Raw genomic sequence first — 49,934 nt, forward strand, 5'->3', positions numbered from 1 at the left:
TCGCGCTTTCGGGTAAACCCGCCAAGCTCATCATCGGCGCCATGATGCGCAAGCTTTTGCAGGTCGCCTTCGGCGTCCTCAAATCCGAAAAACCCTTCGATCCAGCCCTGCATGGCGCTTGACCCGGATAACAGTATCTACTCCAAACTTGGAACGAAACCGTGCCTCAGCGTGTTTTCGCTCACCACCCGTGTCCATAGGAACTGCTTGAGATAATCGGGGCCGCCGGCTTGCACGCCGGTTCCCGAAAGCCGGGTGCCGCCGAAGGGCTGTATGCCGACGCGGGCGCCAGTCGTTCGGCGGTTCAGATACAAATCACCGACGCGATACCGCTCTCGGGCGAGTTCGAGATGTTCCGGAAGGCGCGAGAAGACGCCGCCGGTGAGTGCGTAATCCGATTCCAGCGCCAGCGTGAGCGCGGCTTCGAACGTGGGAGCACGCAGCACGGCCAGTATGGGGCCGAAAATTTCCTCTCGCGCCAGGCGGTGGTGCGTTTCGATTTCGGTGAATATCGCGGGCGGACAGTAGAAACCGTCCGCGGGAACTCGCCCGAGATAATGAAGCCGGCCTTCTGTCCGGCCGAGTTCGATGTAGCTCAGGGCTTTTTCCTGTGCATCCCGGGTGACCAGCGGTCCGAAAAGATAGGCGGAATCTTCGGGCGGGCCGTAGTCATAGCTGTCGAGGGCCTCCGCCAGCCGTTTCACCAACCGGTCGTGAACCCGGCCCACGGCGATAAGCCGCGAACAGGCCGAGCATTTCTGTCCCTGATAGCCGAACGCGGAGTACAGGGTTTGGGCGACCGCTTCGTCCAGATCAGCGTCTTCGTCGACGATGATCGCGTTCTTGCCGCCCATCTCGCAGACGACCTGCTTGATGTACCGCTGCTCCGGCGCAAGCGTATGGGCCTGCCGAAGAATCTCCAGGCCCACCGTCTTGGAGCCGGTAAACGCGATGAGATGAACGTCCCGGTGCTTGACCAGATACTGCCCGACCGTGCTGCCGCTCCCCGGCAGGAGCTGGCACACGCCAGGCGGAAAGCCGGCCTCGTCGAGTACGGACTTGAACCCATGGGCGACGATGTTGGCGGGCGTCGCCGGTTTCACGATGGCCGTGTTGCCGGCGACCAGCGCCGCTGCGGTCATGCCGGTGAGAATGGCCAGAGGGAAATTCCAGGGCGGAATTACCACGGCCACGCCGCGCGGCTCGTAGCGAAGATGGTTCCGCTCGCCCGGAAAACACCGGGTGGGCTGCCAACCGGCCACACACTCCATTTGCAGGGCGTAATACCGCAAGAAGTCGACGGCTTCCGCCACATCCGCGTCGGCTTCGCGCCGATTCTTTCCCGTTTCCAGAATCTGCCAGGCGGCCAGTTCGCTGCGTCGTGCGTCCATGATGTCCGCCGCTCTGCGACACAGCGCCACCCGAGCGGAGGCGGGCGTATCGCGCCAGCCGGGAAACGCGTGGTACGCATTGCGGACGGCACGGTCAGCCTGGGCAACATCGGCAACGGCCACATGGCCGAGAATCTCGGCCGGCCGCGCCGGGTTCCTGGAGGCTTGCAATTCAACTCCCTGCGGCGGGACGCCGGCGATGTCCAACAGGTAGGTCGCGCCCAGCCTGGCACGTACCGCCGCCACCGATCTGCGGAAATCTTCGCGAACCCGGTCCCGGCTGAAGTCCTTTAACGGGGCGTTGACAAAGAGGTTGTGCAAAAACCGTCGCGAGCGGTTCGAATCCGTGCCGAGAAGCGCAGGCGTACAAGGGGGTACGTTGAGCATCGCAGGTGCGGAGTCGGACCGCGCAGCAGGTTTTTTCACAGCCTCAAAGGCGAGAGGAGGCGTTTCGGTCCGGGTTTCGGACAGCCCCGGTTCAGCCAGAAGCTCATCCAAATCCGCCCCTTCGACATAGGTTTGCCGCAGGATGGACGTATTGGCGGTGTTCTCCATCAATCGGCGGATCAAATAGGCGATGCCCGGCAATAATTCCCCGGTGGGCAGATAAATCCGAAGCTTAGGCCCGGATGCGGCAACGGCGTGGCGTAGGGGTTCGGCCATGCCGTAGAGCATCTGGACTTCCCAATCGGCTGTCGAAAGTCCTCGCCTTGAAGCCGAAGCAATCGCATAGGCGAGACTCCGAAGGTTGTGACTGCCCACGGCGGGATAGACCGCTTCGGTATGCCGGAACAAGAGTTCGAGAAGAGATTCGAATTGGGCATCGGTCGCCGTCTTTTCGCGAAACACCGGCACCGGCCAGTTGCGCTGTTCCGCGAGCGCCATTTCCGTGTCCCAGTAGGCGCCCTTGACCAGGCGTACCGAGATTCGATGTTTTCCCTGTTCCGCCCAATCGATCAGCTCTCGAAGATCGTCACTCGTTTCCGGAAGATAGGCCTGCAGGGCGATGCCGGGATGCCAGCCATCATGCCTCTCGCTTTCGACCAAGTCGCGGAACAGGCGAAGCGTCAAGGATTTAAGTTCGTAGTGCTCCATGTCCACCGTCATGCCGGCCCCGAGTTCCCGGAGCCGGGCCACTAAAGGCTGCAGCCGGTCGAACACCCGGCGGCGCACGCCGGCGTAATCGAGCGGATCGAAATGGGCGGTCAGGGCCGAAAACTTGACGGAGATATGAATCGGTGGATTTCCGACGAGCGAGCGGTTTGAAGCCAGGAGATTCAGCAGCGATAAATAGCGCCCCAGGTAAACATCGCATTCCCTTTCGCCCAAAGCCGCTTCGCCCACGGCATCGACCGTGACGGCCGCCGGTATCCGAGCGATGGTATTTAGTGCTCGATCCAGGCGTTCTCTTTGCTCCTCGACGACGAATTGACGGGCGAGCCGCGATACGGCGCGGCGGAGCGCGTAAGCGGTGAAGGAATGTCCCCCCAGTTTGAACACGCGGCCCCAGAGTCCGCGGAGCTGATCGGCGTGAGGCGCCAAATAGCTTCGAAAATGGCCGGCGAGTTCCCGGTCGGTTTCCAACACCGGCAACACATCGACGAATTGAAAGAGGGCGGCGCGTAAATCTTCGTCGTGCATGGCCCGCATCAACACGCGCCCTCTCAGCCCCCGCGGGTCGAACAATGAGGGCGGCGATTCTCCGGCCAAACGGTAAAGGTTTTCGCCGATTTCGCGCACCTTTTGCTCGAAAGCCGTGTCATTCATGACCTTACCTCAGAGTTGTCCAAAGAATTCGGTCGGTATCCGCGATTATAGTTCCGTGGCGGAAGCCGCGGCGGGCGTCTCCTGCAAGGAACAGAGTGCAGGAAATGCGCTCTAAGGGGAAGTGGCAGGTAATTTATGCAATAGGCCAGGCAGTCGGCTTGTTGCTTTCCGGACCATTCCCATGACCGACATTCCTCTGGTTAAACCGATACGACTGATCGGCGTCGCCTTCGACCGCGATGCGGAGACGGGGCCGGAACTATTGCGCGGTTTGGGGTTGGACCGGAGGCTGAAAAGCCGGGGCGTGCCAGCCGCCTGGCAGACGATTCTCCATCCGCAGCGAATGTCGGCCACGGTGCCGATGGTCGCGGAGCTTTGCGAACGGACCGCGCGGGAAACGGAAGCCGCGGTGAGATCCGGCGAATTCTTCGCCGTGTTCGGGGATGACCATTCCTGTGCCGTGGGGTCCTGGGCCGGCGCGGTGGCGGCCTTGTCCGATCGCGGCCCTTTGGGGCTGATTTGGATCGATGCCCACATGGACAGCCACGTGCCGGAGACGAGCCCCAGCGGCGCATTGCACGGCATGCCCCTCGCGTGCCTGCTCGGTTTCGGCGAAAAGCCTTTGGTGGACCTGGGGGGATTCAGCCCGAAGCTGTCTCCTCGGCAGGTTTGCCTGGTCGGCGTCCACAGCTTCGAGGCGGCCGAGCGGGCCCTGCTGGAATGGCTAGGAGTGCGGATCTTTTATTTGGACGAAGTCAACCGGCGTGGCCTGAACGATGTCATGGACGAGGCGCTCTCGATCGTCCAATCCGGTACGGCCGGTTTCGGGGTCACGCTCGACCTCGACGCCATCGATCCGAAGGACGCGCCGGGGGTGACGGTCCCGGTGGCGGGCGGTATTTCCGGAGAGGACATGATTGGTGCGCTGGCCAGGCTTCAAGGTAATCCGGCTTTTCTCGGCATCGAAATCGTGGAATTCGATCCGCCCCGCGATAAGAATCGTGCCACGACTTACTTGGGCAGCGAACTGTTGCTCGCTGCCGTAGTTCCCAAGCGAGCCACACGGGCGGAAGACATCCTGAGCGTCACGGAGCGCTACGGGGCGAACAACTACGACACCTTCCCGGTCATTTTGACCCGAGGCGAGGGCGTTTACTTTTGGGACATCGACGGGAAACGCTATCTGGACATGATGGGGGCCTATTCCGCCGCAAGCCACGGCCATGCCCATCCGCGCCTGATCCGAACATTCACCGAACAAGCGAAACGGCTTGCGATCACGTCGCGGGCTTTTCACAGCGATAGGCTTGCGCCTTTCTTCAAGCGGCTTTGCGAACTCACCGGACAGGACAAGGTGTTGCCGATGAACACCGGCGCGGAAGGGGTGGAGACCGCGCTGAAAGCCGCCCGGAAATGGGCGTACCAAATCAAGGGCGTAAGTCCCGAGCGAGCGGAGATCATCGGTTGTCGAGGCAACTTCCACGGTCGGACCCTCGCGGTGATCGGCCTCTCCTCGGAGCCCAAGTACCGCGAAGGCTTCGGGCCGTTTCCGCCGGGTTTGAAGCTGATTCCATACGGCGATGCCGCGGCCTTGGCCGATGCGATCAACGAAAACACAGCCGCCTTTCTGGTCGAGCCGATCCAGGGCGAGGGTGGCATTGTCATCCCGTCGCCGGGCTATCTCGCCGAGTGCGCCGAGGTTTGCCGGGAGCAGAATGTCTTGCTGCTGTGCGACGAGGTTCAGACGGGACTGGGCCGGACCGGAAAATTCCTGGCCTCCGAGCATGAAAACGTCACACCGGACGGCTTGATTCTCGGCAAGGCGCTGGGCGGCGGCTTGATGCCGGTTTCGGCGTTTTTGGCGAGCCGCGAGGTGATGGACGTTTTCGGTCCGGGCGATCACGGCAGCACCTTTGGCGGCAATCCGTTGGCCGCTGCGGTTGGGCTGGAGGCGCTCGATGTCATCGTCGAGGAAGGGCTGGCCGAGCGCTCGGCCGAGCTGGGCGCCTATTTTCTCGCCAGGCTGCGGGATTTGAGGAGTCCTCTGATTCGCGAGGCGCGCGGCAAAGGCTTGTTCATCGGTCTTGAACTTAATCCGGACATTTCGGGCCGCGATTTTTGCATGAAGCTGATGGAGCACGGCATTCTGACCCGCGAGACCCGCCGAACCGTCATCCGCTTCGCGCCGCCTCTCGTCATCGAACGGAAGGAAATCGATTGGGTGGTGGAGAAAATAGCAATCACCTTACGGGGGTTGGAACGGGGCTAAAAATTTGCCGTTAAGGCATGGCGGGCCCGTATGATCGAAAAGGACATATCCCGAGTTTTACATAAAACAAAAGGCATGACGATGAGGATCGCCATGCCTTTTTGAGTCCTAATGCCGCGACGCATGATGCGTCGCGGCTTCAACGACGCCGGCCAGTAGCCGGCTCGAGGTCCTTGAATATGTTTCCGCTTACTCGGCGCGGTTGGTAATCGCCATGGTCTTGTCGTTGCCCGTGCCGGAGTGCTGAACGTTGACGTACAGCGTGTGCGGATCCTTGCCGAAATAGATGCCGGTACCCTCGGCCGGTTTATCCTTCAGCGACGCAAAGAGGTGCACGTCGTCGGGATAGCCGTCGCCATTGGCGTCGGCGCCGTTCGGGTCGACCACCCAGATGTCGCTCCAGTCGTTGTCTTCCACGATCCACAGTTTGCCGTCAGGGCTGTTGGCCAGGTTGTCCGGACCCTTGAAGCCGGTGACTCCGGGTACGCCGGTAGCGGGTTTGGTTTCGAATGAGACGTTCTTGCCCGGCGCAACAAGGTACTTGACGGAAGGTGTATCGCCCAGGTTTACAGCGAGCACCGCACCCGGACCGCCGGTATTCGCGGCGTTGTTCACATCTTCGCAGGTCAAGGCCACGTAAAGGGTTTCGGCGATGCGCTCCATGTCTTCCGGACGGCAGTATTTGGTCGCTTTCACGCCTTCGGCTTGAGCGGCCACGCGTGCGCTGATCTGAGCCTGAGTCATGTCCAGCGCAACCCATTCTGCCTCACCGGTTTTACCGCCGTTCTTTACGCGCAGGGCGTAGAGCTGGCCACTGCTCAGATCGCCGTACTGTTCCGGTACGAACTTGTAGATGGAGCCGCTGCGATCTTCGTCGATCACGTAGACGTTGCCCTCGGCGTCGATTTCGAGTCCTTCGTGAGAGAGGGTGCCGAGTAGCGGACGGACAGTGACCGACTCGGCGGCGGTCGGGTCGCCATCGACCAGCTTCAGCTCGTACACAAGACCGCTTTGAGCCTGCGGTACCTGCGGGTCCGGGAAGGCGGCGTTAATGGTTTCCTCGGCGAAAAGAACCGTATGCCATGGCGTCCAAACGATGCCGTCGAGGGCCTCCCAATCCGCCCTTTGGACTACGACTTTTGCGGTGCCGTCTTGTAGATCGACGACGGACACGGCTCCGCCGGACGCGGTGGCGTCGCTTCCGGGACGAACTTCATGAGTCCGGTACATGTAACGGCCGGCATGCTTCTTGGTCTCGTTGACCGTGTTCATGTCGCCCCAATCGGCAATGCCCGAATAAATGTCCAGATTGCTTTCGTCGGAGACGATGAACTGGCGATAGCCTTCCGGAATGACCCAAGGTTCGGCCGGATCGTTGACGGCGTTATAGGCTGAGCCCGGTATGGGATCGAATGCCATGGGGCCGTTTACCGTGGATTCGGCGCATGCGGTGCCTGCGAATGCGGCTGCGATCGAAACGGACAGCAGGGTTTTCTTCGTCATCTCGAACATGTTTTAGGACTCCAAATGTTGTTCTTTCGGATGGGGTTCCCGTTTCTGGTGGGCGCATCCTGCACTTGAAGCGGGATGAATAGTCCTTCCAGCGGCGCCAATGATGTCGGCGCCGTCTGACATTGGTGTGACGAAATAGTGACGATTGGATGAAACATTCTCCCTTCAAGCCCGCCTGTCATCCGTGAGCATTCGGCAAGCTGCCTCTTCCGTCGATTGAAAAGTTGCGCGTGTAGATGTTCACCGCTAATATAAATGAAAACGATTATCAATAATGTGGGTCAGGGGTATGTCAAACAAATCGAAAAATCAGCGTGTTTCGGGGTTTTCCGTGGGCTTGCTGTTGATTGCCGGCGGCCTGGCGGTAACGGGGGCGGGCTTAGCGGAGGAGCCTAAAACCGAGGGTTCGGGCGAAGAACCTGAAGCCGCATCGGTAATGGAACTTCCTACAGTCGGTGTGATTGGAACTGCTACCGACGCATTGGAGAAAATCTCGGGCTCCGGCTCGGTTATCGACAAGGAAACCTTGTATCAAAGCCATGTCTTCACCACGAATGAGGCTTTGCGCAAGGTGCCCGGCGTGAACGTGCGGGACGAGGAAGGCTTCGGGATGCGGCCCAATATCGGCATCCGCGGGCTTAACCCGACCCGCTCGACGCGGGTCCTGCTGCTCGAAGACGGTCTCCCGCTGTCCTATGCCCCATATGGGGAGAATGCGAGCTATTACCACCCGCCGGTGGACCGCTTCGAGCGCATCGAGATCTTGAAGGGCGCGGGCCAGATCCTGTTCGGACCCCAGACCACGGCGGCCACCATCAACTACGTGACTCCGACACCGCCCTTGGAGCCCAAGGGATTCGTGAGCTTCACCGGCGGAAACCGGGAATATCGCAACGGCCACATCAACTACGGCGGAACCGTGGGGGATTTCGGCGGACTATTCGATTACATCCACAAGGAAGGCGAAGGCGCGCGGGACAATACGTTCCTCGAGATCGACGACGTCAACCTCAAGGGCGTGTATCGGATCGATGAGAAGAATTCTCTGATATTGCGCGGGAATTACTTCAGGGAAGACTCTCAATTGACCTATTCGGGAATCACCGATGCGGAAGCGCGCAACTTCGGTCTCCGCTACAACCCGTTCGACAACGATAATTTCTCGACGAATCGCTGGGGAACCTCGGCCACCCACGAATACAAGTTCAATAACGACGTCAAGTTGACCACCAGTTTTTACTGGACTCATTTCGCCCGCGATTGGTGGCGTCAGGCGAGCACCACTACCGATACGCAATGCGGCACCGCGTTCAGGAATGCCCGTTTTAACGGCGTCGCCGTGAACCCGGATGCCTGCAACTCGATTCAAGGCCGTTTGCGCGACTATTACACTTGGGGCGTCGAGCCGCGGTTACATGCGGCCTACGATTTCTTCGGCGTGCCGAGCGAGCTGGACATGGGGTTCCGCGCCCATTATGAAGAACAGTTTCGGCGCCAGGAGAACGCCACCTCGCCGCGGGCCCGCAGCGGGAGCATCGCCGAGCGGAACGAGCGCTTTGCCGACGCCTATTCGGGCTTCGTTCAAAACCGCTTCTTCATTGACCGGTGGACGATTACGCCCGGCGTGCGCGTGGAAAGCGTCGAGTACGAGAGGCGGAATCTACTCAACGGGAGGGAGGGCACGACCAGCCTGACCGAGGCTCTGCCCGCATTCGGCATCAATTACAACCCGCTCGACGAGGTTACGTTGTTCTTCGGATTCCATCGCGGCTTTTCGCCGCCGCGCGCCGAGGACGCCGTGAGCAACGCCGGGCTCGTGACCGACGTGGACGCGGAAAAAAGCTGGAACTACGAGCTGGGCGTGCGCAGCAAGCCGTGGAAGGGCGTCGCCTTGGACACGACGCTGTTCCAGACGCATTTCGAGAATCAGGCGGTGGTCGGCAGCATCGCCGGAGGTTCCACGCCCTTGGCACAGGGCGAATCGCTCTACCAGGGCTTTGAGTTCTTCGGCCGCGTCGACCTCGGAGATATTTTCGAAACGGATCATAACGTCTATTTCCAGGCGGCGTACACCTGGGTGGCCGATGCGGAGGCCCTGTCGCCGTTCCGATGCGTCCCGGTGGATGGAGTTGTTCCGAGTTCCTGCAGTAACGGTCTAGTGCCCGGATCGGCGAAAGGCAACCGGCTTCCCTACGCGCCGGAACACATGATCACCGCTACGGTGGGTTACGCCCATCCGATGGGCTTCGATTTTCATTTGGAAACGGTGTTCGTGGCCGACCAGTTCAGCGACTTCCATAACGCGGAAGGGCAGGTCAATCCGGATGGAACACCCAATCTGACCGGGCAGTTCGGCAAGATCGAGGACTACGCCATCGTCAATCTCTCCAGCACGTATCGCATCAAGCCTTTGAACACCGATCTGTTCGTCAGCGTGAAAAACCTCTTCGATCAGAACTACATCGTGGATCGTACCCGCGGCATTTTGCCGGGATCGCCGAGGCTGGTGCAGGCCGGATTCAAGCTGGACTTCTGAGAGGTTGGAAAAAACTACTGTCACATAAGGACATGCGGCGCACCGTCATTCCTTGACGCTTCCCAATACCAGCCCTTCGATGTAGTACTTTTGTAGCGCGAGAAACAGAAGGATTACCGGCAGTACCGTGAGCACCGAACCGGCCATCATCAGCTCGGCATCTTGAACGTGTTCGCCCAGAAGGTTGGCGAGGGCGACCGGGAGCGTGTAGAGGTCGTTGTCGGTCAGGATGATGAGGGGCCACATGAAGTCGTTCCAAGTGCCCATGAAGGTGAAGATGGCCAAGGTGACCAGGATCGGCTTGCAGAGCGGCAGAACCAGCGTCCGGTAAATCCGGAATTCGCCGGCGCCGTCGATGCGGGCGGCATCGAGGAGGCTGTCGGGAATCGACAGCGCGTACTGCCGGATCAGAAAGATGCCGAAAATGCTCGCCATGCCGGGGATGATGACGCCGCCGTAAGTATTCACCAATCCCATCTCTTTCAGCATCAGGAACAGCGGCAGCATGGCGACCTGCGCCGGGATCACCATGGACGCCAGAAGCAGGCGGAATAGGCGGTCGCGTCCCTTGAAACACAGCTTGGCGAAGGCGTAGCCGGCCATGGAGTTGAGCAGCAGGGAAAGCGCCGTGACCAGCGTGGCGATCAGCGTGCTGTTCAGGAGATAAGAGGCGAGATTCAATCGAGAGAACAGTATCCGGTAATGATCCAGCGTGGGCGACACCGGCAGAATCGGCGGCGGAAAACGGTTCGCCTCGGCCGACGGCATCAACGACACGGACACCATCCAGAACAGCGGAAACAGGGTCACGATCACCGCCGCGATGAGCGCCAAATGAAGCAGCAGCGTCTTGATCCGTTTTTCAGAAAGCGTAGCCGAGGCCATCAGATTTCCCGTCGCCTCAACTTCAACTGCAAAAGCGTCCCCGCCAGGATGATCAGAAACAACGCGAAGGCCACCGCCGCCGCGTAGCCGAGATTCCACCAGCGAAAGCCTTCCTGGAACATCAAAAGGGCCACGCTCAAGGTGCTGTTGGCGGGACCCCCTTGGGTCATGACATAGGGTTCGGCAAAAAGCTGGAAGTAGCCGATCATCGTGATGACGGTGACGAACACGAAGGTCGGCGCCAGCATGGGCAGGGTAATATGGCGGAATTGACGCCAGGTATTCGCGCCGTCGATGACCGCGGCCTCGTACAGGCGGGTAGGAATGCTTTGCAGCCCGGCGATGAAGATGATCATGTTGAAGCCGAAATTCTTCCAGATCGCCATCAGGATGATCGCCGGCATGGCCCAATCGGGATCGCCCAGCCAATCGACGGGATCGAGCCCGAACAGCCCGAGAAGATAATTCAAGAAGCCGTAGCGGGGATGATAGAGATAGCGCCAGACCACTGCTATCGCCACCAAGGTGGTGACAACCGGCAGGAATAGGAGCGAGCGGAACAGTCCCTTGAAGCGGACCAGGCGGTGATTGACCAATAACGCCGCGCCCAGCGACACGGCCACCGACAAGGGGCCGCCTACAACCACGAAATACAGGGTGTTCTTCAACGCGGTCCAGAATAAAGGATCGCGGAGCAATCGAAGGTAGTTGTCGAACGCCACGAAGCGCAGCCGTTCACTGTCGCCGAGGGCGTAAATGTCGAAATCGGTGAAGCTGAGAAACAGCGACGCCACGACCGGCAGGAAAAAGAAAGCGACAATCAGGATCAAGGCTGGCGCAAGAAACCAGAAAGCGGGGTTCGCCTGCGGAAAAGGGATTCTCATGGCGCCCGTTTCCGTAATAGCCAGCGGCGCTTTTCGAGAATATGGTCTACGTCCTCATTCAGGGCGGTCAGCGCTTGGTCCTCGGTCAATTCGCCGCGCACCGCTTTTTCGGCGTAATGGGCGATCTTGCTGGCGATGCGTTCCCACTCGGGAATTTTTGGCGTGGACACCACTCGTTCCAACTGAGTCTTGAAGGCCTGCGCGCGAGTCGCCGTGGCCAGATCGGGGTGTTGCCAGGCGGAACGGCGGGAGGGGAGATCGCCGGTCAGACGGTAAAACGCAAGCTGTTGTTCCGGTTCGGAGAGAAATTCGATCAGCTTCCAGGCTTGCGCTTTACGGCCGGAACTGCTGGAGATCGCGAGGCTGGCTCCGCCGGCGAGGGACAGGCCGGGGTAGAAAATGTCGGAACTGGGCAATGTGTAGGCCGGAATAAGCCCTTCGGCTGGGCTCAGGACAGGCTTCGCGTTTCCGGCAAAGTCCTTGCCGGGAACGGCTGCCGCCCCTTCGACGGGGCTCAGGACAGGCTTATCCCGGCCTACGATTGATTGACTTGACTCGACAGTACTCACCTTGGCTTTTTCGCTGCACGGAGGAGGGCAAGACGTGCTTAAATCTGGAGCCGGCAGCGGTGCCGTCGCCCATTTGTCTTGCACGGTCTTCGGAAGCCGGTGTTCGAACTCGCCGATGTTCCAGGGGCCGGTGATGTACATCGCGAAATAGCCGCTGGCGAACTCCTGATAAAGATTGGCAATCTGAGCCTCGGATACGGCGGGCGCGTAACCCCGGCGGAAAATATCGAGATAAAAGCGAAAGGCTTGGCGGAAGGTGTCGCTCCGAAAATTGCCGAATCGCGCTCCATCGCGGAGCAGTTCCGCCCCGAGTTGCAGGCCGAGGATCACCGGCACCTGCCATTCGTTCATGGGCAAGAGCAGCGCGTAGTGGTCTCCGCCGGGTAACGCCGTGATCGCCGCCATCGCCGTGAGCCATTCCTTCCAGGTTTTGGGCGGCGCGGAAAAACCGGCCTTGGCCAAAATATCCGTCCGGTAGAAAAGAAGGCGGGTATCGACGTACCACGGCAGGCCGTAAAGCCGTCCGTCGATCTTGTTGGTTTCGAGAATACCCTCGAAATAATCCCCGCGTTGCGGAGCAGTCAGCCGATCGTCTAGGCTATCGACGGCATTCAAAACCGCGAATTCCGGAATCCAGGTATTGCCCAACTGGAAGACATCGGGCATCGCATCGCCCGCGTAGGCGGTTAGTAGTTTCTCGTGAGCCGCGCTCCAGGGGATCTGCTGCACTTTGACGCGAATGTCCGGATTGCGGCGTTCGAATTCCGGCATCAGAGACTGAACCACTTCGCCTTCCCGCCCCATGGCCCAAAATTCGAGGACAGTCTTTTCCGCGTCCCGCCCACAGGCGCCGAGCAGCGTAAAGATCAGCAATAAACCGATCAGACGCACGTATTGTTTTCCGGCAGGTGTCGGTGCATGGTGAGGATCATCGATTCTATTCTCGGAAGGCAGCCGATCCTCAATTTACCACAAGACTGGACACAGCATGGCGAGACGGGCTTACCTCCCACGGCCTGTCAGATTTCAGGACACAGCCTGCGTAGGATGTGCCGACGAAGGAAGGGGCTGATTAAAGGCCCGTTTGCGATTAGAAGGATTGCGACTAAAGCAACCGTTTGCAATTAGAGGCGAATCGATCGCGAACTCGAACGATGTGGTTCCTGCGTCATCGCATCCTACGCTATTAAATAAGGACGGAAAATGAAGACGCCCGCAAAAGCGGGCGTCTTCGGGCTATCAGTGCGATTACGCCGGATGGCTAATGGGTATCACACACCCAATCTTTGTAGTTCCAACGCCCACCACCGTCTAAGCAACTGTCAATTTGCAACTGTTTCCGCAACCAAATACCGCCGATTACCAACAGGATAAAAAGTGCGGCAAGGACAATAAGTTTCCTAAAAGACATCACAACTCCATCAATAGTTCGCTGGTAATCCGTTGGGGCGGAAAGGAGCACAAACAAGCTCGCAGGACATTGGTGAACTATTCGCCCCTGAACGGCCAGAGGTATTAGCTATCTGGTCAGCTGCGGAGGCGCTTGCGGGATCTCCTTTGACATTCTGATCGAACCATTCACGGGCATCCGATATGGTGCAAGCCGTGGCCTCTCCAGACTTGCCGCGATGCGTAGCTTCACAGTTTGCTTTACAGTGGAAGTACTTGTCTGCGCCAATTGTATTGGCGTCGCGCATGTCTTTATAGTTGCCCAAGAAATCTCCAGTAGCTCCTACGACCGCTTGCCCTGGCAACGTGCCTGGCCCTTCATCTGGACCGTAGGGGCCGTGTCCCGGAGCGTGACCTAGCAATCCAAGTGGGTCGACCAAATTGACCGGGTTATTCTCGACATAGACATACAGATTAACTCCACCGGCTTCTCCAATCGGATCTCGAGACAGCCACCGGCCAATATCGGCATCATAGGCCCGGTAGGGGGCCACCGCCAGGCCGGATTCGTGATGGACGTAGTGGCCCGTATAGCCGAAGTCTACCGCGAAGGCGCTGCCCAGCAAGGCGGTTTGGCGGCCGTAGGGATCATAACGGTAGGCGGCTTTCAGGGTGCCGGCCGCGTCGGTCACGGCCCGAATGGAGCCCAGGTGGTCGCGGTGGTAGTAGAGGCCAGCGCCTTCTCGGCTTTGGCCGTCGCCGTAGTAGCGCGTGACGGTGCCGGAGAGGCGGTCTTCTTTGGCGCACAGGATCATACCGCAGTAGATGAGTCGGCTGTCTTGGGTGAGCACGCCGTTGTCGCGGTCCTGGATGCCGATGCGCCGGCCCAGGGCATCGTACTGGAACTCGCTGCGGCTGGCCGGGTTGGTACTATCTTCGATGGCGATCAGGCGGTTTTCCGCGTCCCAGAGGTACTGGCGGTCGTCCAGATTGGCGCTTTGCCTTTCGACAAGGTTGCCGTCCGGATCGTGGGCGTAACTCTCCGCACCGGCGGTAAGGAGTTGGTTGAGGTTGTTATAGGCGGCCACGGCGGTCTGGCCGCCAATGGTTTCCTGGATCCGATTGCCGGCGGCGTCGTAGGCATACGTGTAGAGAGCGACCATGCCGCCTTTGTCGTCGTCTTCATCGTCCTCGTCGTGGCCCTTTCCGTGCTTGCCGTTGCCATGTGAATGGTGTCCGGACTTGGCGTGTTTGGCGTGGCCGGCGTGTCCGCGAGCGTGGCGGCGCTTTCTATGTTCGTCATTGCCCTCATCGTGGTGGCTGCCGCTTTGCGTCGTCACCTCCAGCAATTGGCCGGCCGCGTCGTAGGTAAAGCCTTCCTGGGCGGTTTCGGTGCCCGTGCGCTGCCAGGTCGTGATCTGGCCCTCGGCGTCGTAGGTGTAGCCATTGCCGGCCAGGAGGACGTTCAACGGATCGAGGTGGTTTAGGGTTTTGAGGCGGAAGTCCCTCAGAGCATCGAAATAGCCGAACTGGGTCTCGGCTTGGTTCGGGTAGAGAACGTGCGCCAAGCGCCTCGAGTCGGCGTCGTAAGCGTATTGGAAGGTGCCCAGGTCGTTATCGTTGCGGATGATTCGGCCCAGAGCGTCATAGCTCAGGGCGTCGGGCAGGTGAGTACCGTCCGGTTTGATCACGGTGGTGGTTTGCGGCCGCCCCAGAGCATCGTAGCCAGAGGCGATGCCGAAGGCGTCGGGGCTTGTCTCCTCGGCCAGGCGCCCGGCGCCAGGCTGACCGGCGGAATGGTAACTGAGCGTGGTGATGCCCTGGCCGTTGTCGAAGACGGCTAGGCGCGGGTAAACGCTGTCGTATTGGAAGTGCCGCGTGGGCGTGGCGTTCAGCGCGTTGGGGTAGGCAATTTCCAACAGGGCGTTGTCCTTGACGTAGCGGTAGCGGGTTTGCTGACCTTGAGCGTCGGTACGGGTTTTCAGACGGCTGATGGTGGCTTCGTAGACATAGTCGAGGCCCCGGCCGTCCGCGTAACGCTTGGCTGTGGTGCGGCCCTGCACGTCATGACTGAAGGTGGTCACCTGGCCCAAGGCATCCGTCAGGCTTTCCAGGCTGCCGCAGCCGCACCAGGTGTAGCGGGTGATTCTCCCCAGGGCGTCGGTCACTCGCACCAACTGGCACAGGGGGTTATAGGCATACTGGGTGGTTCTGCCCAAGCGGTCCGTATCGCTCGCCAATTCCAGCTTGTCGTAAGCTAGGGTTCGCTGGGTGCCATCGGGATAGGTGACTTGGGTAAGCCGGTCCAGGGCGTCGTGGGCATAGGCCAAGGTATAGCCGCTCTCGTCGGTGGCCGTGGCGATGCGGCCGAGGCTGTCGTAGGTGAAGCGCGCTTGGGTGTGCCCCAGCGGATTGACTACGCGCAACAGATAGCCCTGGGTGTCGTATTCGTAGCTCGTGGTCTCGTCCAAGGCGTTGTGGGCAGTGAGGAGTTGACCGGCGGCATTCCAGGTGAAGGTGGTGATCGCGCCGGCGGCGTCCTGGTAGCTCAGCGGTCGGTGGTGAGTATCGTAAGTAAATTCGGCGAGCAGGTCGTAACCGGCGCCGTTCTTCTGCTTGACGCGCAAGAGATCGATGCCGTCGGGGGCGTATTCGTAGACGGTGGTGCGGCCCAGAGGATCGATGGCCTGGGTGGTCTTACCCAGGGGATTGTAGGCGTACTGGTAAAGTTGTGTCGTGCCGTCGTCCAGTACTCGGCCGATGCGGCTGGGCTTTTCCAGCATGCCGGCATCGACGCCGCCGCCCCAGGTTTGGCCGGGGTAGTTGTACCAGACGCGGTTTTCCAGTGGTTGTTTCTCGCTTTCCTTGACGCCGACCGACACCGAACTGTTGACCCCGTGCAGCCAGTGGGTGATGCGGGCCTGGGTGTAATCGCCCGGCGCCGTTTTCATGGCGTGCTTGTCCCAGTAAAAGCTGTTGCGGCCATTGATGTAGGAATTGAATACCGGCGAAATGCCTTGGGGAACAATCGAGTCACTGAACGGAATGCCGGGGGCTTGGTGGCGATATTCCAAGCGTTCCTTGTCGCCTTGCGGGTCGGTGGCCTCCAGCCAGCGAGTGGTGCCGCTTTCGCCGTAGGCGAAGGTGGTGGTGCCGTAGGGTGTGGTGAGGCTATCAATGAACTGGTTGGCGCCGTAGGTGAATTGTGATTGCAGCCCCAGGACGTCGGTGATCGATGTCAACTGACCGCCGGTGTAGGCGAAGACCGCCGAACGCCCGAAGGGGTCGGTGACGCGGGTGATCTTGTAGGGATCGTCGGCGTCTTCATAGGCCAGGGTGGTGACCTGGCCCAGGGCGTCGGTGATCTGGGTGATGCGCAGGTCGGGGTTGTAAGCGAGGGCGACGGTATTGCCCTGAGAATCGCGTTTTTCCGTGAGGAACACCTTCCGCGGATAGACAATGTGGCCGTCGGGCTGGCCGTAGACATCGACGCTGCCGTCGGGCTGGCGCAGTTCGTAACGCACCGGATTGGCGGAGGTTCGCACCAGCACCGATTGGGAGCTCGCTTGCGGTGCGAAGGATTGGGTGGCGGCATTGTAGCCGGTATGCACCTCCGCGCCGCCGCCGGCCACGTAGCGTTTGATGTCCCTGGCCGCGTAAGCCGGATCGTCCTCCAGATAGATGAGCCAGTTGAAGGTCCACTTGGCACCCAGGTTGGCATAGGTGAAGTTGGCCGGCTGGTTGGCTTCGCGCTGGTTGTAAGTGGCCGTGAATTTTACCGAGGGGCCTTTGGGCGGTGTGTAGCCCACCGGGGTGTCGGTGAGGTTGAGGCTGACCAGTAGCGTGTGGAAGTTATATTGGCACATGCCCTTGTCGTCGGGACAGGGCTTGGCCTTGTCGTCGTCCGGCCGGGTATCGTTCGGGTCGGAACTGCTGGTGTAACCGCGGCCGTAAACCCGGTCGGCGTCGGCCAGCGTCACCGGCCGATAGTCCCTGGGCAGCTTGCCCTCGGGAACCAGCACATAACCGGAGGCTTCTTCCTCCAGGGACTGGCGGCTGACCCACAGGTCGCCGCCGAAAGTGGGGTCTTTGATGTGCAGCAGACCGTCGCGCTCTTCGATAAGGGCCGCATAGTGGTTGACCTTCCAATGCACTACCGCGGGCATGGCCCAGTCCGCGCCGGGTTGCCGCTTCGCCATCCGATAGGGCAAGCGGGCCTTCTTGGCGAGCGCTTCGACCTGGGCGAGCGAGTAGCCCTTCGGCCCGGAGCGGGCGTTATCCACAGCACGCCGGTTCACGCCCTTGGGCTGCAACCGATCGATAATGCTTTCCAGGGCCTTGGGGCCGCACAGGTAAGCCACGCCCGGGTTATGGTCCATCATCCACAGTCCTTCCTTGGCCCCGGCGATGCGCTCGGTCGCGGGACCGGTCAAAGGACGGTCCTTGATTTCATCCAGCAGCTGGCGGAGTTCCTCTTTGTGGCCGATCCTGGCGTGCATGCGCACCAACTCGCCCAAGGCCAGATCGACCACGGCTTTGGCCGGGCCGTCCGCCGTGATCGGTTTCCCTGCTTGCCAGGCGCGGTCGAAGGCGGCCAGGGCCTTGGAAAACTGCGCGGTGTCGTAATAGATGAGGCCCAGATTGGTGAGTAGGGCGACGCGCCAGGGGCTGTCGGGATGGCGGTCGAGGTATTTGGTGAGGGCGGAGACATCCTCCCGATTTCCGCCTTGCTGATAGCGCCGGAGCGCCTCTTTGAGCGCTATAGTCTCTGCCGCCGTTGGTTGGTCGCCCACGGGAATCAGGGCTTCGGGCAACGCTCGCTTCAGGAGAACATCGCCGGGAAGGGCATCTCCGGCGCTCCCGGAGATGCCGTTTGCGATTGGAAGGGTCGTCCTGGCGCTTCCGGAGATACCGTTTGCGATTGGAAGGGTCGTCCTGGCGCTCCCAGGACGACCGTTTGCGATTGGAAGGTCCCGCGACTGAAGCGGGACGTTTGCGATTGGAAGGGCGGTCGGTTCAGCCGCGTCGACGGCGGCATCCGGCCAGGCGATCGAGCCCAGGACCAGGATCGACAAGATCAGCGCGGATCGTGCAACGGCGGACAGTCGGGTGAGGGAGGAATGCATATTTACCGGCTCATGGAAGGAAGACGATGTCGAGGCGAATTCAGCCCCGCAGGTTGGCTGGCAGTAGACACCGGAGCGGACGATCGCTTCAAGTCGGCCAAATCTGATATTTGTGTAAACAAAAGCTTACACGACGACTATAAGGTTCCGGATGGGCTTCAGAGTACGGAGGTCATCATTGGGGCAACGTGAAAGCACCCAGGCCGAAGAAGTAGCGTGATTCTTGGCAAGACTCATCTGAGGTTGTGCAGAACCCTTATCAAAAAACTATCGTTGGCGATCGGTGTGATGATTGAAGGGCAGACGCCAAACGCGCTGTAACTGACCAGTGGACCGCCCTTGAAAACTAAGTGTCAGGACACGCCTCGACTCCGCTACCCCCGAGCCGGGGCGAGCGGCAGCGAGCGATGCATCTCTTTGAATCGAACAATCCCGCCGCCCGCGAATTGAGATGCCTACCGGCATCCTCTATTCTTAGCTACTTCGACGAAACTAGGCCGATTCGTGCTGAATAAGACGACGGGCAGGCGTACACGTGAACCTTGTTAAAAAACTGTTTTTGATAGTTGGCTTGGGTGTGATGACGTTTTCGGTGCGTGGAAGCGATCTGGCCCTGAGCGATGAACCGGTGCTGAAAGAGCTGCATTTGGCGGACTTCGACGGCAAAGGGGATGATGAATCCGCCTCGTTGAGCGCTTGGACAGCCCTTGCGGAGCGACAACCGGCGAGTGTGACGTTTCGGCTGGACGAAGATCGGGCGAACTCTGCTTTAAGGAGGTCGTTCCATGTGAGCTATGCGTTGCCGCCGTCGGCTAATTCGGTGGATCTTCCGGAAATGAGCGGCGAGTTCAGCGTGTCTTTGGATCTAAAGGCACTGGACGCGGCGGATTACGACCACCTGGCCTTTTGGGTGAAAGGCGATCCGGCCGAGGGTTTCAACCCCGAGTTCGAGGTGCAGTTTCGCCGTCCGGATTCGGCTGGAAACGGGATGAAGGAAGTCGGCAGCTTCATGGTCAGCGGGATCACCGATCAGTGGAAACAGGTCGTCGTGCCCTTGAACTACATGATCGGCATAAAGGACTGGCGACTATTGTCGTCCTTCGTCATGACTTTTCCGCCCCGCGAGATGCGCATACGCAAGGGCGCATATTGGGTGGACAATGTCACCCTGATCAAGACGGGCAAGCCGGGGCCGAGCACCGGCGATCTGGTTGTCGCCGAAAAGAAGAAAGCCTGGGAGGATGCATTGGGCGGCGAAGTGGCGGCGCGTTCCAAGTTACAGGCACGACTGGCTGGCTGGCCGGCCATGGCCTTGATCGACGGTAAAACCCTGCCCGGCGACAAGCGCGAATTCCTCCGCCGCATCGCGCAGGATACCTGGCGCGGACTCGACGCACTGACCGACAAGCAACACGGTCTGCCGCTGGATCGGGTCCATTTCGGCAACGGCTCGGTAGTGCTGTCCGATTCGAAGATCGGCGATTACACCAGCGTCACCAACATCGGGTTTCATTTTCTGGCAGTGGCCGCGGCCCATGAGCTCGGGTTCATTACCCGCGAACAGGCGCTGGAACGGCTCGCCGCAACGCTCACGACCCTGGAGGCTTTGGAAAGCTACCGAGGTTTTTATTTCAACTACTACAACACCACGACGCTGGAACGTACCAGCAATTTCATCTCCTTCGTCGATTCGTCCTGGCTGACGGCCGGACTCATCGCGGCGCGGCAGACTTTCCCGGAGCTCGCTTCCCGCTGTACCCGGCTGATCGACCGAGAGGATTACCGGTTTTTTTACGATCCCGGCCACAAGCTCATGTCTCACGGGTATTACGTAAACATGGCGCTACGCTCGACCTTCCATTACGGGGTGTTTTACGCCGAATCCCGCATCGGCAGTTTGATCGCCATCGGCAAGGGCGATGTTCCGGAGGAGCACTGGTTCCGCATGGCGCGCACCTTGCCGGCGGAATTCGACTGGCAGTCGCTTCCGCCCCTGGGCCGCAGGGAAAAGAGTGCCAACGGGTTTCGCTGGCTCGGCGGCTTTTACCAATGGCGGGATTACCGCTATGTACCGTCCTGGGGAGGGAGTTTGTTCGAGGCGCTGATGCCGGCCCTGGTGCTGGATGAAGAGCGCCATGCGCCGGCTAGCCTTGGCTACAACGACAAAGTTCATACCGACATACATCGGAGCTATACCTTGGAGTCGCTGGGTTATCCCGTCTGGGGCATGTCCCCTAGCTCGACGCCGGGAGCGGACCGCTATTCGGAGTACGGCGTGAAGTTTCTCGGCACGGCGGGTTATGGCGCAGGGGTCGTGACACCCCATGCGGCAGCCCTGGCGTTGCTCACGGAGCCTGAGGAAGCGACCGCCAACCTGCGGAAGCTGGTCGAGCTTTATCCCGTTTATGGCGATTTCGGATTTTACGACGCCGTAAGTCCCGCGACGGGAGAAGTAGCGTATAACTATCTGTGCCTGAATCAGGCGATGATCCTTGTGGCGCTGGCCAACCATCTGGCCGACCACGCGGTGCAGAAACGCTTCGCGGCCGATCCGATAGTACAACGGGCGTTGCCCGTGATCGGGTTTGAAAAGTTCATCGATCAGGAACCATAACCGTGGAACAGCTAGTTAGGCGTAATGGAGTTTTTGGCCCTGGAAGCGGCGGCTCCATGCACCGGGCACATCAACTTTAGGCATACCAAGGATGGCCAGCGTCGAATTCGAACAGGTCGATAAAACTTATCCCAACGGCCATCGGGCCATCTCCGATTTGAGCCTCCGAATCGAGGACGGCGAGCTGATGGTCTTTGTCGGTCCTTCGGGCTGCGGCAAGTCCACCCTGCTGAGAATTCTGGCGGGACTTGAGGAGATTTCGGCCGGGACCATCAAGATCGGCGACCGCGTGGCGAACGAGCTCAGTCCGCAGCAGCGGAATATCGCGATGGTGTTTCAGGACTACGCCTTATATCCGACCATGACTGTGCGGGGCAATCTGGAATTTCCCTTGAAGATGCGGAAGCTCGGCAAGGAGGAAATCAGGCGTCGAGTAGGGTGGGCCGCGGACATGCTCGGATTGGGAGAGGTCATGGATCGATTGCCCAAGCAGCTTTCCGGCGGGCAACGTCAGCGCGTCGCCATGGGGCGGGCGCTGGTGCGGGAGCCGACGGTGTTCTTGCTCGACGAGCCGCTGTCGAACCTGGACGCGAAGCTGCGCACGCAGGTACGGGCGGAAATCGGCGACCTGCAGCGGCGTACGGGCGCGACCATGATCTATGTCACCCATGACCAAGTGGAGGCCATGACCTTGGGGCAGCGTATCGCCGTGCTCGACCAAGGCCGCATTCAGCAGGTGGCCAGCCCCAAGGAGCTATACGAGCACCCGGCCAACACCTTCGTTGCGGGATTTATCGGTAATCCGCCGATGAATTTGTTTACCGCGGAACTGCGAAAAGATCTCGACGGACGGCTGCAATTGATGGTTAACGGGCAAGCCTTGCCGGTATCGCCCGACAAGCACGCGGCAAACCTTCGCGACGGCGGCCTGTCCGTTACCGCCGGTTTCCGGCCGGAAGCCGTGCGTTTGTCGGAAGACGGCGGAGCGGGCTTTCCCGCCACGCTCGTCAACGCGGAATATCTCGGTCACGAAACCTTGCTTCACTTTCGGCCCGGGCGGAGCGGCGATCAGCCGGTGGAGGCACCGGTCTGGACGGCCAGGTTGCCCGGATTGCACATTTTTTCCAAAGGCGACGCCGTTCGCCTGACGGTGTCGCCGGATCAGATCTACCTGTTCGATTAGACGCGTTTACCGGAACGGCCGGTAAGGCTGTCAGTGCACGGCTGAACGAACCGGGAAAAATCAAGTCGGAGTTTTATTCGTCGCCGGCTCCACAAAGTGGCTAAGACGTCTTCAGCCGGGGCGGGAATCATGATCGAGTGGAAGCAACCGGCTTTTTTTCTTGAATTGCTGGTCATTCTGACCAGTTCGCTCATCAGTGTCGTCGTTTTTCGGCGCCTCCGCATTCCGGACATCCTGGCTTATCTATTCGCCGGCGCGCTCATTGGGCCTTATGCGTTGGGCTTGGTAAAAGACGACGAGAACATTCGTTTATTCTCCGAGCTGGGCGTCACCTTCCTGCTATTCGATCTGGGGCTCGAATTTTCCCTGCCCAGGCTTCTCGCACTGCGCCGGTCGGTGTTCGGCTTGGGCATATTGCAACTGACCCTTACGATCGCCGTTCTATCCGGTGCACTGATCTGGTTCGGCGGCTATTCGGCGGCAGCCTCTCTGGTCATCGCCGGGGCGCTGACGGTGTCTTCGACCGCGATTATCGTGCGGGAATTGTATGAGTTGAAGCTCGGCAACCGGCACCACGCCCAGTTGTCGGTAGGGGTTTCGATTCTTCAGGATCTCGCCGCCGTAATGCTTCTGATACTAATCCCGGCGCTCGGAGTTACCCCCGATCAACCGGTTTACGAGCAAATCGCGTGGACTATCGGCTCGACTCTGCTTCTGGGAGGCTTTCTTCTTGGTGTAGCGCGATGGGTGTTACCGCACGTTTTCTATGAAGTCACCAAGATTCAGTCCGAAGAAATCTTTGTACTGACGACCTTGGTGATCGTATTACTCTCGGGTTGGCTGATGAATTCGTTCGGCTTATCGATGGCTTTGGGCGCATTCATCATCGGAGTCATGCTGGGCGAGAGTGAATTCCGCCATCAGGTCGAGGCGAGCATCCGACCGTTCCGGGATATTCTGATGGGGCTGTTTTTCGCGAGTCTCGGCATGAAACTCGACATCGGACTGTTGAGCGGCGAGTGGTCGATGCTCCTGCTCGGTACGGTCCTAGTGGTTCTATGCAAATTGGCCATGACGATCGTGTCGGCTCTGATCGTTGGCGAATCCTTAAATACCGCCTGCAAGGCCGGGCTGATATTGGCGCAAGTGAGCGAGTTCGGCTTCGCTCTGATTGCCCTGGCCACCGAAGTGGGCATATTGACAACGGACACCAGTTCGCGGGTCCTGCTGATTGCCTGGGCCACTATGGCCCTGAGTCCCCTGTTAATCCGCTACAACTTCGAAATCAGCCAGGTTCTGGCCGGGGTTACGGGACGGCGACTCTCGGCGCGTGACAAAGAAAGCGAGCACATTCCGCCGGATTTGGCCGGTCACGTCATTCTCGCCGGTTATGGCCGGGTAGGGCAGATGATCGGGAAGTTTTTGCAGGCCAACGATATTCCGTTCATCGCGATGGACATCGACAGCGAACAGGTGAAACGAGGACGCAAGGACGGAGAGTTGGTGATTTACGGGAGTTGCGACCGGATCGAGCTACTCGAACACTGTCATATCGGTCGCGCGCGCCTGGCCATTCTAACGTTCAAATCGCTAAAGGAGGCTCAGCGGGTGGTCTCGAAAATCCGCTCGTCGGGATATGTGTTGCCGATCATCGTGCGGACTCAGCATCACAGCGACTACACGGGCTTGATCATGGCCGGCGCCAATCACGTCGTGCCCGAGATGTTCGAGGCCAGCCTGCTGATGGCGGCGGAAGTCCTGACCATGCTCGGCCTTGCCAAAGCCGAAGTGGAGGAGCAGGTCGACGCCGAGCGGAAGCGCCATGGCCATCTAAAGTGGACCAGCGCCAGGCAATCGTGAGAGGTTGTGAAAAAAACTACTGTGCAGCCGAGTCCGCTCGCGACGGTTTTTTCACAACCTCTGATGAGTGGTGGGAGCTAACGGTTGGCGATGCCGTGCGGCACGTGGCCCGTGGCGACGTGAAGGCAGGCGGACTCGCAGTGGCCTTTTTGGTCGTCGAAAAAAATGTCCGCGCCGAATGCTCGGAGAAACGGGCCTTTGTCCATGCCGCCCAGAAACAGCGCTTCATCGATACGGATGTTCCAGGCGCGCAGAGTGCGGACCACCCGTTCGTGGGCTGGAGCCGCTCGGGCCGTTACGAGAGCGGTCCGGATCGGTGACTGGTCCGGGCCGAACAGGGTCTGAATCTGATGGAGTGCGGCTAGAAAGGCCTTGAAAGGGCCGCCGGAAAGCGGATTTCGCGCCTCGGTTATTTCATTTTCAGTGAACGCTTGCAAGCCATCGGAGCGGTAGATGCGCTCCGATTCGTCGGAAAACAGCACGGCATCGCCGTCGAAGGCGATTCGTAGTTGCTCGGATTCGTTCGCGGACTTGCTGGACGACATGATGGTGGCCGCTGCGTAACCGGCATCCAAGGCCTTGGCCACGTCCTCCGCATTCGTGGAGAGGAACAGGTGTGCGCTGAAGGCTGCGATGTAATTGAACGGGGATTGGCCGCTGGTGAACGCCGCGCGGCAGACATCGAGCTCATGATGCTGGATCGAATTGAAAACCCGCAGCCCGGTATCCGCGCTATTGCGCGACAGCAAGATCACTTCGACCATCGGGGCGGGCAATACCTTGTTCAGCGCCAGGAGCTTTTTAACCAGCGAAAAAGCCACGCCCGGCGCCAGCACCTTGTCTTCATGCTCGACTTGATACCGGCAAAAGGACTCTTTACCTTCCTGTTCGAAAATGGCATGGGATTCGTCCAAGTCGAATAACGCTCTGGAAGAGATGGCCACGACCAGTTTCTTGTCCTGTTTCATAAGCTTTGCCGTTGGGTCTGGAAGTCCGGTCACGCCGTTAGCAGTCCATCAAAAAAATGATCCATAATCTCAGTACGGGCACTAATGGCTGCCCGGCAGGTCGTAGTCGCTGTGTTCCGGTTTGCGTTCAGTCGTCCGGCCGGCCGAGTGAACCCTAAAAATCCGCTTGATTAAACGAGTTAATATATACATTTTTTGCCTCCTGCCGCAAAATCTGTCCTCCTTTTAGGAACGTGCCAAAATTATTCAACTGCCAAATCACCTGAGAATATAACAAGGCGCCAGCCATGAAAAACTTATTGCGCAGCAAGTATTCACTTTTATTCTTATTTTTGTTCATCGTCCTGCTTTATGTTTTTCAAGACAAAGCAATTGTTCCCTTCGTGATGAAGGTGGTCGAGTCGGACCTGTTTTTTGAGAAAGAAGCGGAAGAAGAACAGTTGGGAAAAGTCAAGAACGAACGTACCGACTTCGCTCTGATGCACTGCAAGAACTCGATGAAAGAGGAGGGCACGCTGCCTGAAAACGCAGATTTCCTCGATGACAAATACGATGCTTGGGCCTTGGGCAATCGGACCTATGTCATTCGCTCGAGTGTAAGAGTGATGGATCCCGAAAAAGGCCAGGCCGAGAAAAAGTTCGCCTGCAAAATCCGTTTGGTCGAAGGGGACGCGACGGACTTCAATAATTGGTCGATCCTTGGCATAGATTTCAATCCGGAAGCCGAGGGGGAATAAGCATTAGAGCATCTTTTCATTCGGTATAGCGCCCGCGAAAGCGGGCGCTATACGGCCTGATCCAGCAATGTCCGGCGCCAAAATGCCGGATCTTTTGAAAGGCTGAGAAACTCGGCCCAAGACGAGATTAGCCCGGCGGCCAGCTCATCGGCCGTCCGCCGAGAACATGGAGATGGAGGTGATAAACGTCTTGGCCGGAATCGCCCCGGCAATTAATGACCGTGCGGTAGCCTGTTTCCGCTATGCCTTCGGATTGGGCGACTTTCTTGACCGCTTGCAATAGCTCGGAGGCTAACGCCGAATCGGTCTCGGGCAGATCGTCAAGCGTCGGGACATGGCGCTTCGGTATGACCAGCACATGAACCGGCGCCCGCGGCCGAATGTCCCGAAACGCGAGCACGTGATCGTTCTCGAATACCACCGCGGGCTTGATGTCGCCGGCGACCATCTTGCAAAACAGGCAATCCGTCATCGTCTTCTCCGCTCGGTTTAAAAATCTTTACGGCCATTGAACGCATGAGCCAAAGTGGCGCCATCGACGTATTCCAATTCGCCGCCAAAAGGAACGCCATAGGCGATGCGGGTCGTCCGAATCCCGTTCTGCCTCGCCATCTCGCTGATGTAATGGGCCGTGGCTTCGCCTTCCACCGTAGTGTTAGTGGCCAAGATGATTTCCGCGACTTCGCCCGACTCCAGCCGCTGCTCCAAAAGGTCGAGACGCAATTCGTCCGGGCCGACGCCGTCCAGCGGAGAAAGCCTTCCGTTGAGTACGAAGAAGAGGCCCTTGAAGCCGGTTGCGTGGTCTATGGCATATACCTCGGCGGGAGTTTCTACGATACACAACTGCGATCTGTCGCGATTGGGATTGGCGCAGATGTTACACAGCTCGCCTTCGGTTAAGGTGCGGCATAACGCGCAATGTCCGATTCTCTCAAGGGCGGCCAGCAGCGATTCGGCGAGATGTCGCGCGCCCTGCCGGTCGCGCTGAAGCAGGTAAAACGTCATACGCTGGGCCGATTTCGGGCCCACGCCTGGCAGACAGCGCAGGGCTTGCATCAACTGGGACAAGGCGCCGGTTTTTTGCATTGCCGATACGACGGCTAGATTTGGGGTTGAGAGCGATTCAGAATGGCAGTTTGAATCCGGCCGGCAACTCGATGCCGCCCGTTAAAGCGGACATTTTATCCTGTTTGAGGCGGTTGACCCGGTTTACGGCATCGTTAACCGCGGCTGCGACTAGATCCTCCAGCATATCGCGGTCGTCTTTGATCAGGCTTTCGTCAATGCTGACCTTCTTCGTTTCCTTTTTTCCATTCATGACGACCTTGACCAATCCGCCGCCCGATTCGCCTTGAACTTCCAAAGCGGCTAATTCGTCTTGGGCCTTTTGCAGGTTTTCCTGCATCTTCTGCGCCTGCTGCATGAGGTTGGCGAGCGGGTTTTTCATGGGATTCTCCGTCAGTCTTCAATCTATGGGTTTAATGGAGCCGGGGACGATACGGGCGTCGAAACGCTCTTTCAGTGCCCTGATGTTCTCGTCTTGTTCTATTTCGATTTCCGCAGTCCGCTGGCGTTCCTCTTTTTCGCGTTGAATCTGCGAAGCGGGCGTTTCCCGGTTTGGCGCTTCGAGTTTGATCGTCAGTTTCAAAGAACTTCGGAAATAATCCTGCAAGGCTTTTTCCAGGTTGGCTTCGACCCGGCTGACGCGGAGGTGAGTATGCTGTGGGTCGAGCGCCAGCACGCAGGATTTTTCGTCCAGATCTTGCAGCACGCAGTTGTTGGCCAGTTCACGGGTCATCCCGGCGATGCCCATCGCCTGGACCAATCCGTGCCAGTCGTGGCTCGATTCGGCTTGAGGCGCATGTACGGCGGGGCCAGGCTCGACTTGGACCGTTGCGGGAGCGGGTGGCACGTCGACCACCGGACGGGCGATTTTCGGCGGATCTGGTTTCCGCGGGGGCGTCGTATCGGTGGCGCTGGGCAATTCCGCCGATTTCATCGCCGGACGGAAGGCCAGCATGCGCAACATCACCATTTCGAAGCCCGAGCGCGGGTCGGGGGCGAGCGGCAAATCCCGTTGACCGATCAAACCGATCTGATAAAACAGTTGTAAATCCTCCGCGCCGATCCTGCCCGCGAGATCCAAAATCCGGTCGGCGTCGTCCTCTCTCTTGATCGCCTCGGGAACCCATTGGGCCAGGGACGCGTGGTGCAGGATGATCAGGATTTGTTGCAGTACATCGGCGAAATTCGGTGTGTGTTCCGCCATGTGTTCGATATGCCTCAGCAGCGATGCGGCGTCGCCCTCGGCCAGCGCCGCCAAGAGTTCGAAGACGGGATGTCTCGCCACAGTGCCCAGCATGGCGCTGACTTCGGCTTCCTTGAGGCGACCTCCGCCGTGGACGATGGATTGATCGAGAAGGCTAAGCCCGTCGCGCATGGAGCCTTCCGCGGCACGGGCAATCGACTTCACGGCGTTAGCCTCGAATTCGATACTCTCGCGCCTCAGGATTTCCTCCATTTGCATTCGGATCTGATCCGAAGTCAGCCGCTTCAAATTGAATTGCAGGCACCGGGACAGCACCGTGACCGGAATTTTTTGCGGATCGGTCGTGGCTAACAGGAATTTGATATGGGGCGGCGGCTCTTCCAGGGTTTTGAGCAGGGCATTGAAGCTATGCCCCGATAGCATGTGCACCTCGTCGATCAGGTAGACCTTGTACCGCCCTTGGTTGGGCGCGTATTGCACGTTTTCGAGCAGGTCGCGGGTATCTTCGACTTTGGTGCGCGAGGCGGCATCCACCTCGATCAAATCGACAAAGCGGCCTTCGTCCACTTCCCGGCAGATAATGCATTCGCCACAGGGGTCGTAGGTTTTTCGACCTTCGCAGTTGAGCGCCTTGGCCAGAATGCGAGCGATGGTGGTCTTGCCGACGCCGCGGGTGCCGGTGAAGAGATAGGCATGGTGCATCCGGTCGAATTCCAGGGCGTGGGTCAACGCTCGGACCACATGTTCCTGGCCGACGATTTCGCTAAAGGTGCGGGGACGCCACTTCCGGGCTAGGGCCTGATACGGCATTGCGGGTTTGTGCAGGCGATCGACCGGGATGAATGGTTTAGGGCGGCAAGCCACGCCAGCCACACCTCGGCACACGAATCCGCTGCTACCGCTGCTCCCTTCCGGGCCTGACGGGGTTTACAGTGTATCGTTGCGAGGGGACCGACGCGACTCGCCATTGAACTCGGAACCTCAGCCAAGGAATTCCCCGGGCTGGACTAAAGAAAACGTATTATCGTCGATTAAGGGCAAGGCTTCAAGGACATGTGAAGTTTCCATTATCCTAAGCGGTCTTCCGGCGCAGAGATCTTCGCTTATAACGGATGGACGACAACAACGACAGCAGAATGAATCCGATGCCGGTCAATCCGGTTATCAATTCGGATACTTCGACCACCATGCTGGCCAGCATCAATAGGGCCAAGGCGCCTATGGCATAGTGGGCGCCGTGTTCCAGGAACAGATATTCGTCCAGAGTGCGCTTGTGAACCAGGAAAACCGTCAGGCTACGTACGAACATCGCGCCTATGGTCAGGCCCAGCATGATAATCACGACGTCCTTGGATAACGCGAAAGCGCCGATGACTCCGTCGAACGAGAAAGACAAATCGAGTATTTCCAGATAAAGGAAGGACATGAACCCGGCTTTATGCGCCGTGTGTTCGGCAGCTTTGGGATTTTCGAAGAGAGCGGACAGGCTTTTTACCAGCACGAATAAAATGACGCCGGCCAATCCAGCTATCAGGGCATCCAGGCGCTCTTCGAGCAGCAGATAGTATTGGGCGGTCAAAAGAACGGCGAGTGCGGTGATGACCTCGATGGATTCCAGTTTGCCGAGGCGCGACAATCGGCGTTCGATCCAGCCCAGCCAATGCAGAGTCCTTTCCGACTCGAACAGAAAGTGGAAGAACACGAGCAGCAGATACATGCCGCCGAATGCAGCAATCTGTATATGCGCGGACGTGATATGACGGGCATACTCGTCACCGTCCCGAAACGCCATGATGGTCACGTCCTGCAGGCTGTGCCCCGTGATGACGGCGACGATCAGGATGGGCAGCAGAAAACGGGCGCCGAATACGGCGATGACCATACCCCAGGTGAGAAAACGCCTCTGCCAGCGCTCGGTCATGTTTTTCAGCACCGAGGCGTTGACCACGGCATTGTCGAATGAAAGGCTGACTTCCATGACGCTCAAAATGCCCGCCAGAAAAAGACCGTTCAGTCCCGCCCAGTAGTAAGCGGTCGACAACCCAGCTATCAGTACTAAAAAGGAAAACAAGAAATACCGCACAGGGAACTCCGCATTAATCCGCATTAAAAAGTACGGCTATGGTCTTTCGATAATCGATCTTCCCGTTTCCGAGAGCTCCTGGCGAAGGCTGCTAGTGCCGAATTAGGCGGCCAGCTGCTTCAGCAATTGGCCGATGAAGGCGACTTTACTCTCGGGGCCATCGAAGGTGCCGAAAAATTTCAGTTTATCCGCGCCGTCAAGTTTGTAGGTTTGCGGTTGAGCTTGAATTAGACGGATAACTTGGGTTGGATCGATAGCCGGATTCGAGTTGAATAACAGGCGGCCACTTCCGGAACCCGCTTCGATCTTGTGAACTCCGAGAGCTTCCGCTTTCAATTTGAGTTCGGTAATTGAGAACAAGTTCTTAGTCGCCGGGGGTAGAAGCCCGAACCGGTCGATCATTTCGACCTGCAGCTTACGTAAATCGTCTTCGTCCTTGGCGTTGGCGAGTCGCTTGTAGAGCACTAGGCGAGTATGAACATCCGGCAGATAGGTATCGGGGATGAGGGCGGGGCACTGAAGATCGATTTCCGGGCCGGCTTCGTGGGGGAGAACATCGAGATCCAGCGGCTTGCCCGACTTGAGCGCCGCCACCGCCCGCTCCAGCAGTTCGGTATAGAGGCTGAGACCGATCTCTTGAATCTGGCCGCTCTGTTCATCCCCCAGCAGTTCGCCGGCGCCACGGATTTCCAAATCATGGGAAGACAGCATGAACCCGGCTCCGAGTTCGGCCGTAGCCTCGATGGCCTCCAGCCGCTTGACCGCGTCGGCGGTCATCAAGGATTTTGGCGGTACGACCAGATAGGCATAGGCACGATGGTGCGAGCGGCCGACCCGCCCGCGGATCTGATGCAATTGAGCGAGTCCGAGCAAATCAGCGCGGTTGATGATCATGGTGTTTGCCGTCGGAACATCGATACCGCTTTCGATGATGGTGGTGCATAGCAGTACGTTGAAGCGCTGATGGTAGAAATCGAGCATGATGCGCTCCAGTTCCCGCTCCGCCATTTGTCCATGGGCTACGCGGACACGGGCGATCGGCACCAGTTTTTCCAGGTCGCGCGCCGCTTTTTCCATGGTTTCGATCTTGTTGTGCAGGAAATAAACCTGCCCGCCGCGTTTGATTTCCCGGAGAATCGCTTCCTGAATCAGCGCGTCGTCCCATTCGTTGACGAAGGTCTTGATAGCGTGGCGGTTGGGCGGAGGGGTGGCGATGATGGAAATATCCCGAAGCCCGGACATCGCCATGTTGAGCGTCCGGGGAATAGGCGTCGCCGTCAAGGTCAAAAAGTCCAGTTCGCTGCGCAGTTTCTTGAAGTGCTCTTTCTGGCCGACGCCGAACCGGTGCTCCTCGTCGACGATCACCAACCCCAGATTCTTGAAGCGGACGTCCTTTTGCAAAATCTTATGGGTGCCGATGAGAATATCGATGGTGCCCTTGGCCAGGTCTTCGACGAGTTGATCCTGCTGCTTCTTGCCGACGAAGCGCGAAACCACTTCGACCCGGATCGGCCAGTCGGCGAACCGATCCCGAAAGTTCTGATAATGCTGCTGCGCCAACAGGGTCGTGGGCACGAGAACCGCCACCTGCCTGCCGTTCTGGGCGGCAATGAAAGCGGCTCGCATGGCCACCTCGGTTTTGCCGAAACCGACATCGCCGCAAATGACTCGATCCATGGGGCGGGTTGAAGCCATGTCCTTGATGGCATCGACAATGGCGTTCTCCTGATCGGGTGTTTCCTCGAAGGGGAAACCGGCGGCAAAAGCGGCATATTCCTCGGTTACGGCCCTATAGGCATGCCCCTCTTTGGCCGCGCGCTTAGCGTAAACATCGAGCAGTTCCGCCGCGACATCCCTCACCCGCTCCAGGGCTTTGCGCTTGGCCTTCTGCCATTGCTCTCCGCCCAATTTGTGCATCGGCGCGGTATCCGGGCTGGCGCCGCTGTACCGGCTGATCAAATGCAGGGACGATACCGGCACGTAGAGCTTGTCACCGTTTGCATATTCGAGCGCGAGGAACTCCGTTTCGATACCGCCCACCGTGAGCTTGGTCAGGCCCAGATAGCGGCCGACGCCGTGGTCCTCGTGCACGACCGGCGAACCGATATCCAGCTCTTCCAGGTTGCGGAAGATCTGGTCCAGATTGCGCTCGGTTCCCGTCCTGCGTCGCCGTCGCTGTTGAACCTTCTCCCCGGAAAGCTGCGTCTCCGTGATGATGGCAAGCGGGGGCTCGGAAAGCCATAGCCCGTGGTCCATCGGTGCAACGACCAGGCAGAGGGTTTTAGTCTCCGTGGCTAGAAAATCTTGCCAGCTTTCGACGACGTGGGGCCTTATGGCGTGTTTCGCAAGCGTGTCCAGCAGCGCTTCCCGATGGCCAGCGGTTTCCGCTACGAACAAGATCTTGCCCGGTGTCTCGGCTATGAAAGACGAAAGCGCGGCAGCCGGCTGTTTCAGCTTCGGATCTATCGCGACAGGTGGGAGCGGCCGGCAGTTGTAGTCGGCCGAATCGAATCTTTCGGAGGGTCGCGCGAGGGACGATGCAATCAATATTCTGGGATGGGCGCCGAGCTGCTCGGCCAGGATGCCGGGTGTCAGATATAGCAATTCAGGCGAAAGCGGGGGCCTGTCGATATGCCCCGATCGTTGGTTGTGCCGTTGTTCGGCCTCTCGAAAAAACGTTTCGGCGGCATCGTTGATCGAGTGGTGCAGAACAACCGTGGTTTTTTTCGGCAGATAGTCGAATAAGGTTTCGGTGCTGTCCACGAACAGCGGCAAGTAGTATTCGATGCCGCCGGACGCAATTCCTTTGCTGACGTCCTGATATAAAGGATTGTTGATCGATGCTTCGGAAAAATGCATTCGAAAAGCCCGTCGAAACCGTTTAATTGCTTCGTCGTCGAAAGGAAATTCGCGAGCGGGAAATAAACTAATTTCCTTTACCTTTTCCAGGGAGCGTTGAGTATCGGTATCGAAAGTCCGGATCGATTCCACTTCGTCGTCGAAAAGTTCGATGCGATAGGGAATGGTGCTGCCCATGGGGAAAAGATCGATGATCGAGCCCCGTACCGCAAATTCCCCGTGCTGCAGAACTTGCGACACACACTGATATCCGACGCTTTCCAGCCTTTGCCGGGTTTCTTCGAGATTAAGCCGGCTGCCCACCTTTAATACAAAGGTGTTGGCCAATACGTGGGAACGCGGGGCCAGCCGCTGCATCAGCGTCGCGACCGGGGTGATAAGTATCCCATGCTCGATACGCGTCAACTGAGCGAGCGTTTTCAACCGCTCAGAGACGATTTCGGGCAGAGGGGAGAAAACATCATAAGGCAAGGTTTCCCAATCGGGAAAGTGGAGTACCGGTGCGCTCCCGTCGAGAAAGAATTCGATCTCGTGTTCTAGTCTAAGTGCGGTTTGCGTATCTTCGGTGACGATCAAATACAGCCGTTTATCTTGCTTTACGGCTTGAGCCAAGGCCAGAGAATCACCACACCCATTTAGGTTTTGCCAGACCATGGGGGTTCCGTTATGGATCGGCGCGGCGGGTGTGAACAGCGAGATGGCTTCCAAATGTTTTTCAGCTTGATTCATGGTTCTGAGGTGAGGAATGTCGGGTAAATGACTAACCGGGTAGTTCGTCGTCGCAGGAAATTCTGGTCTAGCCCCTCGCGCGGGCGAGTTGGCGGTATTCGGAATGTCTGCCGATATATAAGGTCAAATTGTTGGGATGTAAGACCTGCGTCAATACATCTTGGTTCTTGGGGCCAATCATTTGCTTTAACACTAGAGATTTCGGAATCAGCGCTCTTTGACTCTATCTAACTGTCTAAGTTAAATGATTTCTGTGTAGCGGAGCAAATTAGCAAACTGATCGGTCTGAGGTGATGCATAAGGCTCCGAGCTAATCGGGTGTTATCGAGAACGTTACATAAAACGATTCCTTGGGAGTTTTCGGCTTCCGGAATATCGTGCTCTCGGCACATATTCTCAGGTCGCGGATTCGGATAGCTCATGTTTAACCCGAATGACAGCCTCGTTATTGGAGCTATGTCGCCGATGAATAGAAGGCACAAATGGCCAGAGCACCATGGAGGCAACCCTTATTCTTCGCAGAGGCTCGCTCTATAAACCTCTTAAGGGGACTGGGGCTGTAAGCCGCTGTTAAGCTTCGGCGAAAACTGTTTTTAGTACTCTCCACGAAAAGGAGAAATTATGAGCGATTCATTTTTTATGTTTTTTTAATATACTAATTAGGTCATCACAAGGTTAATCTATATCGCATCAATTTCTTAATAGAGGTAATCCATGAAGAGCAATTTAGCCGAACTCTCCGAAACCGAACTGGCGAACATGATTGAAAACGCGCAGAAGGCCTTGAAGGAAAAGAAGGAAAATAAGCGCAAGGAAGTCATGACTAAGATAAAGGAATTGGCCGCTTCGATCGGTGTCAATGTGGACATTACCGAAGGCACAAAAGCTTCCGGGAGAAAAGGCAGTAAAGTTCCAATTAAGTATCAAAACCCTAATAACTTGTCTCAAAAATGGACGGGGCGTGGTATGAAACCGAAATGGCTGCAAACGCTTATTGAGCAAGGTCATCGACTGGAAGACTTTGAAGTAAAGTCCTGATCGAACGCTGATAAGGTTCCCGGCCGGATCGCCGGGTTCCGCTGTAATTCCGTTATCAAGTAAAGGGGACTTTAAAGGATTTTGGTTTCCTCAAATTTAACCGTCTATCGGTTGCTTGCGCTGGATTTCGCGACGATCTTTGTTAGTCCAGATAACGTTTGGTTAGCCCGGCATAATCTTCGATCCGTCGGTCGCGAAGGTATGGCCATATGCGACGCACGTCTTCCGACCGGCGGCGGTTTATTTCGACCACTATAACCCGGTCTTCCTCCGCATTGGCGTGACAAAGAACCTCTCCTTGGGGACCGGCGACAAAACTGTTACCCCAGAACAGGATACCTTTGCTCTGATCGCTGGGATCAGGCTCATGCCCGATGCGATTGCAGGAGATAACTGGTAGGCCGTTGGCAACGGCGTGTGCCCGCTGAATGGTTATCCAGGCTTGCAGTTGCCTCTGCTGCTCGTCGGCGTCATCGTCCGGATTCCAGCCGATCGCAGTGGGATACAGCAACAAATCGGCGCCCGCAAGGGCCATTAACCGGGCCGCTTCCGGATACCATTGGTCCCAGCATACCAAGACCCCAAGTTTCCCCAATGAGGTTGTTATAGGTTTGAAACCGATATCTCCGGGAGTGAAATAAAACTTTTCGTAATACCCCGGATCGTCGGGTATATGCATTTTTCGGTACTTGCCCGCAAAGGTGCCATCTTTTTCCAGCACGACGGCGGTGTTGTGATAAAGCCCCGGAGCGCGGCGTTCAAATAGCGAGCCTACAATGATCACGCCAAGCTCCTTGGCGAGTGCTCCGAGGGTTTCCGTAGTGGGTCCCGGTATAGGCTCGGCCAAATCGAAGCGGCTGCAATCCTCCGTCTGGCAGAAGTAGGGGCCGAGATGGAGTTCCGGGAGCAGTACCAGTTCCGCCCCTCGAGCCGCGGCCTCTTTCACGCCTTCGATCGATGCATTCAGATTGGCGTTCTTGTCCGCGGAGCCGCAGGCTTGCTGTACCAGGCCGACTTTGAGCATCTGTGTCATATCAGGTTACTCGAACGGTTTTCGGAAACTGCATGGTCATGCAATGCAAACTGCCGTATTGCCGGATTAGCGGTATACAGGGTATACCGATGATTTCGCGGTCCGGAAAGCAATCCGCCAAACGCTCCAAAGCCTCGGAATCCGCCGGATCGTCATACACCGGAACCAAAACGGCTTCGTTGATGATCAGAAAATTGGCATAGGTCGCCGGCAATCGGTCGCCTTCCTCACTGTAAATCGGTTTCGGAATATTTAAAGGAATCAAGCGATAAGGTTGACCGGTAGACGTGAGAAAGGTTCTCAGTTGGTTCTCCATCGCGTTGAACTCTCCGTATAACGAATCGTTCGAATTGTCGCAGGCCGTGTAAGCGATGGTGTCGGGCGAACAGAAACGGGCCAGGGTGTCGATGTGGGCATCCGTATCATCGCCCTCCGCGTAGCCGTGATCGAGCCAAAGGATGCGACGGGCGCCCAGGCTGGTCTTCAGCCGGTTTTCGATTTGTTCGCGTGTCAGTTCCGAGTTGCGGTTAGGATTGAACAGGCAGCGGCCGGTTGTCATGATCGTGCCTTCGCCATCCGATTCCACGCTGCCGCCCTCCAATATGAAGTCGACTCGATTTATCGGGGTATCTCCCAGCAATCCGGTCGTGTAAAGCCGCTGGGCCAATTGGGCGTCCGCCTCGTGCGGATACTTTCCGCCCCAGCCGTTGAAGCGGAAGTCGATGAGCTTCGCGCTCTGTTCGTTTGCGAGCGTGAGCGGGGCCGTATCCCGGACCCATACGTCGTCGTAAGGCATTTGAGCGAACCGAACTCGGCCGAGATTCGCGGCACAAGCCGTCAGCCTTTGACGGATGTGCTTTTGATGGACATCATCTTGGCAAACGATGATCACTGTTTCCCGCCGGCTGATTTCGAGCGCAATCAGGTCGTACGTTTCTTCAACCGCATTTAGCCACCGGTTGAAGTCGCCTTTGGAATACGGCCACGCGATCAAAACGGCCGATTGCTCTGCCCATTCGGGCGCTAAGACGGATAAAAGTGATGATGTCACGGTCTGATATCGGTTCCGGAAAAACCCATTATTGTATCGTAAAACACCGGCAGTAGCGGGGACGCTTGGTTTGGTATACGTTAACCGGAAATGAAGCAAGGCCCCGTTCATGTTTGGGCCGCACCTCCGCTCAACGGCCGATAAAATGATGCTGGCATATCCGTCGAAAGGGTATTAACCCCGCATAAGACTTTTTCTCAGAGAGACCGCTATGACGTCGACGCTTTATCCCGAACCGAAAATCACCCGACTTTCCGTCTCCGGCATGCGTTGCGCCGGGTGTGTCGAAGCCGTCGAGACTGCGCTGCGCTCGGTGCCCAATGTTTTTTCGGCCGATGTCAATTTTGCGGATCATTCCGCTTCGGTGCGCGGGAATGCGGACCCGGAAGCCTTGCGCAAGGCCGTGCAGGATGCGGGTTACGATGCGGCGGTGATGGAAGGGCTGGAAGACCCGGCCGAGCAGGAAGCTTTGGAAGTCGCCCGTTACCATGCGCTGCTCAACAAGGCCGGCGTCGCCGCAGGGGTTGGTGTGCCTTTGATGTTGGCGGAGCATCTGGGGTGGTTTCCCATGCTGGGAACGCCGGCCGCCGGTGGATTGTGGTTGCTGGTCTCTTTGGTCACGCTGTGGGTTTTGTACTTTTCGGGCGGTCATTTTTTCAAAGGGGCGATTAAGAGTTTGCGGCATCGTCAAGCCAACATGGACACCCTGATCGCCCTTGGCACCGGCGCGGCCTGGTTCTACTCCACCATGGCCATCTTCTTCTCCGGCAGCCTGCCGATGCCGGCGCGACACGCCTATTTCGAAGCGGCGACGATCATTCTGGCGTTTATCAATCTGGGGAGCGCTCTGGAAATGCGCGCCCGCGGCAAGACGTCATCCGCAATCCGGCAGTTGATCGGACTTCAGCCGAGGACGGCGCGCGTCTTGAGAAACGGTCAGGAGATCGATGTTCCGATTGCAGAGGTGGGCTTGGATGAAACCTTGCGCGTGAGGCCGGGAGAAAAAATTCCGGTGGACGGCGTGGTCATCGAAGGTCATTCCAGCGTGGACGAATCGATGCTCACCGGCGAGCCCATGCCGGTCGAGAAAGCTGTAGGGGGCGAGATCGTCGCCGGCACCCTCAACCAGTCGGGAACGCTGCTGTTCAAGGCAACCCGCATCGGTCGCGACACGGTGTTGGCCCAAATCATCGCCAGCGTTCGAAGGGCGCAGGCGAGCAAGCCGGAAATCGCCCGGCTCGTGGATCGCGTTTCGGCCGTATTCGTGCCGGTGGTGGTGTCGGTTTCGCTGCTGACCTTCCTGGTTTGGTGGGCGGCCGGCCCGTCGCCGGCCCTCGGTTACGCGTTCGTCACGGCCATGACGGTGCTGGTTATCGCTTGTCCCTGCGCCTTGGGACTGGCTACTCCGATATCCATCATGGTGGCGGTCGGGAAGGCGGCGCAAAAAGGCATACTCATCCGTAACGGCGACGCGCTTCAAACGGCCGGGAAACTGAGCTGCATCGTGCTCGACAAAACCGGAACGGTAACGGAGGGCAAGCCACGGCTGGTAAAGGTCGAGACAGGGCAAAGCTGGACCGAAGAGCAAGTATTGCGGTGGGCGGCGAGTCTCGAAGCAGGGTCCGAGCATCCACTGGCGACAGCCATTCTGACGGCGGTCAGCGAGAAAAATAGCGAGCTCTTTTCGGTTACGGGGTTTGCGGCAGTTGCCGGTCACGGGGTCTCGGGCCTCATTGAGAACCGGGCCGTACTGCTGGGCAACTTGTCCCTTATGACCGAGCAAGGGATAGATTGCGGCCATTTCGCCGAGCGCTTGATCGAACTGGCCGGTGAGGGGCAGACACCCATTTTGCTGGCGGTCGATAGAGTCGTGGTCGGGCTGCTTTCGGTGGCCGATCCGATCAAGGCGGATTCCAGGCAGGCTGTGTCGAAATTGCGCTCCATGGGCGTGCGGGTGCTTATGGTGACGGGCGACAACGAGGTCACGGCCAAAGCGATTGCCGCCGAGGCTGGTATTGGCGAGGTGCGCGCGCAGGTTCTACCTCAGGACAAGGCCGCTGTGGTGAAAGCCTTGCAGGATGCCGGGGAAATCGTCGGCATGGTGGGTGACGGGATCAACGATGCGCCGGCTTTGGCCCAGTCCAATGTGGGTTTGGCGATTGGTACCGGTACCGATATCGCCATAGAAAGCGGCGATGTGGTCATCATGGGCGGATCGCTGCTCAAGGTAGCCGAGGCTATGGAGCTGTCGCGGGCGACGGTGCGCAACATCAAGCAGAACCTTTTCGGAGCTTTTATCTACAACACGCTCGCGATTCCGATTGCTGCCGGTTTTCTTTATCCGCCGTTCGGAATCCTGCTCAACCCCATGATTGCCGGCGCGGCTATGGCCATGTCTTCGGTAACCGTGGTGAGCAATGCCAACCGCTTGCGGTATTTTTAACAGACGGAGTCCGCCCGTGAGCAAACTCTTCTGTAGCAAAAATGATAAAATTCTCTGATTTTTCGGCACGTTTTTGGCTGAAGCGGAGGTAAGTTACTGCATGGCAGGTCATAGTAAGTGGGCCAACATCCAGCACCGGAAGGGCGCTCAGGACGCCAAACGGGGCAAGCTCTTCACCAAGTTGATTCGGGAGATCACCGTATCGGCCCGCAACGGCGGGGGCGATCCCACCAATAATCCGCGCTTGAGGGCGGCAATGGACAAGGCTCTTTCCGCGAATATGTCCAAGGACACCATCGAACGGGCCATCAAGAAGGGCACGGGTGCTGCGGATGGCGATAATTACGAGGAAGTGCGCTATGAGGGTTATGGTCTCGGCGGTATCGCGGTGATGGTGGATTGCCTTACCGACAACCGTAACCGCACGGTTTCGGAGGTGCGTCATGCCTTCACCAAGTCGGGTGGCAATCTGGGTACCGACGGCTCTGTGGCCTATTTGTTCACCAAGACCGGAATCATTAGTTACCCCGCAGGGATTGACGAGGACCGGGTGATGGAAGCAGCGCTCGAAGCCGGCGCGGACGATGTCATCAGCAACGGCGACGGTTCTGTCGACGTGCTGGTCGGTCCGGACCAGTTCGAAGCCGTTCGGGACACCCTCGTGAAAGCCGGACTCGCGCCGGAGAGCGCCGAGGTGACCATGCGCGCCAGCATCAGCGTGGCGCTGGATAAGGACGATGCGGAAAAGATGATCCGTCTGCTGGAGCGGCTGGAAGATTTGGACGACGTGCAAAATGTTTATTCCAACGCCGACATCAGCGAGGACATCCTCGCCCAGATCGGTTAAAGAGGCGATGTGACAGTCGTTCTAGGATTGGACCCCGGCTCGCGGTGTACCGGTTACGGCATCATTCGCGATGGCGACAAGGGCCCGGCATTGATTGCCTACGGGTGTATCCGTACGGAAACAGATCGTTTTCCCGAGCGCTTAAAGCAAATATATGACGGGGTCTATAAAATCGCGCTTGAATACCGGCCCGACGAACTGGCCATCGAGCAAGTGTTCATGCAAAAGAATGCCGATTCGGCATTGAAGCTGGGACAGGCCAGGGGCGCTGCCATCTGCGGCGGTCTTGCGGCGGATTTGCCGGTTTATGAGTATGCCGCGCGGCAGGTAAAGCAGGCCTTGGTCGGCAAGGGGAGCGCGGACAAGCTCCAAGTCCAGCATATGGTGCGTTTCCTCCTCAAGTTTTCCTCGCCGCTGCAATTGGATGCTAGTGACGCCCTAGGCGTGGCCTTGTGTCATATTCACCATCGGCAGACCTTGCGGCGTTTGCAACTGGCCGGAGTGGTGGTGCGATGATCGGATTTCTACGCGGTTTGGTGGTCGCCAAAAAACCGCCTTCTCTTTTGTTGGATGTGCGCGGGGTGGGGTACGAGGTCGATGCGCCGATGTCGACTTTCTACAAGCTGCCGGATATCGGCGAAGAGGTGATGCTGTACACCCATCTGGCAATCCGCGAGGATGCCCACAACCTGTTCGGCTTTGTGTCCGAGGCGGAGCGCGCCTTGTTTCGCAGTTTGATTCGCGTCAGCGGAGTCGGTGCGAAGCTGGCCCTGGCCATTCTGTCCGGCCTAAGCGCCGAAGAGTTTCACCGTTGCGTGGAGGCTCAAGACGCCGCGCGTCTGGTGCGTTTGCCCGGGGTCGGCAAGAAAACCGCGGAACGGCTGATCATCGAGATGCGGGACCGCTTGCCCGAGCTTCCCACCGTCCATCTGCCGGGAGCCGGGACACTGCCGGCACCGGCGGCGAGTCCGGTGGAGGACGCGGTCAGCGCACTGATCGCGCTAGGCTTCAAGCCGCAAGATGCGAGCAATCTGGTTCGAGGTCTTCCGTCCGAGGGAAGGACCAGCGAAGACCTTATACGGTCGGCTTTGCAGTCGGCCGCCAAATAGAGATTTACGACGATGCCGACCAACCGCCTGATCAGTGCGAGCGGGAGTCACGAAGAAGACGCCGTCGACCGCGCCATCCGCCCGCGTCGCCTGGAAGACTACATCGGCCAAGCGGCCATGCGCGAGCAGATGGCGATTTTCATCCAAGCGGCCCGCGCGCGGCGCGAAGCCTTGGATCACGTTTTGATTTTCGGACCGCCGGGACTCGGCAAGACCACCCTCGCCAACATCATCGCCAACGAGATGGGTGTCAGCATACGCCAGACTTCGGGGCCGGTTTTGGAGAAGGCGGGCGATGTGGCGGCATTGCTCACCAATCTGGAGCCGCGGGACGTTCTGTTCATCGACGAAATCCATCGCTTGAGCCCCATGGTGGAGGAGGTTCTCTACCCGGCGATGGAGGACTACCAGATCGACATCATGATCGGCGAAGGGCCGGCCGCGCGTTCGATCAAGCTGGACATCCCGCCGTTTACCTTGGTAGGCGCGACCACCCGCGCCGGTCTCCTGACTTCGCCCTTGCGGGATCGATTCGGGATCGTCCACCGTCTCGAATTTTACACGCCCGAGGAATTGGCCCAAATCGTCGGTCGCTCGGCGAAAATCCTCGGGGTCGAAATGAGCACCGAAGGCGCTCAGGAAATCGCGCGCCGGTCGCGCGGGACGCCTCGTATTGCCAACCGGCTTTTGCGGCGGGTTCGGGACTTCGCCGAAGTCATGGCGGACGGCCGGGTGACTGTCGAAGTGGCCGGCAATGCGCTGGAAATGCTAAACGTCGACCGCAACGGCTTCGACCAGCTAGACCGGAAGCTGCTGCGCACGATGATCGAGAAATTCGAAGGCGGTCCGGTGGGGCTCGACAATATCGCCGCCGCGATCAGCGAAGAACGGGGCACCATCGAGGACGTTCTGGAGCCTTACCTGATCCAGCAAGGCTTTATCATGCGCACGCCGCGGGGGCGGGTTGCGACGCGCACCGCTTATCTTCATTTCGGCTTGGAGCCGCCGAAAGCGCTCAATGTGAACGAGGAGCTTTTCTAATTGCTTGATGTCTCCGAAAAAAGCAGGTTTCGCTGGCCGATCCGCGTGTATTACGAGGATACCGATGCCGGCGGCGTGGTTTATCACGCCAGCTACCTAAGGTTTTTCGAGCGCGCCAGGACTGAGTTTCTCCGGGCGCTGGGTTTCGAGCAAGACGAGCTCCGCTGCCAGTACGGCATTCTGTTCGCGGTTCGATCGATGCAGATCGAATATGTGAAAGCGGTCCGGTTCAACGATGCTCTCTCGGTGTCGGCCGAAGTGGAGCAATTGAAGTCGGCGAGCCTGAATTTCAAGCAGCTGGCGACACGGCAGGACAATGAACTCGTGTGCGAGGCGCGGGTGCGCGTCGTTTGTCTTGCCGCCGAATCCTTCCGGCCCACGGCCATTCCTGATTTTTTATTGCAACGGTTAAAACATGACCTCTGAACTCTCCATATTTAAGTTAATCACCGAAGCGAGCCTGGTGGTCCAGATCGTGATGTTCATTCTCGTTCTGGCGTCCATCGTTTCGTGGACCTTTATTTTCTCAAAATACAAGGAAATCAAGCGCGCCGAGGAGACTTCGGAGGAGTTCGAAGAACGCTTCTGGTCGGGCATCGACCTTGCCGATCTTTACCGGCAACTGGCCAAGGAGGATCACGCGACCGAAGCGCTCGAAAATATCTTCATGGCCGGATTCAAAGAGTTCGCAAGACTCCGGCAACAGCCGAACATCGGTCCCGACGCCGTCATGGAAGGCGCGCAGCGGGTGATGCGCGTGGCTTTGAACCGTGAGTTGGAGAGTCTGGACGAACGATTGCCTTTTCTTGCCACGGTCGGTTCCACGAGCCCCTACGTCGGACTGTTCGGCACCGTATGGGGCATCATGAACTCGTTCCGGTCGCTCGGCAGCGTGAAGCAAGCGACCTTGGCCATGGTGGCGCCAGGCATCTCCGAAGCGCTGGTTGCGACAGCCATGGGCCTGTTTGCCGCGATTCCGGCGGTAATGGCCTACAACCGGTATTCGACCGAAATAGGCCGGCTGGCCAATCGTTACGAGGCGTTTACTGAAGAGTTTCTGAGCTTACTGCATCGCCAGGCGCACGCAAAATGAACGTATCATCCGGGAGAGGCGGGCGCGGCAACCGCCGCAGGCCCATGGCCGAAATCAACGTCGTTCCTTATATCGACGTGTCCTTGGTGCTGTTGATCATTTTCATGGTTACGGCGCCGCTGCTTCAAACCGGAGTCGACGTGGATCTACCCCAGGCCGAGGCCAGAACTGTCGATCCGCAGCAGGATTTGCCCATCATCGTGTCGATCAATGCGGAGGGGCGGTTGTTCGTGGATGCCGGGAATCAGGAGGATATCGAAGTCGATTCCGACGAGCTGACGGCCAAGGTCACGGAAGCCCTCCAGAAAAAGCCGGGGCTCGCGGTCTTGATTCGAGGCGACAAGATGGTGGATTACGGCAAGGTCGTCATGGTCATGGCCTCACTCAAAAACGCGGGTGTCCCGAGCGTCGGTTTGATGACCGGTCCGGCCGAAGACGAATGAATCATTCCGATTCTAAACGCTATCGCGGTCCGATCGGGCTGTCGCTGGCGCTACACGCCATTCTGATTCTCCTTTTTACGGTTCAGTTCGACTCCGTCACGCCGGTTGAGCAGCCGCCACAGCCTGAAATCATTCAGGCGACTGCGGTCGACGAAACCCAGATCGAGCGGGTTCAGCAAACCAGGCAGCGCGAAGCGCAGACACGGAGGGAAGAGCTTGACAACCAGCGCCAGGCCGAAATCCAGCAGAAAAAGCTGGAGGAGGAAAGGCGTGTCCAGGAGATAGCCGAACGCCGCAAGCAGGACGAAGAGGCCAAGCGGCAAGCCGAACTGGAAGCTCAGCGTAAGGTCGAGGCGGAGGAAAGAAAGCGCCAGGAGGAAGCCAAACACCTCGCCGACCAAAAGCGCAAAGCCGAAGAATCCAAGCAAGCCGAATTGGAAGCCCGGCGTAAGGCGGAAGAGCAGGCGTTGCGCAAAGCTGAAACCGAGGCGAAAAAACGCCAGGAAGAAGAGCGCCGTCAGGCCGAGCTTGAAGCCAAGCGCCAGGCCGAAGAAGACGCGAAACGCAAGGCCGAGACCGAAGCCAAGCGCAAGGCGGAACTCGAGGCCAGGCACAAAGCTGAAGCCGAAGCAAAGCGGAAAGTCGAGGCCGAAGCCCAGGCGAAGCGAAAAGCCGAACTAGAGGCCGAGCAAAAAGCTGAGGAAGAGGCCCGGAAGAAAGCCGAAACGGAGGCCAAGCTCAAGACCGAGGAAGACGCCCGCCGCAAAGCCGAAGCCGAGGCGAAGCGGAAGGCCGAGGCCGAAGCCCAGGCCAAGCGTCAAGCGAACATCGAGGCAAAACAGAAAGCCGAGGAAGCCAAAGAAAGAGCGGAGGCTGAAGCTAAACGTCAGGCCGAACAGGAAGCGCGCCGGAAACTCGAAGCCGAAGCCAAGAAGCGTGAAGACGAGCAACGCCACGCGGCCGAACTCGAAGCCAAGCGTAAAGCCGAATTGGAGGCCAAGCGCAAAGCGGAGGCTGAGGCGAAACAGAAAGCCGAGGCGGAAGCCAAACGCAAGGCCGAACTTGAGGCGAAGCAAAAAGCCGAGGAAGACGCCAGAAAGAAAGCTGAGGCTGAAGCGAAGCGGAAAGCCGAGGCGAAGCGTCAAGCGGAAGAGGACGCTAAGCGCAAAGCCGAGGCGGAAGCGAAACGAAAGGCCGAAGACGAGGCTCGACGTAAGGCGGAATTAGAGTCCAAGCTCAAGGCCGAGGAGGACGCCCGACGTAAAGCCGAAGCCGAGGCGAAACGGAAGGCAGCTGAAGAGGCCCGTCGTCAGCAGGAGGAGCGCGAACTGGCGTTGCGCGAACAGATCGAGGAGGAAAATCGTGCCGCCATGGCACAGCAGGCTCAGAAAGCGGCGAGCGACTGGGCAAACATGTACATCAAGCCGAAAGTCACGCGGTCGTGGCTCCGTCCACCCTCCGCGAAAAGCGGCCTCTCCTGTATAATTCAAGTCCGCTTGCTGCCCGGTGGCGAGGTGGCGGATGTGCAGGTGGTTAGCGGTAGCGGCGACCCCACTTTCGATCGATCCGCCGAGGCGGCCGTCCGCAAAGCTTCGCCCTTGCCTTGGCCGTCTGACCCAAAGGTGGCGGAACAGCTTCGATCATTTAAGTTCACATTCAAGCCCGAATAATCCTTGTCCAGGTGTTTGATGAATAAACGATTTCGCAGCGTTGTCTTTTTGAGTGCTTTTCTCATTTTCTTCAGCGGTTGGGCGCGTTCCGAATTAAACGTGCAAATTACTCAGGGCGTCGAAGGCGCCATGCCGATCGCAGTGGTGCCTTTCGGTCAGCAGATGTTGCCAGGCGACAATATCGGCAGCATCGTCGCCGCCGATTTGGCGCGCAGCGGCCGCTTCAAAACGTTGCCGGAGAGCGAAATGCTGGAAACGCCGACGGCGCCCGAGCAAGTCAGGTTCCGGACTTGGCAAGCTTTGGGACAGGATCATTTAGTCATCGGGCGGGTACAGCCGGGTGCCGGCAGCCAGTACGAAGCCGAATTTTTTCTGTACGACGTGATTAAAGGCGCGCTGCTGACCAGCGCCAAAATCCCGTTCAATGCGCCGGAGACGCGGCGTACCGCGCACCGAATTGCCGACATCATTTATCAGCAATTGACCGGCGAGCCCGGCGCCTTTGCGACCCGCGTGGCGTACGTGACGGTGGCGGGCGACGGCCCCCGCGGGCGGCAGTATCGTCTGCAAATCGCCGATACCGACGGGTATAACCCGCAAACGATCATCAGTTCGGTCGAACCGATCATGTCCCCGGCCTGGTCGCCGGACGGCAAGCGCATCGCTTATGTATCGTTCGAGAACAAGACCTCGGCCATTTTCATTCAAGCCCTCGCCACCGGCGAGCGCCAGAAAGTGTCCGACACACCCGGCATCAATGGAGCGCCGGCTTGGTCTCCGGACGGCTCTCAGCTGGCGCTGACCTTGTCCAAGGACGGCAACCCGGATGTTTATGTGATGAATTTGGCCTCTCGCTCGTTGCGCCGAGTAACGGATCATATCGGCATCGACACCGAGCCGAACTGGTCGCGGGACGGAGGAAGTATCGTGTTTACGTCGGATCGCGGCGGCAAGGCGCAGCTGTATATCGTGTCGTCCTCCGGCGGATCGGCACAGCGTCTGACCTATGAGGGCGAGTACAACGCTCGCGGCGTGTTCTCGCCCGACGGGCGCAGCATCGCGATGGTCCACGGCAACGGCGGCGACTACCGGATCGCCGTGATGGATATGCAGACTAGAGCGCTGCGCGTCCTGACCAAAGGGCGTCTGGACGAGTCGCCGGGTTTCGCGCCTAACGGCAGCATGATTCTTTACGCCTCCAAGAGCGGCGGAGTAGGACAGTTGGCGGCCGTTTCCGTCGACGGCAAGGTTCAGCAAAGCCTTCGTATCGACAGCGGGCAGGTACGCGAGCCGGCGTGGTCCCCGTAAAGGGCTGGATGAGGAGCGGGTTTGGCGCGAAGCGAAGGCCAGAGAATTACAATAATCAACGGGTTTGATCAATTCTTGTCAATAAGGAAAACACATGAAACTTCTCAAGACTGCATTAGTCGTCTCTATGATATCTCTTGCCCTGAGCGGCTGTAGCTCCAAGGGCGGTGTGCAAGGCGAGGGCGGTGCCGATGCCGGCATGGAAGGCAGTGCCGGAGGCCCGCAGATCAGCAAATATGGTGAAGGCGCGGATAGCGGCGCATACGGCGGCGGTGCCGGTGGCGCCGGTTACGGTGCAGGCGTCGGGGGTACGGGCGATCCGATGTTGGACGATCCGTCCAGCCCGCTGTCAAAACGAGTGATCTACTTCATGTACGATAGCTATGAAGTGCTGCCGGAGTATCAGCAAGTCGTCACTGCCCATGCGAATTATTTGGCTTCCCATCCGGAGCGTAGCGCCGTCTTGGAAGGCCATGCCGACGAAAGGGGTTCTCCGGAGTACAACATCGCGTTGGGCGAGCAGCGGGCCAAGGCCGTGGCCAAGATGATGCAATTGCAGGGCTCGTCCGACGGCCAGGTACAGGTGGTCAGCTTCGGCGAGGAAAAGCCCTCCGTGTCTGGCCATGACGAATCGTCCTGGGAGCAGAACCGCCGGGTGGAAATTTCCTATTCGGGACGCTAACCGATATGCATCTTAAAAAGCCGGTTTTTACATTGTTGTTCCTGGGATCATTACATGGGACGGTTTCCTGTGCCCAGCAATACGATCAGAGGTACGATCGAACTTACGATCAAAATCAAACCGGCTACGGGGTGGCTACCCTTGAGGAGCGCGTCTCCCAGTTGGAGAAACGTCTCTCGGGGAGCACCTTGATGGAGATGTTTAATCGGATGGAGCAGTTGCAGGCTGAAGTGCTTAAGCTCCGCGGGGAAATGGAAGAACTTTCCCATCGGCTCGAAGGCGCCCAAAAGCAGCAACGGGATATGTATACGGACTTGGATCAGCGGATACAGCAGTTATCTGCCGGCAGTTCCGGAGCACTGCAGGCGCCTGCCGACCAGTCCGCTTCATCCGATGCCAATGTAACGGCTCCCGCAGTACCGTCGACGCCGCCGGCGCAAGCTCCCGCGCCAGTGGCAGCCGATTCCGGAAATCGCCAGGCGGTATATCAAAAAGCATTCAGCACTTTGAAAGAAGGAAAGTATCCGGAAGCGATCAAGGAATTCAAAGGCTTCATCGCGACCTATCCGACCGGCGAATACGCCGATAACGCGCATTACTGGCTTGCGGAAGCGTATTACGTTAACCGCGATTTCAATGCATCGCGCGACACGTTCCGGAAAGTCATCAAGGACTTCCCGCAAAGCGGCAAAGTGCCGGACGCCCTGCTGAAACTGGGTTTCATCGAATACGAAACCGGCCAGAAGGCGAATGCGAAGGAATTGCTGACCGAAGTCGTCAAGCGCTATCCCGACACCAGCGCCGCAAAGATGGCGGAGAAACGGCTGGACAGAATGCGGCAAGAGAACCGCTGATTTTTTGCAACGCCTGATCTGTGGATCAAATCCGAATTACCGAAATCTTCTATTCCCTGCAAGGCGAGTCCCGCACCGTGGGGTTGCCGACAGTCTTCGTCCGTCTGACGGGGTGCCCGTTGCGTTGCGTGTATTGCGACACGGCTTACGCATTCAGCGGCGGGCACAAAATGTCCATAAGCGAGATTGTGGATGAAGTCCGGTCGTACGATTCCCGCTATGTAACCGTTACGGGCGGCGAGCCCTTGGCGCAGCGCGGGTGCCTCGGCTTGTTGGATGCTCTGGTGGCGGAAAGCTATGAGGTTTCGCTGGAAACCAGCGGCGCCCTGGATGTGTCGGAAGTTAATCCGGAAGTCGTCAAAGTCCTGGATCTCAAGACGCCATCATCGGGTGAGGAATCCAAGAATCGCTACGAGAACCTGGAATTTCTCGATCAAAAGGATCAGCTCAAGTTCGTGATCATGAATGAGGCCGATTACCAGTGGGCCAAGGCCAGGATGGAGGAGCTCGGTTTGTCGGACCGCTGCGAAGTGCTCTTCTCGCCGGCTATGGGCACGCAAAATCCTACGGAACTTGCCGAGAAGATCTTGCGCGACCGTTTGCCCGTTCGCTTTCAAGTACAGCTACACAAGATTCTCTGGGGCGATACACCCGGGAGATAAGGATCAATGAAAAAAGCAGTTATTTTGCTCTCCGGCGGGCTCGATTCGGCGACCACGCTGGCTATCGCGAGGTCGCAAGGATATGAGTGTTACGCCCTAAGCTTCGATTATGGTCAGCGGCATAGCGCGGAACTCGATGCGGCTTGCCGTGTAGCGCAGAACTGCGGCGCAATCGAGCACAAGATTATTCGAATAGGTCTCGGCGAGTTCGGCGGCTCCGCGCTTACCGACACCCGCATCGCCGTGCCTGATAGCCCGCAAGAAGGCATTCCGGTCACCTATGTGCCCGCACGGAATACGGTTTTTCTCGCATTCGCCCTCGGGTGGGCGGAAGTGTTGGGCAGCGTAGACATTTTCATAGGCGTGAACGCCGTCGACTATTCCGGTTATCCCGATTGCCGGCCGGAATATATCGAGGCTTTCGAGCGTCTGGCGGACCTGGCGACTAAGGCCGGTGTCGAGGGTAGTCAGTTTAAGGTACATGCGCCGTTAATCACACTTAAAAAGGCTGAGATCATCCGCATCGGGACAGATTTGGGCGTCGATTATGCCCTCACGGTGTCATGTTATTCGGCTGATGACGAGGGGCGGGCCTGCGGCTCGTGCGACTCGTGTAGATTCCGGAAAACCGGCTTCGCCGAAGCCGGTGTTGGGGACCCGACGCGCTACAAGTCCTAAGAACCTCTTTGCAAAACTACTGCGCGACCGTGATCCGGAGTCGGGCGGTGCTCGGACAAATCCGCCGGGAGCGGATTTGGGCGCGAAGCGCCGCGGAGCGGTGAAACACAGGAGGTGTTTCATCACTCCTCATGTACCCCATGTACACTCCGGGTCCTCCGCTCCGGCCGCCTCCGCCTGACGGCCGCTCGCAACGTTTTGCAAAGAGGTCCTAGTGTCCTGTCCCATTAATTCGCTGACATAATCATTGAAGTTTGGCCAGGATGGAATCCGCCGTGGCGGTCCAGACGAAGGGTCGGCAGGACTGGTTGTAATGGGAGATGAAGTGGTCGATCTTGTTGACCAGATCCCG

36 protein-coding genes, 2 other RNA genes and 1 pseudogene are annotated in these 49,934 nt (G+C 58.4%); 23 read left to right on the forward strand and 16 right to left on the reverse strand.

The genetic code is table 11. From position 1 onward, the window contains the following. Nucleotides 1–122 (forward strand): annotated as a pseudogene (locus VEB01_RS21460) (IS110 family transposase); the annotation flags it as partial. 15 nt (nucleotides 123–137) lie between these two features. On the opposite strand, the gene VEB01_RS21465 reads toward VEB01_RS21460, so the two are convergent. Continuing rightward, complete coding sequence (locus VEB01_RS21465; RefSeq protein WP_324879091.1) at nucleotides 138–3,158, reverse strand: proline dehydrogenase family protein; 3,021 nt, start codon at nucleotides 3,156–3,158, stop codon at nucleotides 138–140. 181 nt (nucleotides 3,159–3,339) lie between these two features. On the opposite strand from VEB01_RS21465, the gene rocD reads away from it, so the two are divergent. After that, complete coding sequence (gene rocD, locus VEB01_RS21470; protein ID WP_324879092.1) at nucleotides 3,340–5,427, forward strand: ornithine--oxo-acid transaminase; 2,088 nt, start codon at nucleotides 3,340–3,342, stop codon at nucleotides 5,425–5,427. Nucleotides 5,428–5,616: 189 nt separating this feature from the next. Here rocD and VEB01_RS21475 read toward each other — a convergent pair whose 3' ends face one another. Continuing rightward, complete coding sequence (locus tag VEB01_RS21475) at nucleotides 5,617–6,939, reverse strand: alkaline phosphatase PhoX (protein ID WP_324879093.1); 1,323 nt, start codon at nucleotides 6,937–6,939, stop codon at nucleotides 5,617–5,619. Between the two features lie 289 nt (nucleotides 6,940–7,228). Here VEB01_RS21475 and VEB01_RS21480 point away from each other — a divergent pair, with 289 nt between their 5' ends. Then, nucleotides 7,229–9,475, forward strand: coding sequence for a TonB-dependent receptor family protein (locus VEB01_RS21480; RefSeq protein ID WP_324879095.1), 2,247 nt, complete (start codon nucleotides 7,229–7,231; stop codon nucleotides 9,473–9,475). Between the two features lie 45 nt (nucleotides 9,476–9,520). On the opposite strand, the gene VEB01_RS21485 is transcribed toward VEB01_RS21480, so the two are convergent. From VEB01_RS21485 to VEB01_RS21500, 4 genes are all read right to left on the reverse strand, one after another. Next, nucleotides 9,521–10,360, reverse strand: coding sequence for a carbohydrate ABC transporter permease (locus VEB01_RS21485; protein WP_324879097.1), 840 nt, complete (start codon nucleotides 10,358–10,360; stop codon nucleotides 9,521–9,523). Next, on the reverse strand, nucleotides 10,360–11,244 hold the full coding sequence (locus tag VEB01_RS21490) for a carbohydrate ABC transporter permease (protein WP_324879099.1): 885 nt from the start codon (nucleotides 11,242–11,244) through the stop codon (nucleotides 10,360–10,362). The genes VEB01_RS21485 and VEB01_RS21490 overlap by 1 nt, the downstream gene beginning before the upstream one ends. Then, nucleotides 11,241–12,704 (reverse strand): sugar ABC transporter substrate-binding protein, encoded by a 1,464-nt coding sequence (locus VEB01_RS21495; protein ID WP_324879101.1) that lies wholly within the window; start codon nucleotides 12,702–12,704, stop codon nucleotides 11,241–11,243. The genes VEB01_RS21490 and VEB01_RS21495 overlap by 4 nt, the downstream gene beginning before the upstream one ends. A gap of 530 nt (nucleotides 12,705–13,234) precedes the next feature. Further along, nucleotides 13,235–18,328, reverse strand: coding sequence for an RHS repeat-associated core domain-containing protein (locus VEB01_RS21500; protein ID WP_324879103.1), 5,094 nt, complete (start codon nucleotides 18,326–18,328; stop codon nucleotides 13,235–13,237). Nucleotides 18,329–18,863: 535 nt separating this feature from the next. Between VEB01_RS21500 and VEB01_RS21505 the strand changes: the two genes are divergently transcribed. The 3 genes from VEB01_RS21505 (at nucleotide 18,864) to VEB01_RS21515 (ending at nucleotide 23,985) form a co-directional block, all read left to right on the forward strand. Beyond that, the gene (locus VEB01_RS21505; protein WP_324879105.1) at nucleotides 18,864–20,942 is read left to right on the forward strand and encodes a glucoamylase family protein; all 2,079 of its coding nucleotides are present in this window, start codon (nucleotides 18,864–18,866) and stop codon (nucleotides 20,940–20,942) included. Between the two features lie 91 nt (nucleotides 20,943–21,033). Beyond that, complete coding sequence (locus VEB01_RS21510; RefSeq protein ID WP_324879106.1) at nucleotides 21,034–22,125, forward strand: ABC transporter ATP-binding protein; 1,092 nt, start codon at nucleotides 21,034–21,036, stop codon at nucleotides 22,123–22,125. 129 nt (nucleotides 22,126–22,254) lie between these two features. Further along, entirely contained in the window at nucleotides 22,255–23,985 is a 1,731-nt protein-coding gene (locus tag VEB01_RS21515) for a cation:proton antiporter (RefSeq protein ID WP_324879108.1), read from the forward strand. Between the two features lie 77 nt (nucleotides 23,986–24,062). Here the strand turns inward: VEB01_RS21515 and VEB01_RS21520 are convergent, their stop codons facing one another. Further along, the gene (locus tag VEB01_RS21520; protein ID WP_324879110.1) at nucleotides 24,063–24,953 is read right to left on the reverse strand and encodes a 5'-nucleotidase; all 891 of its coding nucleotides are present in this window, start codon (nucleotides 24,951–24,953) and stop codon (nucleotides 24,063–24,065) included. A gap of 287 nt (nucleotides 24,954–25,240) precedes the next feature. Here VEB01_RS21520 and VEB01_RS21525 point away from each other — a divergent pair, with 287 nt between their 5' ends. After that, nucleotides 25,241–25,690, forward strand: a complete 450-nt coding sequence (locus VEB01_RS21525) for a hypothetical protein (protein WP_324879112.1) — start codon at nucleotides 25,241–25,243, stop codon at nucleotides 25,688–25,690. 127 nt (nucleotides 25,691–25,817) lie between these two features. Here VEB01_RS21525 and VEB01_RS21530 read toward each other — a convergent pair whose 3' ends face one another. From VEB01_RS21530 to mfd, 7 genes are all read right to left on the reverse strand, one after another. Then, nucleotides 25,818–26,162 (reverse strand): histidine triad nucleotide-binding protein, encoded by a 345-nt coding sequence (locus tag VEB01_RS21530; RefSeq protein ID WP_324879114.1) that lies wholly within the window; start codon nucleotides 26,160–26,162, stop codon nucleotides 25,818–25,820. A 17-nt stretch (nucleotides 26,163–26,179) separates the two neighbouring features. Then, nucleotides 26,180–26,776, reverse strand: coding sequence for a recombination mediator RecR (recR, locus tag VEB01_RS21535; RefSeq protein WP_324879116.1), 597 nt, complete (start codon nucleotides 26,774–26,776; stop codon nucleotides 26,180–26,182). A 37-nt stretch (nucleotides 26,777–26,813) separates the two neighbouring features. Then, nucleotides 26,814–27,137, reverse strand: coding sequence for a YbaB/EbfC family nucleoid-associated protein (locus VEB01_RS21540; RefSeq protein ID WP_324879118.1), 324 nt, complete (start codon nucleotides 27,135–27,137; stop codon nucleotides 26,814–26,816). Nucleotides 27,138–27,155: 18 nt separating this feature from the next. Beyond that, nucleotides 27,156–28,769 carry a DNA polymerase III subunit gamma/tau gene (dnaX, locus tag VEB01_RS21545; RefSeq protein WP_324879156.1) on the reverse strand — a complete coding sequence of 538 codons (1,614 nt, stop codon included), beginning with the start codon at nucleotides 28,767–28,769 and terminating at the stop codon, nucleotides 27,156–27,158. A 50-nt stretch (nucleotides 28,770–28,819) separates the two neighbouring features. Further along, an RNA gene (gene ffs, locus VEB01_RS21550) (signal recognition particle sRNA small type) lies at nucleotides 28,820–28,916 on the reverse strand. 115 nt (nucleotides 28,917–29,031) lie between these two features. Continuing rightward, nucleotides 29,032–30,042 (reverse strand): DUF475 domain-containing protein, encoded by a 1,011-nt coding sequence (locus VEB01_RS21555; RefSeq protein ID WP_324879120.1) that lies wholly within the window; start codon nucleotides 30,040–30,042, stop codon nucleotides 29,032–29,034. A 102-nt stretch (nucleotides 30,043–30,144) separates the two neighbouring features. After that, nucleotides 30,145–33,630 carry a transcription-repair coupling factor gene (mfd, locus tag VEB01_RS21560; protein ID WP_324879122.1) on the reverse strand — a complete coding sequence of 1,162 codons (3,486 nt, stop codon included), beginning with the start codon at nucleotides 33,628–33,630 and terminating at the stop codon, nucleotides 30,145–30,147. A gap of 714 nt (nucleotides 33,631–34,344) precedes the next feature. Between mfd and VEB01_RS21565 the strand changes: the two genes are divergently transcribed. Beyond that, nucleotides 34,345–34,668: an H-NS histone family protein gene (locus VEB01_RS21565; RefSeq protein WP_324879124.1), complete on the forward strand. Its 324-nt coding sequence runs from the start codon at nucleotides 34,345–34,347 to the stop codon at nucleotides 34,666–34,668. A 142-nt stretch (nucleotides 34,669–34,810) separates the two neighbouring features. Here VEB01_RS21565 and VEB01_RS21570 read toward each other — a convergent pair whose 3' ends face one another. Next, complete coding sequence (locus tag VEB01_RS21570) at nucleotides 34,811–35,701, reverse strand: carbon-nitrogen hydrolase (RefSeq protein WP_324879126.1); 891 nt, start codon at nucleotides 35,699–35,701, stop codon at nucleotides 34,811–34,813. A 1-nt stretch (nucleotide 35,702) separates the two neighbouring features. Beyond that, nucleotides 35,703–36,752 (reverse strand): agmatine deiminase family protein, encoded by a 1,050-nt coding sequence (locus tag VEB01_RS21575; protein ID WP_324879128.1) that lies wholly within the window; start codon nucleotides 36,750–36,752, stop codon nucleotides 35,703–35,705. A 211-nt stretch (nucleotides 36,753–36,963) separates the two neighbouring features. Between VEB01_RS21575 and VEB01_RS21580 the strand changes: the two genes are divergently transcribed. From VEB01_RS21580 to VEB01_RS21650, 15 genes are all read left to right on the forward strand, one after another. Then, nucleotides 36,964–39,195 (forward strand): heavy metal translocating P-type ATPase, encoded by a 2,232-nt coding sequence (locus tag VEB01_RS21580; RefSeq protein WP_324879129.1) that lies wholly within the window; start codon nucleotides 36,964–36,966, stop codon nucleotides 39,193–39,195. A gap of 100 nt (nucleotides 39,196–39,295) precedes the next feature. Beyond that, nucleotides 39,296–40,042, forward strand: coding sequence for a YebC/PmpR family DNA-binding transcriptional regulator (locus VEB01_RS21585; protein ID WP_324879131.1), 747 nt, complete (start codon nucleotides 39,296–39,298; stop codon nucleotides 40,040–40,042). Between the two features lie 9 nt (nucleotides 40,043–40,051). Next, nucleotides 40,052–40,558 (forward strand): crossover junction endodeoxyribonuclease RuvC, encoded by a 507-nt coding sequence (ruvC, locus tag VEB01_RS21590; protein ID WP_324879132.1) that lies wholly within the window; start codon nucleotides 40,052–40,054, stop codon nucleotides 40,556–40,558. Then, on the forward strand, nucleotides 40,555–41,151 hold the full coding sequence (ruvA, locus tag VEB01_RS21595; protein WP_324879134.1) for a Holliday junction branch migration protein RuvA: 597 nt from the start codon (nucleotides 40,555–40,557) through the stop codon (nucleotides 41,149–41,151). Before ruvC ends, ruvA begins: the two co-directional genes overlap by 4 nt. 12 nt (nucleotides 41,152–41,163) lie before the next feature. Beyond that, nucleotides 41,164–42,192 (forward strand): Holliday junction branch migration DNA helicase RuvB, encoded by a 1,029-nt coding sequence (ruvB, locus tag VEB01_RS21600; RefSeq protein ID WP_324879136.1) that lies wholly within the window; start codon nucleotides 41,164–41,166, stop codon nucleotides 42,190–42,192. Further along, nucleotides 42,193–42,618: a tol-pal system-associated acyl-CoA thioesterase gene (ybgC, locus tag VEB01_RS21605; protein ID WP_324879139.1), complete on the forward strand. Its 426-nt coding sequence runs from the start codon at nucleotides 42,193–42,195 to the stop codon at nucleotides 42,616–42,618. Further along, nucleotides 42,608–43,285, forward strand: coding sequence for a protein TolQ (gene tolQ, locus VEB01_RS21610; protein ID WP_324879141.1), 678 nt, complete (start codon nucleotides 42,608–42,610; stop codon nucleotides 43,283–43,285). Before ybgC ends, tolQ begins: the two co-directional genes overlap by 11 nt. After that, nucleotides 43,282–43,728: a protein TolR gene (gene tolR / locus VEB01_RS21615; RefSeq protein ID WP_324879143.1), complete on the forward strand. Its 447-nt coding sequence runs from the start codon at nucleotides 43,282–43,284 to the stop codon at nucleotides 43,726–43,728. The genes tolQ and tolR overlap by 4 nt, the downstream gene beginning before the upstream one ends. Then, entirely contained in the window at nucleotides 43,725–45,398 is a 1,674-nt protein-coding gene (gene tolA, locus VEB01_RS21620; protein ID WP_324879145.1) for a cell envelope integrity protein TolA, read from the forward strand. The genes tolR and tolA overlap by 4 nt, the downstream gene beginning before the upstream one ends. Nucleotides 45,399–45,416: 18 nt before the next feature. After that, a complete protein-coding gene (gene tolB, locus VEB01_RS21625) occupies nucleotides 45,417–46,706 on the forward strand; it encodes a Tol-Pal system beta propeller repeat protein TolB (protein ID WP_324879147.1) in 1,290 nt (429 codons plus the stop codon). 94 nt (nucleotides 46,707–46,800) lie between these two features. Next, the gene (gene pal / locus VEB01_RS21630) at nucleotides 46,801–47,388 is read left to right on the forward strand and encodes a peptidoglycan-associated lipoprotein Pal (protein ID WP_324879149.1); all 588 of its coding nucleotides are present in this window, start codon (nucleotides 46,801–46,803) and stop codon (nucleotides 47,386–47,388) included. A gap of 5 nt (nucleotides 47,389–47,393) precedes the next feature. Continuing rightward, entirely contained in the window at nucleotides 47,394–48,242 is an 849-nt protein-coding gene (ybgF, locus tag VEB01_RS21635; RefSeq protein ID WP_324879150.1) for a tol-pal system protein YbgF, read from the forward strand. 20 nt (nucleotides 48,243–48,262) lie between these two features. Further along, the gene (queE, locus tag VEB01_RS21640) at nucleotides 48,263–48,904 is read left to right on the forward strand and encodes a 7-carboxy-7-deazaguanine synthase QueE (protein WP_324879151.1); all 642 of its coding nucleotides are present in this window, start codon (nucleotides 48,263–48,265) and stop codon (nucleotides 48,902–48,904) included. A gap of 6 nt (nucleotides 48,905–48,910) precedes the next feature. Continuing rightward, nucleotides 48,911–49,582: a 7-cyano-7-deazaguanine synthase QueC gene (queC, locus tag VEB01_RS21645; RefSeq protein ID WP_324879154.1), complete on the forward strand. Its 672-nt coding sequence runs from the start codon at nucleotides 48,911–48,913 to the stop codon at nucleotides 49,580–49,582. Between the two features lie 131 nt (nucleotides 49,583–49,713). After that, a non-coding RNA gene (locus tag VEB01_RS21650) (sX9 sRNA) lies at nucleotides 49,714–49,789 on the forward strand. Nucleotides 49,790–49,934: the final 145 nt, after the last annotated feature.

It is taken from the genome of Methylocaldum sp. (assembly GCF_035627495.1).
Lineage (GTDB): Bacteria > Pseudomonadota > Gammaproteobacteria > Methylococcales > Methylococcaceae > Methylocaldum.

What these genes read in the sequence shown, in the direction of transcription:
- VEB01_RS21490 (WP_324879099.1), bottom strand. Translation starts at nt 11,244, where the DNA reads ATGAGAATCCCTTTTCCGCAGGCGAACCCCGCTTTCTGGTTTCTTGCG.
- VEB01_RS21480 (WP_324879095.1), top strand. Translation starts at nt 7,229, where the DNA reads ATGTCAAACAAATCGAAAAATCAGCGTGTTTCGGGGTTTTCCGTGGGC.
- VEB01_RS21580 (WP_324879129.1), top strand. Translation starts at nt 36,964, where the DNA reads ATGACGTCGACGCTTTATCCCGAACCGAAAATCACCCGACTTTCCGTC.
- recR (WP_324879116.1), bottom strand. Translation starts at nt 26,776, where the DNA reads ATGCAAAAAACCGGCGCCTTGTCCCAGTTGATGCAAGCCCTGCGCTGT.
- VEB01_RS21520 (WP_324879110.1), bottom strand. Translation starts at nt 24,953, where the DNA reads ATGAAACAGGACAAGAAACTGGTCGTGGCCATCTCTTCCAGAGCGTTA.
- dnaX (WP_324879156.1), bottom strand. Translation starts at nt 28,769, where the DNA reads ATGCCGTATCAGGCCCTAGCCCGGAAGTGGCGTCCCCGCACCTTTAGC.
- tolR (WP_324879143.1), top strand. Translation starts at nt 43,282, where the DNA reads ATGAACGTATCATCCGGGAGAGGCGGGCGCGGCAACCGCCGCAGGCCC.
- VEB01_RS21530 (WP_324879114.1), bottom strand. Translation starts at nt 26,162, where the DNA reads ATGACGGATTGCCTGTTTTGCAAGATGGTCGCCGGCGACATCAAGCCC.
- ruvB (WP_324879136.1), top strand. Translation starts at nt 41,164, where the DNA reads ATGCCGACCAACCGCCTGATCAGTGCGAGCGGGAGTCACGAAGAAGAC.
- ybgF (WP_324879150.1), top strand. Translation starts at nt 47,394, where the DNA reads ATGCATCTTAAAAAGCCGGTTTTTACATTGTTGTTCCTGGGATCATTA.
- VEB01_RS21585 (WP_324879131.1), top strand. Translation starts at nt 39,296, where the DNA reads ATGGCAGGTCATAGTAAGTGGGCCAACATCCAGCACCGGAAGGGCGCT.
- VEB01_RS21485 (WP_324879097.1), bottom strand. Translation starts at nt 10,360, where the DNA reads ATGGCCTCGGCTACGCTTTCTGAAAAACGGATCAAGACGCTGCTGCTT.
- tolA (WP_324879145.1), top strand. Translation starts at nt 43,725, where the DNA reads ATGAATCATTCCGATTCTAAACGCTATCGCGGTCCGATCGGGCTGTCG.
- ruvA (WP_324879134.1), top strand. Translation starts at nt 40,555, where the DNA reads ATGATCGGATTTCTACGCGGTTTGGTGGTCGCCAAAAAACCGCCTTCT.
- VEB01_RS21500 (WP_324879103.1), bottom strand. Translation starts at nt 18,328, where the DNA reads ATGCATTCCTCCCTCACCCGACTGTCCGCCGTTGCACGATCCGCGCTG.
- VEB01_RS21475 (WP_324879093.1), bottom strand. Translation starts at nt 6,939, where the DNA reads ATGTTCGAGATGACGAAGAAAACCCTGCTGTCCGTTTCGATCGCAGCC.
- VEB01_RS21540 (WP_324879118.1), bottom strand. Translation starts at nt 27,137, where the DNA reads ATGAAAAACCCGCTCGCCAACCTCATGCAGCAGGCGCAGAAGATGCAG.
- rocD (WP_324879092.1), top strand. Translation starts at nt 3,340, where the DNA reads ATGACCGACATTCCTCTGGTTAAACCGATACGACTGATCGGCGTCGCC.
- mfd (WP_324879122.1), bottom strand. Translation starts at nt 33,630, where the DNA reads ATGAATCAAGCTGAAAAACATTTGGAAGCCATCTCGCTGTTCACACCC.
- VEB01_RS21465 (WP_324879091.1), bottom strand. Translation starts at nt 3,158, where the DNA reads ATGAATGACACGGCTTTCGAGCAAAAGGTGCGCGAAATCGGCGAAAAC.
- VEB01_RS21510 (WP_324879106.1), top strand. Translation starts at nt 21,034, where the DNA reads ATGGCCAGCGTCGAATTCGAACAGGTCGATAAAACTTATCCCAACGGC.
- VEB01_RS21525 (WP_324879112.1), top strand. Translation starts at nt 25,241, where the DNA reads ATGAAAAACTTATTGCGCAGCAAGTATTCACTTTTATTCTTATTTTTG.
- tolQ (WP_324879141.1), top strand. Translation starts at nt 42,608, where the DNA reads ATGACCTCTGAACTCTCCATATTTAAGTTAATCACCGAAGCGAGCCTG.
- VEB01_RS21565 (WP_324879124.1), top strand. Translation starts at nt 34,345, where the DNA reads ATGAAGAGCAATTTAGCCGAACTCTCCGAAACCGAACTGGCGAACATG.
- VEB01_RS21515 (WP_324879108.1), top strand. Translation starts at nt 22,255, where the DNA reads ATGATCGAGTGGAAGCAACCGGCTTTTTTTCTTGAATTGCTGGTCATT.
- VEB01_RS21570 (WP_324879126.1), bottom strand. Translation starts at nt 35,701, where the DNA reads ATGACACAGATGCTCAAAGTCGGCCTGGTACAGCAAGCCTGCGGCTCC.
- queC (WP_324879154.1), top strand. Translation starts at nt 48,911, where the DNA reads ATGAAAAAAGCAGTTATTTTGCTCTCCGGCGGGCTCGATTCGGCGACC.
- tolB (WP_324879147.1), top strand. Translation starts at nt 45,417, where the DNA reads ATGAATAAACGATTTCGCAGCGTTGTCTTTTTGAGTGCTTTTCTCATT.
- pal (WP_324879149.1), top strand. Translation starts at nt 46,801, where the DNA reads ATGAAACTTCTCAAGACTGCATTAGTCGTCTCTATGATATCTCTTGCC.